49 protein-coding genes and 1 pseudogene (1 of these 50 running past the window's edge) are annotated in these 57,671 nt (G+C 69.6%); 25 read left to right on the top strand and 25 right to left on the bottom strand.

Going from position 1 to position 57,671, the window contains the following annotated elements; genetic code table 11:
- From F8274_RS02485 to F8274_RS02495, 3 genes are all read left to right on the top strand, one after another.
- Nucleotides 1-1,189 (top strand): low temperature requirement protein A (locus tag F8274_RS02485; protein WP_192579671.1); only part of this gene is annotated, 1,189 nt, incomplete at its 5' end.
- A 298-nt stretch (nucleotides 1,190-1,487) separates the two neighbouring features.
- Nucleotides 1,488-1,718 (top strand): hypothetical protein, encoded by a 231-nt coding sequence (locus tag F8274_RS31705; protein ID WP_225853559.1) that lies wholly within the window; start codon nucleotides 1,488-1,490, stop codon nucleotides 1,716-1,718.
- A 210-nt stretch (nucleotides 1,719-1,928) separates the two neighbouring features.
- Nucleotides 1,929-2,318 carry a hypothetical protein gene (locus tag F8274_RS02495; RefSeq protein ID WP_151460627.1) on the top strand — a complete coding sequence of 130 codons (390 nt, stop codon included), beginning with the start codon at nucleotides 1,929-1,931 and terminating at the stop codon, nucleotides 2,316-2,318.
- A 241-nt stretch (nucleotides 2,319-2,559) separates the two neighbouring features.
- On the opposite strand, the gene F8274_RS02500 is transcribed toward F8274_RS02495, so the two are convergent.
- The 4 genes from F8274_RS02500 to F8274_RS02515 all read right to left on the bottom strand — a co-directional run bounded on the left by F8274_RS02500 (nucleotide 2,560) and on the right by F8274_RS02515 (nucleotide 9,894).
- On the bottom strand, nucleotides 2,560-4,347 hold the full coding sequence (locus tag F8274_RS02500) for a VCBS repeat-containing protein (protein WP_151460628.1): 1,788 nt from the start codon (nucleotides 4,345-4,347) through the stop codon (nucleotides 2,560-2,562).
- A 495-nt stretch (nucleotides 4,348-4,842) separates the two neighbouring features.
- Nucleotides 4,843-7,515 carry a bifunctional YncE family protein/alkaline phosphatase family protein gene (locus tag F8274_RS02505; RefSeq protein ID WP_225853560.1) on the bottom strand — a complete coding sequence of 891 codons (2,673 nt, stop codon included), beginning with the start codon at nucleotides 7,513-7,515 and terminating at the stop codon, nucleotides 4,843-4,845.
- A gap of 88 nt (nucleotides 7,516-7,603) precedes the next feature.
- On the bottom strand, nucleotides 7,604-8,956 hold the full coding sequence (locus F8274_RS02510) for an ABC transporter permease (protein WP_151460630.1): 1,353 nt from the start codon (nucleotides 8,954-8,956) through the stop codon (nucleotides 7,604-7,606).
- Nucleotides 8,953-9,894: an ABC transporter ATP-binding protein gene (locus tag F8274_RS02515; RefSeq protein ID WP_151460631.1), complete on the bottom strand. Its 942-nt coding sequence runs from the start codon at nucleotides 9,892-9,894 to the stop codon at nucleotides 8,953-8,955. The genes F8274_RS02510 and F8274_RS02515 overlap by 4 nt, the downstream gene beginning before the upstream one ends.
- 388 nt (nucleotides 9,895-10,282) lie before the next feature.
- Here F8274_RS02515 and F8274_RS02520 point away from each other — a divergent pair, with 388 nt between their 5' ends.
- Together F8274_RS02520 and F8274_RS02525 are read left to right on the top strand one after the other, a co-directional pair.
- Nucleotides 10,283-11,413 carry a HupE/UreJ family protein gene (locus tag F8274_RS02520; protein ID WP_151460632.1) on the top strand — a complete coding sequence of 377 codons (1,131 nt, stop codon included), beginning with the start codon at nucleotides 10,283-10,285 and terminating at the stop codon, nucleotides 11,411-11,413.
- A 33-nt stretch (nucleotides 11,414-11,446) separates the two neighbouring features.
- A complete protein-coding gene (locus F8274_RS02525; protein WP_151460633.1) occupies nucleotides 11,447-16,147 on the top strand; it encodes a PQQ-binding-like beta-propeller repeat protein in 4,701 nt (1,566 codons plus the stop codon).
- Between the two features lie 72 nt (nucleotides 16,148-16,219).
- Here the strand turns inward: F8274_RS02525 and F8274_RS02530 are convergent, their stop codons facing one another.
- Nucleotides 16,220-17,773: an MFS transporter gene (locus tag F8274_RS02530; RefSeq protein ID WP_151460634.1), complete on the bottom strand. Its 1,554-nt coding sequence runs from the start codon at nucleotides 17,771-17,773 to the stop codon at nucleotides 16,220-16,222.
- A 56-nt stretch (nucleotides 17,774-17,829) separates the two neighbouring features.
- Between F8274_RS02530 and F8274_RS02535 the strand changes: the two genes are divergently transcribed.
- Nucleotides 17,830-18,378, top strand: coding sequence for a helix-turn-helix domain-containing protein (locus F8274_RS02535; protein WP_151460635.1), 549 nt, complete (start codon nucleotides 17,830-17,832; stop codon nucleotides 18,376-18,378).
- A 229-nt stretch (nucleotides 18,379-18,607) separates the two neighbouring features.
- Here the strand turns inward: F8274_RS02535 and F8274_RS02540 are convergent, their stop codons facing one another.
- The 3 genes from F8274_RS02540 to F8274_RS02550 all read right to left on the bottom strand — a co-directional run bounded on the left by F8274_RS02540 (nucleotide 18,608) and on the right by F8274_RS02550 (nucleotide 22,310).
- Complete coding sequence (locus F8274_RS02540; protein ID WP_192579672.1) at nucleotides 18,608-21,043, bottom strand: low temperature requirement protein A; 2,436 nt, start codon at nucleotides 21,041-21,043, stop codon at nucleotides 18,608-18,610.
- A gap of 239 nt (nucleotides 21,044-21,282) precedes the next feature.
- Nucleotides 21,283-21,891 carry a DJ-1/PfpI family protein gene (locus F8274_RS02545; RefSeq protein WP_151460637.1) on the bottom strand — a complete coding sequence of 203 codons (609 nt, stop codon included), beginning with the start codon at nucleotides 21,889-21,891 and terminating at the stop codon, nucleotides 21,283-21,285.
- A 128-nt stretch (nucleotides 21,892-22,019) separates the two neighbouring features.
- Entirely contained in the window at nucleotides 22,020-22,310 is a 291-nt protein-coding gene (locus F8274_RS02550) for an aldo/keto reductase (protein ID WP_305070065.1), read from the bottom strand.
- Between the two features lie 239 nt (nucleotides 22,311-22,549).
- On the opposite strand from F8274_RS02550, the gene F8274_RS02555 reads away from it, so the two are divergent.
- Both F8274_RS02555 and F8274_RS02560 read left to right on the top strand, forming a co-directional pair.
- On the top strand, nucleotides 22,550-23,131 hold the full coding sequence (locus F8274_RS02555) for a type 1 glutamine amidotransferase domain-containing protein (RefSeq protein WP_151460638.1): 582 nt from the start codon (nucleotides 22,550-22,552) through the stop codon (nucleotides 23,129-23,131).
- 522 nt (nucleotides 23,132-23,653) lie between these two features.
- Nucleotides 23,654-23,923 carry a hypothetical protein gene (locus F8274_RS02560; protein ID WP_225853561.1) on the top strand — a complete coding sequence of 90 codons (270 nt, stop codon included), beginning with the start codon at nucleotides 23,654-23,656 and terminating at the stop codon, nucleotides 23,921-23,923.
- 161 nt (nucleotides 23,924-24,084) lie between these two features.
- Here the strand turns inward: F8274_RS02560 and F8274_RS02565 are convergent, their stop codons facing one another.
- Nucleotides 24,085-24,645 carry a GNAT family N-acetyltransferase gene (locus F8274_RS02565; RefSeq protein ID WP_151460639.1) on the bottom strand — a complete coding sequence of 187 codons (561 nt, stop codon included), beginning with the start codon at nucleotides 24,643-24,645 and terminating at the stop codon, nucleotides 24,085-24,087.
- 491 nt (nucleotides 24,646-25,136) lie between these two features.
- On the opposite strand from F8274_RS02565, the pseudogene F8274_RS32520 reads away from it, so the two are divergent.
- Nucleotides 25,137-25,271, top strand: a pseudogene (locus tag F8274_RS32520) (DUF3418 domain-containing protein); the annotation flags it as partial.
- Nucleotides 25,272-25,277: 6 nt separating this feature from the next.
- Here F8274_RS32520 and F8274_RS02575 read toward each other — a convergent pair.
- On the bottom strand, nucleotides 25,278-25,997 hold the full coding sequence (locus F8274_RS02575) for a DinB family protein (RefSeq protein WP_192579673.1): 720 nt from the start codon (nucleotides 25,995-25,997) through the stop codon (nucleotides 25,278-25,280).
- 822 nt (nucleotides 25,998-26,819) lie between these two features.
- On the opposite strand from F8274_RS02575, the gene F8274_RS02580 reads away from it, so the two are divergent.
- The 3 genes from F8274_RS02580 (at nucleotide 26,820) to F8274_RS02590 (ending at nucleotide 29,205) form a co-directional block, all read left to right on the top strand.
- Nucleotides 26,820-27,353, top strand: a complete 534-nt coding sequence (locus F8274_RS02580) for a hypothetical protein (protein ID WP_151460641.1) — start codon at nucleotides 26,820-26,822, stop codon at nucleotides 27,351-27,353.
- A 779-nt stretch (nucleotides 27,354-28,132) separates the two neighbouring features.
- Nucleotides 28,133-28,789: a YeeE/YedE family protein gene (locus F8274_RS02585; protein ID WP_151460642.1), complete on the top strand. Its 657-nt coding sequence runs from the start codon at nucleotides 28,133-28,135 to the stop codon at nucleotides 28,787-28,789.
- Complete coding sequence (locus tag F8274_RS02590; RefSeq protein ID WP_151460643.1) at nucleotides 28,789-29,205, top strand: YeeE/YedE thiosulfate transporter family protein; 417 nt, start codon at nucleotides 28,789-28,791, stop codon at nucleotides 29,203-29,205. The genes F8274_RS02585 and F8274_RS02590 overlap by 1 nt, the downstream gene beginning before the upstream one ends.
- A 220-nt stretch (nucleotides 29,206-29,425) precedes the next feature.
- Here F8274_RS02590 and F8274_RS02595 read toward each other — a convergent pair whose 3' ends face one another.
- The 6 genes from F8274_RS02595 to F8274_RS02620 all read right to left on the bottom strand — a co-directional run bounded on the left by F8274_RS02595 (nucleotide 29,426) and on the right by F8274_RS02620 (nucleotide 36,947).
- The gene (locus F8274_RS02595; protein WP_151460644.1) at nucleotides 29,426-30,223 is read right to left on the bottom strand and encodes an inositol monophosphatase family protein; all 798 of its coding nucleotides are present in this window, start codon (nucleotides 30,221-30,223) and stop codon (nucleotides 29,426-29,428) included.
- A 90-nt stretch (nucleotides 30,224-30,313) separates the two neighbouring features.
- Entirely contained in the window at nucleotides 30,314-31,306 is a 993-nt protein-coding gene (locus F8274_RS02600; RefSeq protein WP_151460645.1) for a TIGR03842 family LLM class F420-dependent oxidoreductase, read from the bottom strand.
- Between the two features lie 13 nt (nucleotides 31,307-31,319).
- On the bottom strand, nucleotides 31,320-32,723 hold the full coding sequence (gene hydA, locus F8274_RS02605; protein WP_151460646.1) for a dihydropyrimidinase: 1,404 nt from the start codon (nucleotides 32,721-32,723) through the stop codon (nucleotides 31,320-31,322).
- The gene (locus F8274_RS02610) at nucleotides 32,720-33,562 is read right to left on the bottom strand and encodes a nitrilase-related carbon-nitrogen hydrolase (protein ID WP_151460647.1); all 843 of its coding nucleotides are present in this window, start codon (nucleotides 33,560-33,562) and stop codon (nucleotides 32,720-32,722) included. The genes hydA and F8274_RS02610 overlap by 4 nt, the downstream gene beginning before the upstream one ends.
- Nucleotides 33,559-35,118 (bottom strand): NCS1 family nucleobase:cation symporter-1, encoded by a 1,560-nt coding sequence (locus F8274_RS02615; RefSeq protein WP_151460648.1) that lies wholly within the window; start codon nucleotides 35,116-35,118, stop codon nucleotides 33,559-33,561. The genes F8274_RS02610 and F8274_RS02615 overlap by 4 nt, the downstream gene beginning before the upstream one ends.
- Nucleotides 35,119-35,345: 227 nt before the next feature.
- Complete coding sequence (locus F8274_RS02620) at nucleotides 35,346-36,947, bottom strand: PucR family transcriptional regulator ligand-binding domain-containing protein (protein ID WP_151460649.1); 1,602 nt, start codon at nucleotides 36,945-36,947, stop codon at nucleotides 35,346-35,348.
- 130 nt (nucleotides 36,948-37,077) lie between these two features.
- On the opposite strand from F8274_RS02620, the gene F8274_RS02625 reads away from it, so the two are divergent.
- The 3 genes from F8274_RS02625 (at nucleotide 37,078) to F8274_RS02635 (ending at nucleotide 40,618) form a co-directional block, all read left to right on the top strand.
- Nucleotides 37,078-38,382 (top strand): aspartate aminotransferase family protein, encoded by a 1,305-nt coding sequence (locus F8274_RS02625; protein WP_151460650.1) that lies wholly within the window; start codon nucleotides 37,078-37,080, stop codon nucleotides 38,380-38,382.
- Entirely contained in the window at nucleotides 38,379-39,869 is a 1,491-nt protein-coding gene (locus F8274_RS02630; protein ID WP_151460651.1) for a CoA-acylating methylmalonate-semialdehyde dehydrogenase, read from the top strand. Before F8274_RS02625 ends, F8274_RS02630 begins: the two co-directional genes overlap by 4 nt.
- Before the next feature lie 362 nt (nucleotides 39,870-40,231).
- Nucleotides 40,232-40,618, top strand: a complete 387-nt coding sequence (locus F8274_RS02635; RefSeq protein WP_151460652.1) for an MmcQ/YjbR family DNA-binding protein — start codon at nucleotides 40,232-40,234, stop codon at nucleotides 40,616-40,618.
- Nucleotides 40,619-40,818: 200 nt separating this feature from the next.
- Here the strand turns inward: F8274_RS02635 and F8274_RS02640 are convergent, their stop codons facing one another.
- The gene (locus F8274_RS02640; protein ID WP_225853562.1) at nucleotides 40,819-41,574 is read right to left on the bottom strand and encodes a PIG-L deacetylase family protein; all 756 of its coding nucleotides are present in this window, start codon (nucleotides 41,572-41,574) and stop codon (nucleotides 40,819-40,821) included.
- An 85-nt stretch (nucleotides 41,575-41,659) separates the two neighbouring features.
- On the opposite strand from F8274_RS02640, the gene F8274_RS02645 reads away from it, so the two are divergent.
- Nucleotides 41,660-42,580 carry an alpha/beta hydrolase gene (locus tag F8274_RS02645; RefSeq protein WP_225853563.1) on the top strand — a complete coding sequence of 307 codons (921 nt, stop codon included), beginning with the start codon at nucleotides 41,660-41,662 and terminating at the stop codon, nucleotides 42,578-42,580.
- Between the two features lie 86 nt (nucleotides 42,581-42,666).
- On the opposite strand, the gene F8274_RS02650 is transcribed toward F8274_RS02645, so the two are convergent.
- From F8274_RS02650 to F8274_RS02660, 3 genes are all read right to left on the bottom strand, one after another.
- Nucleotides 42,667-42,855 (bottom strand): hypothetical protein, encoded by a 189-nt coding sequence (locus F8274_RS02650; protein ID WP_151460654.1) that lies wholly within the window; start codon nucleotides 42,853-42,855, stop codon nucleotides 42,667-42,669.
- A gap of 185 nt (nucleotides 42,856-43,040) precedes the next feature.
- Nucleotides 43,041-43,910: a DUF6745 domain-containing protein gene (locus F8274_RS02655; RefSeq protein ID WP_151460655.1), complete on the bottom strand. Its 870-nt coding sequence runs from the start codon at nucleotides 43,908-43,910 to the stop codon at nucleotides 43,041-43,043.
- Between the two features lie 182 nt (nucleotides 43,911-44,092).
- A complete protein-coding gene (locus tag F8274_RS02660; RefSeq protein WP_151460656.1) occupies nucleotides 44,093-45,007 on the bottom strand; it encodes a DMT family transporter in 915 nt (304 codons plus the stop codon).
- A gap of 402 nt (nucleotides 45,008-45,409) precedes the next feature.
- Here F8274_RS02660 and F8274_RS02665 point away from each other — a divergent pair, with 402 nt between their 5' ends.
- Nucleotides 45,410-46,615 (top strand): chitosanase, encoded by a 1,206-nt coding sequence (locus F8274_RS02665; protein ID WP_192579674.1) that lies wholly within the window; start codon nucleotides 45,410-45,412, stop codon nucleotides 46,613-46,615.
- A 358-nt stretch (nucleotides 46,616-46,973) separates the two neighbouring features.
- Here the strand turns inward: F8274_RS02665 and F8274_RS02670 are convergent, their stop codons facing one another.
- Nucleotides 46,974-48,191 (bottom strand): DUF4236 domain-containing protein, encoded by a 1,218-nt coding sequence (locus F8274_RS02670; RefSeq protein ID WP_151460657.1) that lies wholly within the window; start codon nucleotides 48,189-48,191, stop codon nucleotides 46,974-46,976.
- Between the two features lie 143 nt (nucleotides 48,192-48,334).
- On the bottom strand, nucleotides 48,335-48,589 hold the full coding sequence (locus F8274_RS02675) for a hypothetical protein (protein WP_151460658.1): 255 nt from the start codon (nucleotides 48,587-48,589) through the stop codon (nucleotides 48,335-48,337).
- Between the two features lie 192 nt (nucleotides 48,590-48,781).
- On the opposite strand from F8274_RS02675, the gene F8274_RS02680 reads away from it, so the two are divergent.
- The 8 genes from F8274_RS02680 to F8274_RS02715 all read left to right on the top strand — a co-directional run bounded on the left by F8274_RS02680 (nucleotide 48,782) and on the right by F8274_RS02715 (nucleotide 55,445).
- Entirely contained in the window at nucleotides 48,782-49,792 is a 1,011-nt protein-coding gene (locus tag F8274_RS02680) for a mechanosensitive ion channel family protein (RefSeq protein WP_151460659.1), read from the top strand.
- 90 nt (nucleotides 49,793-49,882) lie between these two features.
- A complete protein-coding gene (locus tag F8274_RS02685) occupies nucleotides 49,883-50,170 on the top strand; it encodes a hypothetical protein (protein WP_151460660.1) in 288 nt (95 codons plus the stop codon).
- A gap of 85 nt (nucleotides 50,171-50,255) precedes the next feature.
- Nucleotides 50,256-51,425, top strand: a complete 1,170-nt coding sequence (locus tag F8274_RS02690) for a hypothetical protein (RefSeq protein WP_192579675.1) — start codon at nucleotides 50,256-50,258, stop codon at nucleotides 51,423-51,425.
- 551 nt (nucleotides 51,426-51,976) lie between these two features.
- Nucleotides 51,977-52,336, top strand: a complete 360-nt coding sequence (locus tag F8274_RS02695) for a MarR family winged helix-turn-helix transcriptional regulator (protein WP_151460661.1) — start codon at nucleotides 51,977-51,979, stop codon at nucleotides 52,334-52,336.
- Nucleotides 52,337-52,401: 65 nt separating this feature from the next.
- Entirely contained in the window at nucleotides 52,402-52,584 is a 183-nt protein-coding gene (locus F8274_RS02700) for a hypothetical protein (RefSeq protein WP_151460662.1), read from the top strand.
- The gene (locus F8274_RS02705) at nucleotides 52,581-54,083 is read left to right on the top strand and encodes an MFS transporter (protein WP_151460663.1); all 1,503 of its coding nucleotides are present in this window, start codon (nucleotides 52,581-52,583) and stop codon (nucleotides 54,081-54,083) included. Before F8274_RS02700 ends, F8274_RS02705 begins: the two co-directional genes overlap by 4 nt.
- Nucleotides 54,084-54,261: 178 nt before the next feature.
- Nucleotides 54,262-55,134 (top strand): carboxylating nicotinate-nucleotide diphosphorylase, encoded by an 873-nt coding sequence (nadC, locus tag F8274_RS02710; protein WP_225853564.1) that lies wholly within the window; start codon nucleotides 54,262-54,264, stop codon nucleotides 55,132-55,134.
- A 17-nt stretch (nucleotides 55,135-55,151) separates the two neighbouring features.
- The gene (locus F8274_RS02715; protein WP_151460664.1) at nucleotides 55,152-55,445 is read left to right on the top strand and encodes a DUF1330 domain-containing protein; all 294 of its coding nucleotides are present in this window, start codon (nucleotides 55,152-55,154) and stop codon (nucleotides 55,443-55,445) included.
- 100 nt (nucleotides 55,446-55,545) lie between these two features.
- On the opposite strand, the gene F8274_RS02720 is transcribed toward F8274_RS02715, so the two are convergent.
- The 3 genes in view from F8274_RS02720 to F8274_RS02730 are tightly spaced (each overlapping or abutting the next) and all read right to left on the bottom strand, a layout consistent with a single transcriptional unit that may run on beyond the window.
- The gene (locus tag F8274_RS02720) at nucleotides 55,546-56,970 is read right to left on the bottom strand and encodes an FAD-dependent oxidoreductase (protein ID WP_225853565.1); all 1,425 of its coding nucleotides are present in this window, start codon (nucleotides 56,968-56,970) and stop codon (nucleotides 55,546-55,548) included.
- The gene (locus F8274_RS02725) at nucleotides 56,954-57,229 is read right to left on the bottom strand and encodes a (2Fe-2S)-binding protein (RefSeq protein ID WP_151460665.1); all 276 of its coding nucleotides are present in this window, start codon (nucleotides 57,227-57,229) and stop codon (nucleotides 56,954-56,956) included. Before F8274_RS02725 ends, F8274_RS02720 begins: the two co-directional genes overlap by 17 nt.
- On the bottom strand, nucleotides 57,226-57,671 hold the 3' end of the coding sequence (locus tag F8274_RS02730; RefSeq protein WP_151460666.1) for an FAD-binding oxidoreductase. Its footprint extends 706 nt past the window's final position; only the last 446 of its 1,152 coding nucleotides appear in the window; its start codon lies beyond the right edge, outside the window — the gene reads right to left on this strand; its stop codon occupies nucleotides 57,226-57,228. The genes F8274_RS02725 and F8274_RS02730 overlap by 4 nt, the downstream gene beginning before the upstream one ends.

Genomic DNA, 57,671 nt, shown 5'->3' on the forward strand with positions numbered 1-57,671 from the left:
ATTGGCCGGAGGTGGCAGGGGAACCCGGCTGTCGCGGACCGTCGGTCGGCTGGGGCTACGCTACCCCGGCGGGCCGGGGCTGAGCGAAGAGCGGCACGCCACCTGGCTTGAACTCTTCTTCGACCTCGTGTTCGCCCTGGCCCTGCTGGGCGTGACCGCCCGGCTGGACACCCGGGCATCGCCAAGTGCAGCAGAGCTGGCCCTGGCCATCGTGCTCTACCTGGTCATCCAGTGGTCATGGCTCGGGCAGTCCTTCTACGACACCCGGTACGACCCGGACGACACTGCGCAGCGATTGCTGGTGCTGACCACGACGGTCGGCGCTGGCGCCATCGCCCTCGGTGTGCCGCAGGCTCCCTCCGGCCTACTGCTGCCCGTCGGGTACCTGATCGTTCGTGGTTGTCTGCTTCTGATGTACCTGCGGGTCCTCACCGCCGACCGGACCGCCGGGGATCTGGTGGCCGTCTATCTCACCGGATTCGGCAGCGGCTGGTTGCTCTGGGTCGGGTCACTGGCCGTCCCCCCGGCCGTACGGCCGGCGGTGTGGACCACCGCCCTGGCTATCGAGCTGCTCACCCCGTGGCTCGGCCGTCGCTGGCTGCGCCGTCATCCCGTGCACCGCACCCACCTGCCTGAACGGCTGGGGCAGTTCACCGTGATTCTGCTCGGCGCCACGCTGACAAACCTGCGCGACGCGATACCCACCACCCATTCGCCGGCTCGCGTGCTGGCCGCCGCATTGGTGGCCTTCCTCATGCCAGCCAGCATCTGGTGGATCTACATCACCTATGCCAACAGCGGGCTCGCGCTGCCGCGGCTGGGCAGCGGTAACGGCTACGCCTATCTCCACGTGGCCGCCGGCGCCGCGGTGATGTTCCTCGGCTGGGCGCTCGGTGTTGCGGTGTACGAGGTCGGGCAGTCGCATCAGATGCCGATCCACGCGCGACTCGTGCTGGGCGGGTCGATCGTTACCTGGATGGTGTGTGGGTTGGGCCTGCACCGCTTCGCTCTCGGTCGCCTGCCCCGGCGTCGGCTCGTCGTCGGCCTGGGGGGAATCACCCTGGCCATCGTGGTGGCACTTGTGGTGACGGACCCGGGCCGACTGCTCGCGTTCAACTCGGCGATGCTCGTCGGATACGCCATTGTGGTCAACGCGCAGATCGCCAAGGCCGCAAAAGGACATCAGTAAGCTCTGCTACTGTAGCGACGGCCCGCCGAGAATCGCCCGCTCAACGGCTCGGATGACCTCTGGTAGGACGTCGCGGCGGCCGGTGAAGCGTTGCAGGACGCCACCATTTGATGGTGGCGGCGCTGCGGCCCGGCGGTTGGCTATTGGTAGAGGATGCCGACACCGAGCTGCAGCCGCTGGCCTGCCTCGATGAAATTGGCCCGGCGCAGCGGCGCGCCAACCGGCTGCGGCGCGCCGTCCGGGAGTTGATGACCCGCGCGGCGCCGACCTGCGCTACGGCCGCACACTGCCGCGGGCGTTGCGTGCGGCGGGCCTGGTCGACGTCACGGCGGCCGGCTGCTTCCCGGTCGGCGGGGTAGCCTGCGACCGGCTGGAGACCGCGACGGTGCGCTTGGTCCGCGCCGAATTGCTCGCCGCGGGGCTGACCAACGACGTCGAGATCGACGCGCACCTGGCCGCCGTCGATGCCGGCGAGCTCGACCTCACCCTCGCGCCGTTGATCTCGGCTTGGGGACGCCGCCCAGGGTAGGGCCTGTCCTACCGATCATGGTTGAGCGTCGAGCCGTCGACTTGCGAAGCTGTTTCGTGTGACTGATGGTTCCGAGCCTGAACCGACGCCAAAACCTCGACGGACCTAGCGAACCTGAGTACGCCGACTCATGCCTGGCCGGGTTAGGCCGCCCACGCTGAAGGTATGACGTCTGAAGCGGTCGGCATAGCTCGACGGGGTGGCCCGATCGTGGGGTTCCTGGTCCTGCTCTGGGTCTGCGGGCTGATCGCGGCGGCCGTGTGGTGGGTGGGCATCGGCCCGGAGCAGTGGAGCGTCAGCTACGGCGACCAGCCCGGCGAGTTCGAGGACCTCCAACGTCGGGCGAGCGTGGCGCTGCTGGTCGCCGCGTTGGTGGCGACCGCCGGGCCGGCCCTCGTCGCGTTCGTCGCGTACCAACTGCGGCTGGTACGCACCGCGGTCTTTTTCCTGGTGTTGACCGTCGTGATTGCCGTGCCCGCCGTACCGTTCGCCGTGCTCGCCGGCCGGGATCTCGATCCGGCGCCGGCCGTGACGACGCCCGGCCCGCCTGGGCACTGCGTGGAACACAGCGGCGGTGACACCCGCTGCCCGGGCGGCTGACCGAACGGTTCCGTCGGACCGTCGTGCCATGATGCCGCTCACCAAGGCAAGGAGCACGGCGGAATGGCCACGGTGACGGTTCGGGACGAGACAGCGACGGGCAGGGCGATCGATCAGTAGCCGTTGACCGGTCTGCCGGGGCGCATCTCCGCCCGGGAGCTGGTCCGGTTGCGCGTACGCGAGGAGGTGGCGCGGTTCAAGGATCATGACGCGGAGACCGCCGATGACGCGGCCGGCCCGGTCAGCCGGCGGTGCCGGCGCGCCGGGTGCTGCCGCGGCCGGTGGGCCAGGGCAGGCAGCCCGTGCCGGACCCCGGCACCGTGAACACGTCCAGGCCGTGGTCGATGCTCGACGTCACGATCTCCAGCGTCCCGTCGCCGTCGAGGTCGCCGATGGACGGCGCCGCCGCGATCCCGACACCGTTGCCGTTGGCGGACTGGCGCGGCAGCCGGGTGTAGGACAGCTGCTGCCCGGTCGCGGACATCACCACCAGCCGACCGGCTCCGACGGAGGGGCCGTACGTGCCGAACACCAGTTCGGGCGTGCCGTCTCGGTTCAGATCTGCCGCAATCACCTCGGAGCCGAACGTCTTCGCCGCGCCGCGCGCGTAGTTGTACTTCCACAGCAGCTTGCCATCCGGGGATACCGCGTAGACGCGGCCATCCGGGGTCGCGGACACGATCTCGGGCCGGCCATCGCCGGTGAGGTCGACCAGGGTTGGTGCCGGGATGCCGCTGGGCGGATACCAGTCGCCGTCCCCGCGTACCGCCGGTTTGGCGGTGAGCACCGGCGTCTCGAACCCGGCGTGCCGACGTGCGGACCGCGCCCCGCCGTTCTGTGCCCCGTCGAAGGCCATCACCGCGTAGCCCTGGGTCTCGTACGGCTCCTTCATCTCGGCGTTCGGCAGCCCGATGACCTCAGCGTGCCCGTCGCCGTCGAGGTCGCCCATCGACGGGGGCGACGCAGTCCACTGCAACCACATGGTGCTCTTGATGTCCGGCCACGCCCCGGTGTGCTTGTGGTAGTGCGCTTCCTCCACGGCGGGGTCGAGCCAGCGGATCATCTGCCCCCAGCCCAGCCGCTTGCCCTGGTACTGGTTCTGCCGGTTGGTGAACCAGCGCGAGGCGAGCACCGACGTGCCGTCGGGGTTGAACACGTTGATCTGGTGGTTGTCGTAGGTGACCACGATCTCCAGGTCGGGGTCGTCATCGAGGTTGGCGATCCCGACGTTCTCCCCGTAGGTGCCGTAGCCGTGATTGCCCGCGCCGTTGAAGGCGGCGTCGCTGCCGGTGTTGTACCGCGGCCAGGACGTGGCGGCGGCGCCCTTGGGGTGGTAGACCTTTCCGTTCGCGCCGAACACGAACACCTGCGAGCCGGTGGTGGAGGTGTTCGTGGTGGTCGCCACGATCTCCATCCGGCCGTCGTGGTCGAGGTCGGCCGCCGCGAGCCCGCGCGTCTCCGGGCATTGTCCGCCGCTGCACGTGGAGACCGGCCAGCCGGGCTTGACGCGCAACTTGCGGCCGCGGAACTCGTATGCCGCGACGGTGCCCTCGCCGCCGCCGGTCACGATGTCGATGACCGAGTCGCCGTCGAGGTCGGTGACCACGGCGGGGGCGTACACGCGGCCCTTGCTCGCCGTGCCGGTGGCCAGCCGGGTGCCGGTGGCACTGTAGACGAAGGTCGAGTAGTTCGGCGCCATGATCTCCAGCTTGCCGTCGCGGTCGAGGTCGACCAGGCTCGGAGAGGAGAACCAGCCGGTCTGGCTGGTGGCGACGGTACGCACGTGTTTCGGCCGGGCCACCGCCGCGGCGCCGCCCTGGGCCTGACACTTGGACGGCACCGCCGGGAGTGGCTTTCCCCCTAAGCCTGCTCTGGCGGCGGCGGTCACCGTCGCGGTGCTCTCGGCCGGCCCGGGCGCCGCCGCCCGGTTGCTGCCGCCTTCGCCGCGCGCCATGGTCACCAAGGCGACCGTCACCAGCACCACCGTCGCCAGCGCCGCCGCGCCGACCGCGATCATCCGCCGCCTCATCGCCAGATCATGCACCCACCGGAACTTACCCGGCGATCGTGCCCGCGCACGGACCGGTCGCTCGTACACCGGTGCCCGGCCGGGACCTTGTTCGACACCGACGGGCCATCGCCGTACTCGCCGCACCGCATCACCCGGATACCGCCCAGCCGGACTATGCCCCACTTCTGCTACCGACAGAGGCGCGAACCGCGCTTACCGAAGCGGTTCGCGCCCGTCGACCTCAGGTGAGGCGGGCGGTTCAGTCACCCTGAGGGCCTGACACCGAGACCGGCACCCGTCTGGCCTTCCACGCGTCCGTCGGACGAAGTTGGCCAAGGAGGCCGACGAGTCTCGATGTGTGGAGAGGGCCCATCGCGCCCGGATCGACAGGATCCTGAGCGAGAAGGGCTTCGACGCCTGATCGACGAGGCCGCGCGCTGCAGCCTGCACCCGAAGGGGCCCCTGGTCAGCGGTGACGCTGCCAGGGGCCCCTTCGGTGCGAATCAGGCCAGGTCAGCCGTCGGACTCCGCCGGTGGGATGAACGCGCCGGGCACGTTCTCCGGGGCGAAGATCCTTTCCTCACCCGGGTACGGCTTCTTCCAGTCGTGTGCCTGGTACCAGGTGAAGTGGTTCATCTGGGCGGGGTTGGCATAGTCGGGTTTGGCTTCCGGCCCGGTCAGCCGCTGGTGCGACTTCCACTCTTCCCACTGCGCCGCAAGTTGCTGCTTGTCCACCGGCACCGTCGCTGCGGGTGCGGCGGCGGCGAGGGGATTCTGCGGTGCGGGCGTGTCCAGACCGCAGGCAGGCGGGGTGGCCAGTCCTGCGGTGAGCGAGGTCCGGTTGGGCACCGCGGTGAACGGCGTGAGGTCCGGCTTCTTGGTGAAGGCCTGGCGCATGGGGCTGGCAGCGCTGTCCTTCTGGTTCATCGGGTGGATCCCGAGGATCTGCTCGATGGTGCGGATCATCGTGATCTGGGAGTAGTAGTGGTTGTCCACGACGCCGTGCTGGGCCCAGGGGCTGATGATCTGGATCGGTGCGCGGTGGCCGTCGACGTGGTCGAGGCCGGCCTGGGAGTCGTCCTCGACCACGAAGATCGCTGAGTCCTTCCAGTACGGGCTGTGCGAGATCGTGTCGACGATCTTGCCGACGGCGAGGTCGTTGTCCGCGACCTGAGCTGCCGCGTTCGGCGGGCCGCCGGTGTGATCGCTGGAGAGCCAGAACATATTCAAATTCGCCGGCCCGTTCTTCTGGAAGTCACGGTTCCAGATCTCGTACCGGTAGATGTCCGGCACGCCCAGGTCGTACTTGGGGAAGCCGGGCACCGACACGCTGTTCAGCGACGGGATGGGGGAGGACGAGACCAGGCGGTACGAGGTGTCCTGCCCTGTGGCCGCCATGTTCTTCGTGTCGCAGTACAGGTTCTGCCAGGTGGCACCGGCCGGCTTGGTCAGGAACTGGTGGAACTCGCCGAAGTTCCGGACGGTCTTGCCCGCCGCTTGCGCACCGGTCCAGATGAAGCCGGTCCGTTGGTGGCCGAGGGCGTCGTCCTCGGTGTCGTAGCTGCGGATGTACTCACCGGCCGTGGACTCGGTGTACTCCGGGTTGTCGGCCTGCATCAGCCAGTTGTGACCCTCGGCCGAGTTCGTGCCGATGTCGTAGGTGTTGTCGTAGAGCCCGAACTGCCGAGCCAGCGCGTGCTGGTTCGGTGTCACGTTCTCGCCGAACTGCGCCAGCGACGGGTCGCCATTGCCCCGCGGGTCGTCACCCAAGACCTGGTCGTAGGTGCGGTTCTCCTTGACGATCAGGAAGACGTGCTTGATCGTCGAGGGGTCGCCGAGCCGCTGTGGCACGGGCACCGGCTTCGCCTTGTTGCCCTTGGCCAGCTTGACCGAGCCACCGGTCCAGCCGTTCTGGCTGAAGACCTTGCCAGTCTCGGCCCTGATGGCCTTGTCGCTGGGCAGCGGGAACCGCTGCAGGCTTGACGTGGTGTCGTGGGTGCCGTGCCCGGCCGGGTTGTTGGGGCGGCGGGCGTCGACACCACGGGTGTTGACGATCAGCACGTCCTTGCCGACGCTGGTGATCTCCGCGGGGAAGTAGTCGGTCGGCAGGAGGCCGACGTAGCTGACCGGCTCCAGCGGCGTCGTGTACCGGTAGACGGCGACGGCGTTGGCGCGACCGAGCGTCACCAGCAGGTGGCCGTCGTCGGTGAGCGTCACGGCGTTGGGCTGGTAGCCCACGGTCGCCTCGGGCCACGGCTGGGTGGCGATGGTCTGGACGACCTTGTCGTGTCGGGTGTCGATGACCGACACGTCGTCGCTGTTGGTGTTGGTGACGAACAGTGCCCCGTTCCTCGCGTACAGGGCGGTCGGGTGCAGGCCGACGTCGATGCTCGCGACGGCGGCGCCCGGGTTCGCCAGGTCGATGACGCTGACCGTGCCGGTGGTGGTGGAGGCAGTCACCTGGTCGGCCGGCACCTGGGTGTTGTACGAGTTGATCGTGGGCTCACCGGGCTTCGCCGGACGTCCACCCTCGTTGCTGACGTAGAGCTTGCCGCCGACCATGACCATGTCACGCGGGGCGTTGCCCACGGCCCAGCTCTGCTGGATGGCGCCGGTCGCCGTGTTGATGGCGACCACCCGGTTCTGGCCGTTGACCGCGGAGTACACGGTGGAGCCGTCGGGCGAGAACACCGCCTCGGCTACCAGCGCGCGCTTGGGTCCGTCCTGCGGGATCTGGATGAACGCCGGGTTGGCCAGGCTGCCGTCCGGGTTCACGGTGAACGTGCGGTAGCCGTCGGCCTGGCCCAGCCACAGCTGCGAGCCGTCGGGCGAGTACGTGGGGCCTTCCTGGCCCACGTCGTTGCCGCTGATGCGCAGGTCCGCCGCCGCGTTGTTGCCGACGAGCTGCTGCACCCGGTAGTTCTTCAGGTCCACGATGGCCAGAGCCATGCCACCGTCGGTGACCGAAGCCGCCAGGTGCGTGCCGTCCGGGCTGACCGAGGACGACATGATCTTGCCGTTGTTGAGGACGAAGCGCTCGCCGATCGGGTCGAGGTACTGGTCGTCGGACACGACCAAGCCCTTGCCGGTCAGCTGGCCGACCTGGTCGGTGCCGAAGTGTTGCGTCTGGGCGAAACTGATGCCGGTGCCGGCGGCGACGACGACGGCGGTGGTGCCCGCCGTCACGAGGGGTAGCCGGCGGCCGATGCGTCGACGGAGAAGGTCGGATACGCCCTTCTCGACACGCCGACGGCGGCGTGTTACCTGCATGAAGTCATCCCTTCGTGGTGTGGAGCAGTTCGACGTTGCCGTCGAACTGCCAGAGCGGGTTCGGTGCGTCACCGATCGGGGTCCGCACCAGGAAGTAGCCGTTCACTTCCTTCGGTCCGTCGCCGTCGGCCACGAACCGCCCGTCGGGGGTGACGTCGAGCTGGTAGATCGCCGTCCCCGCGGCCTCGACGTCGGGGAGATGCCAGGAGACGACGCAACGCCAGTCGTTGCCCGGCCCTTCGGCGGCGAGCTTGCCGCCACCCTTGTTGCAGCTCGCCGTCGCCTTCAGTTGCGCCTCGGTGACGTCGGGGCGGTTGAGCTGCTCGGTCTGCAGGCGATAGAGATGGGCGAATGCCGTGGCGACCGAGCGCTCCACCTTCTCCTGCGCGATACCGGAGCCCGTGGCGGGCGTCGCCGCGGCGACGACCCCGACCGTCACGGCGAGCAACCCGGCCAGCGGCAGTGCCCCGACGGTGACAGCGCGGCGTCCCGAGCCCTCATCGGTCGGGTTGGTGAAGTCGCGCCGGATGAACAGCAGGTAGGCCAGCGCCGTCGCGGTCACGGCCCACAGCAGGCTGACCACGATGCCGATCAGGAGTGGGCCGATTTGAGCCGGGCTGGTGAACAGGCCGTTCCAGGCGATGAAGGCGTAGCCGGGCAGCGCGAGGCGCACGGCGACGGGCAGCGGCAGCATCTGGGCGAGCTGCATGGCGAGCGCCACGAGCGCGGGCAGCAGCAGCCCCATCGGGGACCGCCCCAGCGCCACGGACCCGAGCAGCCCGATGGCGGCCAGCGCCAGCGTCGGAGCGAGTACGCAGACCCAGGCGAGCAGGATCTTTCCGGCAGCATCCCCCGGCGTCAGCAAATGACCGTCGATACCGACCAGCGGCTGGTTGCCGACCGCCACGACCCCGCCCACCGCACTGGAGCAGGCCAGCCCGGCCACGAGCAGCAGGATGACGGTGAGGCTGGACAGCGCCTTCGCGGCGAAGATCCGCCGGGGCGACCGGATCGCCACGAGCAGGTGACGCCAGGTGCCGAGCCGGTCCTCGGAGGCGAACACGTCGCCGGCGACCACCGAGGTCACCAGCGGAAGTGCCCACGTCCCTGCGAAACCGAGCGTCACCAGCGACCCGGCCCACCCGGTGGCGTGCATCCAGCGACCGAAGAGGGTGTCGACCGGTAGCGAGCTCTGCTGGCTGACCGCGGCGACGAAGAGCGCCGGCGCGATCCAACAGGCGAGGACCAGCAGGCGGATCCGCCACTGCGAGACCAGCTTGACCAGCTCGAAGCGGTAACCGCGCGCCACGGAGACGCGGCGCCCGGCGACGCGGGCGTCGGCGACGATCGCGGTCATCGGCTGACCTCCTGCTCATCGGTGAGGGTGAGGAAGGCGGCCTCGAGCGGCGACACCACGGGGGCGAGTTCCCGTACCCCGATGCCCGCGTGGACGAGCCGCACCACCAGGTCGTCCAGGGCGGGCACCAGCGCCTGTACGACGAGCACCTCGGCGTCGGGCCGTGCCCCGGCGCCGTCGACGACGCGGATCCCGGCCGTGTCGACGGCCAGCCGGCGGGCGGCCTGCGGGTCGGAGGTGAGCAGCCAGTAGTCGAGTTCGCGGTTCTCGGCGGCCAGCTTGCTCAGCGGGCCGGAGAAGACGACACGTCCGGTGGCGAGGATGGTGACCTCGGAGCACAGCGCCTCGAGGTCGTCCATGCGGTGGCTCGACAGCACCACGCTGGTGCCCTGGGCCGCGAGCCGACCGAGGACGCCGTGCACGTGCCTCTTGCCGGCCGGATCGAGGCCGTTGGCAGGCTCGTCCAGCACGAGCAGCCGAGGTTTCGTGAGCAGTGCCGCGGCGAGCCCGAGCCGCTGACGCATGCCGAGGGAGAAGCCGCGGGTCCGGTCGTCGGCGACATCGGTGAGCCCGACCTGGTCGAGCAGGTCATCGATCCCCGCCGCACGCACGCTGTTGCTGCGCAGAGCGGCCAGCGCGGCGAGGTTCTGCCGGGCGGTGAGCGAGGGATAGAGGCCCGGCCCGTCCACGAATCCGGCGACCCCCTCGGGAGCGGCGAGCGCCCGCCCGACCGGCGTACCCAGGATCTCGAGGTGGCCGCCGTCCGCGACGGCCAGTCCCAGCAGGAGCCCGAGCAACGTCGTCTTGCCCGCGCCGTTTCGCCCGACCAGGCCGTGGATCTGCCCCTGCGCCACATCCAGGTCGATGCCGTCCAATGCGACGACGTCACCGAAACACTTGGTGATACCGCGAGCGCGGATACCGAGGAGTCCGTCCATGAGCCCCTTCTTTCGTAGCCTCAAGCAACTTAGGGAGGGGACCCGACCCAGGCAGGGACAGTCTTTGAACGTTCGGAGAACGGGAGGCGGCCAGCTACCGCGCGGGGCTGGCCGAGCCTCCGTCCTCAAAGGCCGCTGGGCCGCCCTACGAGGAGCGATGCGCAACCGCGCCCGTGCGTCTCAGGCGTCGCCGCCGGGCTCAGCAGGCTTCGGACGCGGCCCTCTTCGCCGGGCCACAACCCGGTCCTCGGCCCACCGAAGCCCGGCTTTCGGCCAATGGATGATCGGCAGCGGAAGGTTCGGTGAATAGGGCTGTCGCGTGTTGCCCGGTGTGGAGCGAGCACTGCAGGGTTTGGGGCAGCCGCCCCCACGACGGAAGTGCTCACCTGTGCGTCTACTGGCATTCCTCGCCGCCCTTGTTGCCGTGTTCCTCGGCGCCGCGCCGGCGCAGGCGCACGTCCGCGCGACCTCCGTCGCGGTCGACCTGCGCAGCAACGGCGAGGGCGTCGCAGCTGTCGTCGCCATGGAGTACGACGTCCTCGCCCGGCTGCTGAGTCTCGACGGCGTCCTGAGCCAAGACGTTGTCCGCGTCGACGGCCCGGCCGCCGAGGCGCCGACCGAGGTGCGGCGCAGCTCGCTCGACACGCACGCGAGCGACGTGGCGGCGTACGTCGGCGCGCGGCTTCGGCTGAGCCGCGGCTCGATCGGGTGCACCGTTGAGGACGACGCCCGCGTCCATCTCGCCGATTCCGGCGCGGTGCGGGTCGCGCTCGCCTACGACTGCCCGGCGTCGGGCGCGCTCACCGTCCGCAGCGACATCTTCCGCGTCTCCGACGGCGTCATTGACGACACCACCACGTTGGTGGCCTACAACATCGACGGCCGCCGCGGTTCGACGTTGCTCGACACCGTCCGCACCAGCCTCACGGTGGGGCACACCGACCTGCTCAGTGAGATCCCGCGGTTCGTCCGGCTCGGGGCGGAGCACCTGCTCTTCGGGCTCGACCACGTGTTGTTCCTGTTGGCGCTGCTGCTGGGCGCGAGGCGGCTGCGCGACGTCGTCGAGGTCGCCACGGCCTTCACGGTCGCACACTCGGTGACCCTGGTGCTGGCCGCGATCGGCTGGGTCAGCGTGCCCGGGTGGATCGTCGAGCCGCTCATCGCGCTGTCGATCGCGTTCGTCGCGCTCGACAACCTGCTCTCGCCGAGGACGAGCCACCGGCTGCCCGTGGTCTTCGGCTTCGGGCTGCTGCACGGGCTCGGCTTCGCGGGCGCGCTCAGCGTCGACGGGCCGCTGTCGGCCTCGACCCTGGCCGACCTGGTCGCCTTCAACGTCGGCATCGAACTCGTCCAGTTGGCGATCATCGCGCTCACCTTCCCGGCGCTGCTGTTCCTGCGCAGGGTCGCGACCAAGCCGGTCGCCGCCCGCGCTCTCACGCTCGGCACCGTCGCGGCGACGGTCGTCGTCGCCGGTGCCGGTCTGGTCTGGTTCGTCGAACGCTCGCCGCTCCTGGCCTGACACGGACCCCCGCCCCCCATCCGAAGGATCCCGATGTCCGCGTTCACCTGGACACGCGCGCGCCTGCGCGTCGTCCTGTACACCACCACGCTGGCGCTCGCCGCCAGCGTCGTGGCCGGCCCGCTCGCGTCGTACGCGGCTTACGCCATCGACCCGCCGGAGGCCACCGTCAGCGGCGTCGTGTACGTCGACGCCAACGGTGACGCCCAGCGCAACCCCGACGAGGTCGGCCTGGCCGGCGTCCGCGTCTCGGACGGCGAGGCCGCGACCACCACGGCCGCGAACGGCAGTTACTCGCTGACGATCTCCACGGACCGCCGTACCACCGACATCGTGTGGGCCAGCCAGCCGCGCGGCTACCGCTTCGGGCTGGACCAGTACAAGGAGCCGAAGTTCTGGGCCAACCTCGGCCAGCTCACGGACGACGCCACCCCGAAGGCCGACTTCGGCCTGGTGCGCGACGAGATGTCCGACGGTGACACCTTCTCGTGGGCCAACATCGCCGACCCGCACGTCAACGCACAGCTGCCCGACCAGATCCGCGAGATCAACTCCACGGGCACCGACCTGGGTTTCATCGCGGTCAGCGGCGACCTCACCAACGACGCAAGTCAGGGGCAGTTCGACACGTATCGTCGCGGCACCCAGCAGTCGGCCGTCGGTGTCTGGCCGGCCGTCGGCAACCACGAGTACGCGAGCGGGTCGGCGTACGCGGACAAGATCGAAAACTATCGCCGGAACGTCGGCCCGGAGTGGTACTCGTTCAGCTACGGCAACCGGCACTTCGTGGTGCTGGAGAACAACGGCTCGGCGCCGTTCGACGAGGAGCTGAACTGGCTCGAGAACGACCTCGCCGCGAGTGTTCCGCTCGACGACGACCCGACCAACGACATCGAGGTCGTCGTCCTCACCCACCAGCCGATGAACGTCCCGTTCGGCTCACCGTCGACCTACGACGCCTTCGGAGACGTGCTCGAGAAGTACAAGGCACAGCTCATCCTGGTCGGCCACGAGCACTCCAACCACGTCGAGAACCACTCGGCGTTCGCCTCGACCGCCAAGCACATCCAGACCGTGTCGAGCTCGTACACGATCGACAACGCGCCGCGCGGCTTCCGCTACATCCACATGGCGGGTCCGGGCTTCGACAACCCGTTCCGGATGTACGGCGAGAGCGAGCACCTCACCATCGTCAGTCCCGCGCCGGGCTCGAAGGTGCCGGCCGCGAAGTTCCCGGGCATCCAGATCAACGCCTACGACACCGGCGACGAGGTCGTCTCGGCGCGCTACCGGATCGCCGGCGAGAAGAACTGGATGCCGCTGCACCACAGCGGCGAGTTCACCTGGCAGAGCAACCTGCCCAACAGCCTGCAGACGGTCGGTGCGCACAGCATCGAGGTGAAGGTGGTCGACGCGGCGGGCAAGACCTGGACCAGGTCGGCGGACTTCACCCTCACCGACGAGCCGGCGCTCCAGCCGGTCGCCGGCGGTGACTGGGACCAGCACCACGGCAACGCGGCCCACTCCGGCGTCGCGCCGCCACAGCCGGCCGGCCGTCGCCTGGCCTGGAGCTTCCGCACCGACGGCACCTTCCTCACCGGGTCGCCGGTCATCCACAACGGCGTCGTCTACGCGGGCACCCGCGACGAGAACGGCGACGGCAACAGCCGGATCCACGCCGTGCAGCTCAAGGACGGCAAGGAGCTGTGGAACCTCGAGGTGCCGCAGTCGATCCACGGCAGCCTCGCCTACGGCGACGGCCTGATCTTCGCCCCGACCCTCGGCTTGGAGCTCTACGCCGTGGACGCGGCAACCGGCAAGCTGCGCTGGAAGACCGTGCCCGAGCAGGCACCGGCCCCGAACAACCAGCGCACCTACGGCTACTACTCGCCGGCCGTCTCCGGCCACACCGTGCTCTGGCCCTACCAGACCCGCTTCGGCATCGGCAGCCAGGGCGTCCTCAAGGCGCTCGACACCCGCACCGGCGCGCAGATCTGGGCCTCCCCGATGTCCGGAGCGACCATGAGCGACGGCACGCCCGCCGTCATGGACGGCACCGTGTACGTCGGCAACGAGACCGCCGACCGCGTGCTCGCCTACGACCTGGCCACCGGCGCCCGCAAGTGGACCGGTACCGAGTCGCTCGGCAGCTGGCAGGACGGCGTACCGACCACAGCCGAGGGCAAGGTCTTCATCGGCGCCAACAACGGCATCGCCGCCCGTGACGCCAAGACCGGCGCGACGCTGTGGACCTACCGGAGCACGCGCTCCTCGCTCGTCTCGAGCGGCTCGACCCCGAGCGCCGCAGCCGTCAAGGACGGCATCGTCTACATGGGCTTCCCGAGCGGCGCCGTCGTCGCCCTCGACGCCCAGACCGGCAACGTCTTCTGGGAGCGGGTGCTGCCCGGCGACATCTACCACGGCGGCGTCATGTCCAGCCCGGTCGTGGCCGGCGACACGCTCTTCGTCGGCGCCAACAACGGCAGGTTCTACGCCCTGGCCACCGACACCGGCCAGATCCTGTGGAGCCACGAGACCGGCACCTGGGTGGGCGCCGGCCCGGCCGCCAGCGGCAACACCGTCGTGACGGGCGCCTGGGACGGCAACCTCTACGCCTACGTGCCCGGCGGCGAGTCCGCACAGCGCTGGGCGACCGTGACCGGCACGGTCAGCGACCCGGAGACGGGCGCTCCGATCACCGGCGCGAAGGTCACCGCCGTCGCCGCCGGCCAGGACACCGCGGTGACCAGCACCGACGCCAAGGGCCACTACCGGATCGGCCTGCCGGAGTCGACCTGGAGCGTCACGGCGGCCAAGCGCGGCCTGATCGCCGACGACCGCTCGGCGGCCACCGTCACGGTCGGCGCCATCGGCACCGCGACGGCAGACCTCAAGCTGATCAAGGTGGCCCACCCGGTCGCCGGCATGTCGACGTACGCGCCGGACTACGGCAACGGCAGCACGCGTACGGACGTTGTCCCGGGCAAGGAGTACTACTACCTGGCCAACGACATGGTTCGGGCGTCGGTGACGCCGTACGCCGCCGGCAACAACGGCGTCGGCGGTCTGGGCCAGGGCGCGCTGTCGGACCTCATGCTCAACGACGCCAACGGCGCCGAGACCCTCGACTGGGGCGAGATGTTGCTGCGGCCGAGCCTCACGCCGCCCGACTCGTGGGACCGGCCGAACGACCAGCTCGACCTGCCCGACCTCGCGGTCGACGGCGCTGCCGTGGTCGGCAACGGTCACTACCGGGCGAACCCGGCCATCAAGGCGCAGGTCCGCTACGAGACCCTGCCCGACGCCCCGATCGTGAAGATGACGGTCAAGCTGACCAACACCGGCACGACGGGCTACCAGGGCTACTTCAACTACATGATCGACCCCGACAGCTCGGTCGACAACGGCCGGATCCCCGGGTTCAGCGGCATCAACCCGGGTCTGAAGACCTCGGGCTGGACCGGGAACTACATCTACGCCGGTGCCGACGCGGCCACCACGAACGGCCAGGCCGCGCACGGTCTCGCGTGGGCAACGGACACGCCGACCGCGCTCGGTGCGTACGGCTACGTCGAGGGCCTCTACTACGACGCCACGGTGGCGGCCGGCGCCACCAGGCAGTTCAGCTTCTACCACCTGACCGACTACGCGACCGCCGGTGGCGACCCCACCCGCAACATCGCGAACTGGGCCGGTGAGATCGACCTGCACGACCCGGCGGTCCCGGACGCCGCTCGCGCGGCCGGCACGATCACCGCGGGCGGCGCCGCCGTCTCCGGTGCCCGGGTCGCCCTCGAGCAGGCCGGTACGGTGGTCGCGACCACGAGCACCGACGCGCAGGGCAAGTACCTCGTCAGGGCGCCGGCCGGTCGGTACGACGTCCGGGTGTCCATGCTGGGCTACCGGACGGCCGCCGGCACGGTCACCGTGCCGACGGTGGGCAGCGGCGTCGCCGACGTCGCGCTGAGTCCGGTCACGGTCGAGGCGAGCTACGGCAAGCAGATCGGCTCGGGTCTGATCGAGGCGGGCCACGGCGACGTCATGCTCGAGAACGACAAGCTCTCGATGGCGATCGCCGACGCCTACAACGACTCGCAGCTCTCCGGTGGCACCCGTGGCAAGCCGGTCGACATCGCCGTCCGGGGCATGGCCGACCAGTTCGACTGGATCAACCTGCCCTACGTCTCGGCGACCCAGCCCACCGGCGGTAGCGCGTGGGACAACCGGTCGGTGGCGGCGACCGACGTCCAGATCGTGCAGGCGACCGGCGACAAGGCCGTCGTCCGGGTCTCCGGGCTGGTCAAGGGCTTCACGGACCTGACGGCGACGACGACGTACACGCTGAAGCCGGGCGACAACTTCGCCACGGTCGCGACGGAACTGAGCAACTCCGGCTCGGCTTTACTCAGCGTGTGGACCGGCGACGCGATGGACCACGACGCGGCCGGCCAGGCCAGTGTCGTCCCGGGCACCGGCATCGTGCCGCCGGGCACGACGGCGGCATACGCGCCGAGCAAGCCGTACATCGGCATGACCGGAACCGATCCGCAGGTCTTCGGTCTCGTCTACGGCACGCCGGCCAGCGCCTTCGACGTCTACGCCGCGGGCAACTGGGTAATGAGCCGGTTCAACGTCGACGTGCCGGCGGGTGGCACATACACCCTCACCCGCAAGCTCGTCGTCACCCCGGGCACCGACGCGGTCGACATCCTCGACGGCGTACCCGCGCCATAACACACACGCGCCCCACCACACGGGGCCGGCCCGGATTCCCACCGGGCCGGCCCCGTGCGGGCATTCGGTGGATCAGGAAGTTGCCGCGGGGCGCCGGACGAACAGCACCGTCGGCACCACCATGACGAGCAGGACGACGCCGCCGACGAGCCAGCCCAGGTGAAGGGCGTCGGTGAAGGCCCGTGGCACGGCCAAGGAGAGCGTGTGTGCCAGCGGGGCCGGGAGCTGACCCGTGCTGCCGCCGCGCGTGGCTCCCGCGACGACCGCTTCAGCCTTGTCGGACGGTACTCCAGCCGCCACGAGCTGCTCGTTCAGGTACGTCGGGAAGCGGGTCGTCACCAGGGTGCCGAGGATGCTCGGACCGAGCACGCTGCCCAGCTGGCGGAACATGTTGACCGACCCGGCGGCCATGCCGGCCTGCAGCGCCGGCACGCTGTTGACGGCGGCCGCGGTCGACGGCGCTACCAGCAGCGCCGAACCGACGCCGGCGGCGACCAGTCCCGGCCACATCGCCCCGTAGCCGCTGAACGGGCGGACCATCACCAGCGCGAGGGCCCCGGCGCCCATGAGGACGAGCCCCGCGGCGAGCACGGGAGCGATGCCGGCGCGACGGGCCAGGCGTCCGGCGAGTGCGCTGACCGCGACGTAGGGGACGAACATGGGGAGCATCTTCACCCCGGTCTCCAGGGCGCTAGCGTGGGCGATCCGTTCCAGGTAGAGGACGGTGAGCAGGCAGATGCCGACGAAGCCGAACATGGTGACGGCGCTGATGGCCATCACGGTCGCGAACGAGGCGCTCTTGAACAGCCGCAGTTCCAGCATGGGGTCGTGGTGGCGGAGTTCGAGCCGGACGAAGGCCACCAGCGAAACGGCGGAGACCACGTAAGCCACGATGATCATAGGGCGGTCGTAGCCGCTGGCGCCGCCCTGGATGATGGCGTAGGTCGCCGAGGCGATCGCGATGGTGCCCAGCAGCACGCCGGCGGGATCGAGTCGTCGGGTCGGGTGCTTGCTCTCCGCCACGAACAGCGGGGTGAGCACGAGGGCGAGTCCCCCGAGGGCGAGGTTGGTGAGGTAGACCGTGTGCCAGGGGGCCTGGCCCAGGAGCATGCCTGCCACCAGCGGCCCGATCGCCAGCCCGAGGCCGGAACAGCTGGCCCAGACGCTGATGGCGCCGGCCCGCTCGTTTTGGTCGGTGAAGGCGTGACTCACGATCGACAGGCTCGACGGCAACACAGCCGCCGCGCCGAAGCCCATCACGGCCTGGGCCACGATGAGCAGACCCGCGTTCGGGGCGGCGACGGCGAGCGCGCTGCCGAGCGTGAAGAGAGCGACGCCGTAGGAGAAGACCCGCCGTCGCCCGAGCAGGTCGCTCAGCGTGCCGGCGGAGAGGACCAGGCTCACCACGGCGAGGCTGAAGGCGCTGCTCACCCAGACCAGCGTGCTGGCGGACATGCGCAGGTCGTCCTGGATCGGGGGGAGCGCCGAGATGGTCGACGACACGTTGACGAAGGTCATCATCACGCCCAGGCAGACGACGAGGAGGGCGAGCCATCGTCGGCGTGCCTCCGTCGTGGGCGCCAGGGTGGGCCCTGCGGCGGTGTTAGGTTGGCTAGTGGAAACCATAGCCAGGACGGTAGCACCCTGGCTATGCAAATGCCTAGCCAGGGGGTGTGGCAGCTATGACACAGCCAGGCGGGCCGACCAGGCCCGACACCGACGCCGTCATCGCACTGACCGGCCGCTTCGCCGACCGCGACGCCTGGCAGGCGGAGGGCTGGTGCCGCATCGAGCACGCGTTGGAGCTGATCGGCACCCGGTCTGCGATGATCCTCATGCGCGAGGTCTACTACGGCGGCCGGCGCTTCGACGAACTCGCCCGACGCACCGGCCTCACCGAGGCGGTGGCCGCCAAGCGGCTCAAACAGCTGGTCGTCGACGGCCTGCTGCAGCGGCAGCCGTATCAGGAGCCGGGCAAGCGGACCAGGTACGAGTACGTTTCCACCGAACTGGGCCGAGACCTCTTCCCCGTGCTGGTCGCCCTGATGCAATGGGGGGACCGGCTCGGTCGCGAGGGTGGCGTCGAACTCGTGCACGCCGGCTGCGGAAGTCCGCTCGGAGTCGTCGTGGAGTGCGCAAATGGGCACGAAGTGGCGCTACCCGACACCGCTGCCCGACTGGTGACGGACGGAAACGACACTGACCCCCATAACCCTCAATCCGATGGATGAAGATCTCAATCTACGCACCTGACGCTGCGCCGAAACGGACGGGACGATAGCCGATGGCCAACATGCGCCGGTCCCGGTTGGTGAGCCTGCAGGCTTGACGGCGGCCGCCGCCGGCTTGTGTGAGGTGCCCGGATCGATCAGCGACTTCACCGGACGGTGGACGGAGCTGGCATTTGGGCGAGCACCCATCGGCATCGGCACCTGAACGCGCCCCCAACCACGCACCCCTTCAATGAGCTGCTTGTGATAGCGGATCTCCGCGTGTCAGCTCGAGCGCGGCGAACCCGAGGCAGACTGCCGCCAGTGCGGCGAGGGCGCTCAGCGCCGGTAGTTGAGCGCTGGCGGGTGCCAACGCCGTGACCACCAGTGTCTCGGTGATCCGTTGTGGGTGGACGCGGTGAGTCATCCGCCAGCGGATCGCGTGATCTGCGAGCAGGTAGGTGATCACGCCGACGAAGAGGGCCAGGTGCGGGAGTGCGTCGAGCGGGGCGCCGGGCGCGAACAGGCCTCGGCTGCCCAGCACGGACATGGTCTTGCCGAGCCCTAGCGAGACGAGCACAATGCCGGCGATCATCGGCAGGTGCAGCAGCGCGTAAGCGTCCTGAGCCAGCGCCGCCCGCCGGTCTGTGCTGCTTGCCGCCAGCACCCGCGCCCCGTAGATGGCGGTCGTGCTGAAGTAGATCCACCAGAGTGCGGCGAGCAGGGCAGTGCCCAGTGCGGCAGCGACGATGATCCGAGCGGATATGGGCGTGTAGACCACAGCGGTGCCCATGGAGATGACCGCTTGACCGAGCGCGATGATGATGATGAGGCTGTACCGATCGGCCCAGTGCTCGGCGGACCAGGTCCACGAGTGGCGTGCTCTGGCGAGCCGGTTGCCGACCAGGTCCACGGCGATGGCGGCGATCCAGAGGCCGGCGCGCGAGGGGGTCAGCAGCCGAGTATCGCCGACAGGCTGCTGCAGCAACGCGGAGGCGAACAGGATGGCGAGCGCCAGCAGGGTCGGCACGGCGCTGCGCATCACGGCGCTCCGCTGCGTCGGCTCCTGCCGAACGGTGAGCCAGAACGCGGCGAGGAACAGCAGCCGGATCAGTGCGTAGCAGGTCGCGAAGGCCAGCGGCCCGGGCACCCCGCTACCGTCGGCGTTGAACGCTTCCGGGCTGGCCAGGGTGATCAGCGCGGTGAGCGTGACGACGAGCAGCACCACCAGGCGCACCACCGGCTGCTCCGAGCGGACCGCGACGCCCAGCCAGGTGTAGGCGCACCAGGCAATCCACAGAACGATGAGCACCAGCAGCCCGCGCACCATTCCGCGCCAGGTCGGGTCGTCGGCCATCATGGCGGCGACCTGCAGGAACGCGTACACGTAGACCAGGTCGAAGAAGAGCTCCTTCGGCGTCACCCCGGACTGCTTCATGAGCGGTTGTATTTCGGCGTGCAGCCGGCGGTGGCGGTGCCGGAAGACCGTGGCGTCGGCCAGCGCCATGGCAGCCACCGCCGCCGTCAACAGCGCCAGTTGGGCCAGCACCGGCACGTGAGGAGCGACCGCCGCCAGGGACCCCACCAGGAGGATCCCCAGGATGGGTGATCGACCGAGCAGGCGCAGCGTGCGTACCTCGAACAGGACCAGCCCGACAAGGTAGAGGATCACCCCGCCGTAGAGCACCAACAGCCGTATTGCGGCCGACGTTTCCGACGGCACGCGCTGCTCGGACAATGTGTGGTGGATGCCGAGAGCGACCAGGATGAGCCCGGCCATCATCGGCAGGTGCAAAAAGCTGTACGCATCGCGCCCTAGGAGCGCTCGTCGGGCCTCCGACACCCGTTCCAACGCCAGCTCCGCGGCGAACCGGGCCACATCGAAGTAGGTCCACCACAGCAGCCCGGCAAGCACGACGCCGAGCAGCGCGCCAGCCAGCACCTCCAGGGTGAGGGGATGCGCCACGGCCACGCCCTGGCCCAGCCCGACCGAAATGATCGCCTCGCCAACACCGATCAGGATGATCAAGCTGTGCCGTTCCGCCCAGTAACGGATGGATCTGATCCGCCAGGTCCCGGCACCCAGCAGAAAAGTACCGCCGTACCCGGCGATGATCGCGCAAGCGACCAGGACAAACCGGAGCCATTCGCGGGCCACCACATCCCCGACGAACGCCTGCTCACTGTGCTCATACGACGGCACGAGTGCGGACGCCAGCAACGCCAGCTCACCGGCCACGATCAACGGCCCGGCCTTCCACAGCCGCCGGCGGGTGCCCGGTTGCGCCACGCCGGCGGCGATGGCGAACACGAGGGCGCCACTGCGGGCCACGATGTAGCAGATCGCGAACACCACCGGACCGGAGAGCCCGCCGGGGCGGTCGATGAAAGCCTCCCGGGCCGTCAGACCCATCACGAAGAGCGTCGCGCTGAGTCCGAACATGAACAGCGGCATGATGCCTCGGTTGAGCCGCAGGATGTTGCCGAGCCACGCGTACGGAGCCCAACAACCCCACAGCAGCACGAGCAGCAGCAGCCCTCGGGGAAGACCGGCCGGATTGAGCTGCTCGGCAGTCACACCCGTGACGTTCAGAAACGCGAACACGAAGATCAGGTCAAGGAACAACTCCAGCCGGGTAACGTTGCCCTCTCCCCGGGCCAGGTGGAGTCGACCGAAGCTCCACACGACCTCACTCTGCCAACAAGCCGCCCCCGCGACAGTGGATCGGCTCACTCAGCGGGCGATGTCGACAGAAGCTGTCGGCTCGCCCATGCCGGGCAGCGCACGCGGCTCGCCACGACGGGCGACCAGGGCTCTCGGCAGAACCCGGGCACCGCTTCGCGTAGGCCCGCCTCAGTGAGTCTCTGCTCGATCGGTGTCTGTACCGGCCCTGCTGTCTGGCCGGGGAAGGATGATCGAGGGGCTTAGCGCAGGGCAATCTCGCCCGCGTGGACGGCACGCATGGCGCGCTCGACAGTCTCCTGATTTTCGCCGACCGGAGCCACGTAGTCGATGACGTCGCGCGCAGCGTCGCACCCGAGCATTCGGGTGATCACCCAGGTGGCGAGATACTGGGACGCCAGGCATCCCCCCGCCGTAGCAATGTTCCCCTCGGCATGAAACGGCGCGTCCAGCACGGTGACATCGCAGGCTTCGACAAAAGGCCGGCTCTTCCTGTCCGTGCACGCCGGCATGCCATCGAGCAACCCGAGCCGGGCGAGCACCAGCGCGCCCGAGCACTGCGCACCGATCAGCTGCCTCGAAGGATCGAGTGCCAGCCTGGAGATCAGCCGGTCGTCGGCGACCACCTCGCGCGCCTTCACCCCGCTACCGATCAGCACGACGTCGGCCTCGGTCACGAACTCGATCGGGCGTTGCCCTGTCACCTCGACGCCGTTCATCGACGTGACCACAGGCGTCGGCGTCGTAATGAAAGCCTCCAAGCCGTCCTTACGACACCGGTTGATCAGCGCGGAAGCGATGAAGCTGTCGAGCTCGTTGAACCCGTCAAAGGTGACGACGGCTACCTGCATCACAACCCCCTGAGTGCGGCATCAGGTCACCACTGTCCCGGGCGCGCCGCTCCGGGCCCAGTGCCAATCGGCGGCTCGCGGCATGTACCAGCGCTCCGCGTCTTGAGCCCGCACGTTGAGCTTGGGCTTCAGGCCTGCACGGTTCCCCTTCGGCTGGCGTTGGACGGCAGCACCTTGTTGACCAGGAAGACGCCGGCTCGTCGTCCGATGATCGCCTCGCCGACGAGTTCCTCAGAGGCGCCGTCACCGTACATCTCCGCGGTGTCGATCATGGTCATGCCCAAGTCGAGCCCGGCGCGTAGGGCGGCTATCTCGTCTTGCCGCCTTCCGGGGCGCTCGCCCAGGTACCAGGTTCCCTGGCCGAGCACGGGCATGGTCTGGCCGGATGGCAGCTCGATCGCGGCGGCAGCGAGGGTCATGGCGGCCTTTCGGGAGCCTGGGTACCAGTGGGTTGAGTGCGTTACCCGCTGCGACAGGAAGCAGTCTCGTAGCGCGACCTTCCTCCGCGCAGGCCCACTGTGAGCGGCGGGCGTATAGGCGGATTGTCCGCCTCGAGTGGGGTTCGGTGGCCTGTTTCCCGGTGCCAACACCGGGAAGGCGACCGCGAGCGAACGATGCGCCGCCGTCGGGGCGGCGCCGCGAAGGGAAGGCCGCAAAAATGGCGCAGAGCCAGCAGCCGCTGACCGGCAAACGAGTCGCTTGCCTCGCCGCCGACGGGGTTGAGGACGTGGAGTACACCCAGTCCCGGGCCGCTGCGGAGCAGGCGGGGGCCGAAGTCCACCTGATCTCACTGAATTCCGGCGAGATTCAGTCAATGAACCAGGACATCAACCCGGCCAACCGCTATCGGGTGGACCGGACCGTGAACGAGGCGAATGCGGCCGACTACGACGCCCTGCTGTTGCCAGGCGGGACGGTCAATCCCGACCGGCTCCGGATGAACCCGCAGGCGATGGACTTTGTTCGGGCGTTTTTTGAGCAACAGAAGCCGGTGGCGGCGATCTGCCACGGCCCCTGGTCGTTGGTCGAAACCGGGATGGTCAACGGGCGGACCGTCACCTCGTTCCCCAGCCTGCGCACCGACATCGGCAACGCGGGCGGGAACTGGGTGGACCAGCAGGTACAGGTTGACAACGGCCTGGTCACCAGCCGCAGCCCGAGCGACCTTCCGGCCTTCTGCGCCAAGATGGTGGAGGAGTTCGCCGAGGGCAGACACGTCCGCCAGATGGCGACGGCCTGACCCGGTGGGGCTCCAGGCCGGGAGGCTCAGCCGGGCCAGGAGCCCCGGCCCGGCGGGTATCCCGCCAACCGGATCTTGGCGCCGCTTGGATGCTTTCCGCGCTGAGGCCCGGGCGGCAGTACGGCGATGACTTCGCCGATGACGGCTACAGGCATGTCCGCGGGCATAGCGTCTGCGACGATCCCGGCGACCGGGCTGACAACGGCGTCGGTGACGAGCTCGGGCAGCCGCTGAGCCCAACGGCTCCGCCCTCGCGGTCACCCCCCGTCACCTGCGAAGTCGCGTTCGTGCGGCGATCCTGGGACTCTCATGATCGCTTCAGTTAGGGTGATTGCCAGCCGACCGGGATGGCGCCGAAACGCGCAGCCTGGGTTGGTGATCGGTTCGTGTCGATCCCGACACACAGCCAAACACTCGAGGTCAAGCCCTGTTTCGCCCGGTTCAAGGTCCGCTAACCCGAACCCCCGCGAAGCCGCCAGCCACCGGATCACCCACCCAGCCATGACCGGCACAATGACAACCGTGACGATCGACCAACCCGGGGACATCAACCCAGGAGACATCTACGAGGACTGCTCCTTCCACCCCGTCCTATGCACCCACAACGACGGCGAAGTGCTCATGGGCATCTCCCTGATCGACGCCACCGCACCACGAACCTGCGACCTCAAACACTGCGGCGTCATCAAGCTCTCCATCGACGACGTCAACGCCGCACGAGCCGACTGGCCGGCATACCTGGTACGACGCAAAGCAGAGTTCGAAGCCGAGTACGACAAGCCGACTACCTGACCGACCATCGGCAAGAGGCCACAAGGAACTACAAGATCGTCTAGCCGGACGTGTCACTTACGTCCCGAGACTGATCTGTCACGGAAGTCCTGAGACCCGACACGGCGCCAGCCGGTGTCGTACTCCGGTTGATGCCTTACCGGTTGGCTCCGCTTGATGGGTTAGGTGATACCTGAGCCGCTCGCTACCGACTGTGAAGCGCTGGTCGAAGACCCTTGATCGGCGGCCGACCGCCAACCCACGAGACTCTTGGTCATGATGTGCTCCCGACGTACGCCGTCGGGCATCAGGTCGCCGAGTTCCCCTGTGTCACGGAAGCCGTTGCGCTCGTAGAGGGCCCAAGCGTTCTTGTTGCCCTCCACCACGGACAGCCGCAACATCCCCGCGCGGACCAGCCGAGCCCATTGCTCGACCGCCTGCACGAGGTGGTCGCCCACGCCGCGGCCACCTCCCGGCGGCGCCACGTGCATCGAGATCAGCTCGACGACGCCGTCCTGATCGGTCGGCACCCCGCTGGCCATCCCGACGGGCTGCCCGTCGAGCATCGCCAGGATGTTGTACGAGCCGGGGATGGCCAGTCGACCGCGCCAACGTTCCTCACGGTCGCCGTCGCCCTGCCAATCCGCAAGCTGGGAACCGAACGCGTACGCCGCCTCCGCCAGCGCAGGGTCAACCACGGCGTCGCCGGGGAGGACTACGCGGATTTCGTCCGAGCCAGGCACTCCTGACTCAGACGTCGAAGCGGAACATAGGCCGCCTCTCCCGTGACCTGCGGCGACCTCGTCGGCGACGGCAGGGGCTCGGGAAGCTCGACAGACCGCTCTCGTGACTGCTGCTGCTGCTGTCAGCGTTGCTGTCACCGCCCTGGGGAGTGATCTTCTCGGGGCGGTTTTCGTGGTATTTGGTGGTGGGCGCGGCAGGTTTCGAACCTGCGACCCATGCTTGTAAGGCGCTTCCGGCGAGAGCCGCAGCGTCCGTGACGTTCACCAGGCCCGGTCCAGAGGCGACATCCGTCCGCGCTGGTGCGGCCTCGGCCGCCACTGTTGATGTCAACGGCTGATGTCAGGTCGCCGCTGCAATCGGCACTCAACGCTAGGGGGAGTGACCCCTGTCGGGCACCGCGACCTGGATACGACTATCGCCGCCGGTCGCGCACTGATGGACCGCATCGCCGACCTCCAGGCGGCGCACCTCCACCAGCTCGCCGCGCTCCCGACGGCCGCCCGGCCAGCACCTAGGTCAGGCCCGCCGGATACTCGAGAAGTACCGCGTCCAGCTCTGGGCCCAGCAGCTCGGCACCGCGCAGACGGTCAGCGATGCCCGCATCCGCAAGATGCTGAGTCCGTAGCCGGCCCTACTCAGCTTTCTGTGCCTCGATCAGGTCGAGGTCGCGGACGCAGAAGCCGTGGTGCTCGAAGGTCTCGTTGAGCACCGTGCCGAGGCACTGCCGCACCGAGCGGCCCCGGGCGTACGGCGGCCAGACATCGTCGTCGGGCACCGGTGCTCGCGCTGCGAGCTGCACAGCGGTGACCTCGTCGAGCCAGGCCTCGAGCTCGGCGGCCTGTGCGTCACGCACGCTCACGATCTCGTCGAGGGCCGGATCGAGCGAGAGGTCAAGCCCGTGCGCTCCCCGGTAGGGCTCGACGGTCGTCCCGATGCCCATCGGCGTGAACAGCTCCGTCGAGCCCAGGCAGCAGCGGCGGAACCACGAGTCGTGGACGAAGACCAGGTGGCGCATCGTCTGCACCGCCGACCACTCGTCGTTCACGCTGCGGCGCTCGATGCCGGGCGTACGGCGGATTCGCTCGATCGTGGCGGCCCAGCCGGCATGCAGCTGACGCGATGCCTCGCGCAGATCGGCAGGGTCCTCGGAGCGGATCAGCACCCGCACCGGATGACGCCGGTCGAGCTCTGCCTCGACGTACTCGGTGACCTCGACACCGTTCACCACGAGGTTGGTGATGAGCCCGTCGATCACGGCATCCTGCATGACGACGCCGATCAGGCGTGCCCCGGTCAGATCGCACTCGCGGAACTCCGCACCGTGCAGATCCTCGTCGACATAACGCGTCATGCTCCGCATACTAGGTCCGAGCACCGACAAGCAGCCTGCCCGGCTTGATTTGGCCTCTTCCAGGTCCCACGGGCAGATGGGCTTGCTATCCGCCGATCAGGATGGCGCCGTGAACGCGCAACCCGAGTTGGGTATCGCTTGATGTCGATCCTTTGACACGAACCCCCACGTCCGCGCGGCGCGCGGCGCCGACCGTGGCGCGGGGCCGGCCCCGCGCCAGCCGGCGAACGAGACGGCCCACGCGGACGCGTCATCGGCCGCGGGCAACGGCCGTCCGACCGTGGCCAGGCCGTAGTGGGGCGTGACCGGCCGTTGATCAAGGCGGCGTTCGACATGATCGCCTTTCGATCGTCAGCCGTCCATACGGTATGTATGCTTGCTGACCGGGACCTGCCCCTCCAACTCATGCCATCCCACCCATCAGCCGGGTGACGCTGGCCAGATCGGAGCGACTTGGGCTGCTCACACGCTCAGGACTGCCCCCTCTTCCCCCTGCTCAACGCAAGCTTGGGCGTCTGGCGTAACCACTACTGCGACAGTGCGGAGGGTTGGCGGACATGTGCTCGGTACCAGCTGTACAGGACAGGTCAGCTCGTGCCAATCACTCTCCTGCCGAACGGAGTCGACGCGTTCAAGCCCGTACCTGCGGCAGTACCCAGGTCCACTCAGCAGGTGAACGCACGCCGCCAGCGGACGTCAGCAACATCACGAGAGGAATTGGATGGATTACCGGCTGCGGAAAGCGCAGGTGCTACGGAGCCGAGTCCACCGGTAAGCCACCCGGATCGCTCAGGCGCGCGAGACGAGGTCAGCGATGCGTGGGTGCTTGCCGTCGCCGACGATGCCAAACGCCGCGGCGGTGAACGGCTGCACCTGTGGGTGACGAGCCAGGAGGAGCCGTGGGCTGCTCCTTTTCCCATCCCGCCGCCAGGGGAGCCTTCTCACGCCGACGGACCGGTGGGGGTCGCCGTCGCGTGGTTCGAGCCAGTCAGCGCCGCGTGGACGGAAACCCTCACCGGCTCGCGATGCGAGGCGCAGGTGGAGGCGGCGATCTTGTTGGGCCTGCCCCGCTGGCCATCGGCGACACATCCGGCGAGGGTGACCACCTGGGGTGTGGGTCTGGGCGCTACGGGTCTCGCGTTGCGTGACCCGACCGGTCATGTATTCGCCTACGGCGTCGCCGAGATACCGTCCACTTGGACGACCGCCGCAAGGGCGCTGGGCGCCGTCGCCGCCGTCTACGGAGTTGGTCCCCCGCAGCAGGCAGTGCACTCCGAGCCGCTTCCGGCCCAACGGCTCACCGAGGCGCGACGCGACGGAACCGTCGCCGCCGCATGGGTGCCACTGCTCGAGTGACAGGCCGAGGCGGCGGCGTATCCGTTCGAGCACGGCGCGGGCGTGACGTTCGTTGTAGATCAGGGGTCCTTGGGTGCACCTGTGCCCGGACGCGCCGACCGGGCGCGGGGCTGGCCCCCGCACCAGTCGGCGAACCAGACGGCCGACGCGGCCACGGGCAAACGGCCGTCCGACCGCGACCAGACCGTAGTGGGCGTGGTCAGGCCGTTGATGAAATCGCCATTCGACATGATCGCCTCCTCATCGCCAGTCGTCCATACGATATGTATGCTTGCTAATCGAGACCTGCCCCTCCAACTCATGCCATCCCACCCATTCGCCGGGTGATGCTGGCCAGATCGGAGTGACATGGGCTGCTCACACGCTCAGGCCTGCCCCCTCTTCCCCCTGCTCAACGCAAGCTTGAGCGCCTGGCGCAACCACTACTGCGACAGTGCGCAGGGCTGGCGGACGTGCGCTCGGTACGAGCTGTCCCGGACGGGCCGGCCCGTACCCATCACGCTCCTGCCGAATGGAGCCGACGCGATATATCTGGGGCGCGTACCCGCCGGTGTGGGGTCGGACACGGCGCGCCAGACACCCCCGTCGCGGCTCGATCCGGGGTCCTCGCAGCGGTTCGAGCCCGTGCCGGCCGGGGAGCTCAATCCGATACCGGCACCCGCTCAAGGGGTCAACCCCGGCTCGTCCGCAGCGGGTCCGTACAGAACCCCATCCGCTCGACCGGCGCCTCGGCGGGTCCCGTGGTGGACCCGACTCGTAGATTGGATTGCAGGTCCCGCATGACTGAATACTGGCCCTGGTGGGCGGGGGCTGCCGGGCTCGCTCTCATCACCATCAACTACGCCGTCACGACCGATCGATCCTTCGGAGTGTCCGGTGCGTGGGACCGCGTGCTGCACTGGCGCGCCGAACGCCGGGTCGAACGGGTGAACGAGCAGTTCGCTGACGAACGTGTCCTCGTCGAGGCTCTCGCCGCGGCGGCCGCCGACCAGTTCGGAGCCGGTTCGGCGGCACCTGCTGCACATCCCGCCTCGCACGGCGACGCGCGGGCACCGCGACAGGACGGACGACCACCTGCCTCGCCGAGCTCCTCACTGGCGAGCCGGCTCCCGGCACCCTTGGTCAGCCAGGTCGCCCTGCTCCTGTCAATCTTCGTCGGCGGGTGGATAGCGGCGGTTACCGCCGGCCGGTTCCGGCTCCGCCTCGACATGGGCGACGCCTTCGGCCAGATCGTGACCGATAAACCGATCGCAATGATTGGCGCGCTGTTCGTCGGCGGGGTGCTCGTCGGCTTCGGTACCCGTCTCGCCGGAGGGTGCAGCAGCGGTCACGGGCTCAATGGCTGCGGCCGGCTACAGCCGGTCAGCATCGTCGCGACCGCCGTCTTCTTCGGCACCGGCGTCCTCGTGTCGTTCCTGCTGTGGAAGGTGATCTGATGCGTACCCGGGGCGGGATAGTCCTCGCTAACATCATCGCTGGGCTGGCGCTCGGCTTTACCGTCGCGAACATCGGGTTCGGTGACTACGCCGAACTGAACCGTATGTTCACCTTCCAGGATCTGCGCATGTTCCTGGCCTTCGCCGGCGGCGTAGCGATCATCGTCGTGGTATTCGCCGTATTGCGCGTCCGCCGCACCCCAGGTCGAATCCACGCCGGCGTAATCCCCGGCGCAATCTTGTTCGGCGCGGGCTGGGCGATCTCGGGTGGCTGCCCGGCGATCCCCATCGTCCAAGTCGCCAGCGGGTACCTCCCCGCCTTGGTCACGATCGCCGGCATAGTCGTCGGCATCCGGCTCTGCCGCTGGGCCAACACGAGGTACTTCCACCTCGACAGCGGATCCTGCGAGCGGTAGCCGAACCGAGCGACTCGGACGGCACGTCTCCGCAATGGTGACTTCCGATTTACCCGACTTCGCCCACGGTCTGCTGATTTGGGGGTCTGCGAATGCCCGGGTGGTTCGGGCGTCCACTTACCGGCCGTGAGGTCCCGATCCACCAGCAGCTGCACCCGTCGGAAACGATCCGCTCGTGGCGCAGCCTGATCCGGCCCGGCGAGACCTGTGGGGTCACCCGTTAGCCTCGGCCGCGGATCATCGACATCAGCAGCCCGTGGGTCTCGGCGTCGCCGGCCGCCACAAGCCCGCGACCTGCCGGCCCGATCGGGGCGCCGTCGATCCCGGTGACCACGCAGCCGGCGGCCCGGCACACAGCGATGCCGGCGGCGAAGTGCACACTCCCGGACAGGTCACCGCCGTCGGTGACGTACGCGGCGCGCTTGCCGGCCGCGACCCAGGCCAACGCCAGCGTCGTGGACACGACCCGCGGCCGGAACCACTCGACGAACCCGGGGTGCGCCAGCAGGTCGACGGCCCGGAATCCGGGCGCGCTCGGAAACGGCGGGTCCAGGTTGACGTCCACCAGATGGTTGGCGGAAGTGGGCGTCAACCGCGCGTCGGCACCGTCGTGCCGCACCCACGCGGTCTCACCGTCGGTGAAGTAGACCTCGCCGCTGAACGGGTCGGCCACCGCCGCTGCCCCGTTGCGCAGCGCCACGTTGACGGCCACCAGCATGTTGCCGACGGCGTAGTTCAGCGTGCCGCACAGGGGATCCACCAACCACTGGCGCGCAGCGTCGGGCGCGCCCCGCTGCCCGCCTTCCTCGCCGAGCACCGCATCATCGGGCCGAGCGGCACGGATGACGCCGAGGATCGTCTGCTCGGCCTCCACATCGGCGGTGGTGGCGAAGTCCCCGGCGCCCTTGTCGATGCGGCCGAGCCGTTGGCCGTACATGTCGCGTACCACGTCAGCGCCGGCACGGGCCGCGGCCATCGCGACCCCGGCATCGTCAAGGCCCGCATACGAGCTGATCATGGCAGGCACAGTATCGGGGCGAAGCTGACTCCCGTCGGTCAGGGCCGCGCCGCTCCCGCCGCCGCAGGGCTCATGGCCGTGCGCGACGCACTAGACGTGCGTGATCACGTTCTTGCCGTACGCGGTGAGGGTCTTCTCCTTGTCGTCATGCATGAGGTAGAGAGCGAAGTTGTGGACCCCGATCTCCCTGAGCTCCTGTAGCCGGTCGACATGGGCCGACTCGGGGCCGAGCAGGCAGAATCGGTCGACGATGGCGTCGGGGACGAAGTCGGTGGACGGATTGTCGGCGCGGCCGTGGTGTGCGTAGTCGTAGCCCTCGCGGCCGATGATGTAGTCGGTCAGCGCCTTCGGCACCACGCCGGAGTCGCCGTAGCGGGCGACCAGGTCGGCCACGTGGTTGCCGACCATGCCGCCGAACCAGCGCAGCTGATCCCTCTGGTGTACGAGGTTCGTACCCACGTAGGCGGGGGCGGCCACGCACATCGTGATCGCGTCCGGATCCCGGCCGGCGGCGCTGGCCGCGTCCCGTACCGCGCCGATCGTCCAACGGGCGATGTCCGGGTCGGCGGTCTGCAGGATGAAGCCGTCGGCCTGCTCGCCGACCAGCCGCAGCGCCTTCGGGCCGTAGGCGGCCATCCAGATCTCCAGCTTGCCGTCCCGCACCCACGGGATGCGCACCGGCGTGCCGTGGTGTTCGACGTCGCGTCCCTCGGCCAGTTCCTTGATCACGCGCATGGCGCTTCTGAGGGTGGCCAGGCTCGCCGGCGGTTGGCCGATGACTCGGCGGGCCGAGTCGCCGCGGCCGATCCCGCAGACGGTTCGGTTGCCGAACATGTCATTGAGGGTGGCGAAGAGGGATGCGGTGACCGACCAGTCGCGGGTGCTCGGGTTGGTCACCATCGGTCCGACGATCAGGTGCTTGGTCGCGGCGAGGACCTGCGAGTAGATGACGAACGGCTCCTGCCACAGCACGCAGGAGTCGAACGTCCACCCGTAGCGGAATCCGTTGTCCTCGGCGGCGGCGAGGCCCGCCACGACGTCGCGGGCGGGCGGGTCGGTCTGCAGTACGACACCGAAGTCCACGGTCAACTCCTCGTCACACCAGGTACTGGCTGAGGTCGCGCTTCAGGAACGTGCCGTGCCCGGCGGCGCCGTGGAAGGCGTTGGCGTCGACGACGATCCGGCCGCGGGACAACACGGTGGAGACCTTGCCGGTCAGCCGCATGCCCTCGTACGCGGAATAGTCCACGTTCATGTGGTGGCTGCCGGCGGAGATGGTCTGCTCGGCCGTCGGGTCGTACACCGTGATGTCCGCGTCCGCGCCCGGGGCGATGACGCCCTTGCGGGGGTAGAGGCCGAACATCCGGGCGGGCGTGGTCGAGCTGATCTCGACCCAGCGCGGCAGGGTGATCTCGCCCTTCACGACGCCCTGGTAGAGCAGGTCCATCCGGTGCTCGACGCCCGGCATCCCGTTGGGGATCTTCGAGAAGTCTCCCCGGCCCAGCTCCTTCTGGTCCTTGAAGCAGAAGGGGCAGTGGTCGGTGGACACCAGCGACAGGTCGTTGGTGCGCAGGCCCCGCCACAGTTCCGCCTGGTGCTCCTTGGGCCGCAGCGGGGGAGAGGCGACGTACTTCGCGCCCTCGAAGTCAGGCCTGGCCAGGTCGTCCAGCGACAGGAACAGGTATTGCGGGCAGGTCTCGGCGAACACGTTCTGCCCGGTGTCGCGGGCCTGGGTGACCGCGTCGAGGGCGTGCGCGGCGGACAGGTGCACGATGTACAGCGGTGCGCCGGTGACCTTCGCCAGGGTGATCGCCCGGGAGGTTGCCTCGCCTTCCAGCTCGGGCGGCCGGGTCAGTCCGTGCTGTACCGGGTCGGTCCGCCCACTCGCCAGTGCCTGCGCGACGAGCTGGTCGATGGCGATGCCGTTCTCCGCATGCATCATGATCATCGATCCGGTGTCCCGGGCCTTCTGCATCGCCCGCAGGATGTCCCCGTCGGTGGCGTAGAAGACACCCGGGTAGGCCATGAACATCTTGAAGGTGTTCACGCCCGCGTCGATGCAGGCCTCCATCTCTTTGAGCGACGTGTCGTTGACGTCCGAGACGATCATGTGGAACCCGTAGTCGATCGCGCAGTTGCCGTCGGCCTTGCTGTGCCACTTGTCCAGCGCGGACAGCAGCGACGTTCCCTTGCCCTGCACGGCGAAGTCGATGATCGTGGTCGTGCCGCCCCAGGCCGCGGCGGTCGTCCCGCTTTCGAAGGTGTCGGCCGAGAAGGTGCCCCCGAACGGCATCTCCATGTGGGTGTGGCCGTCGATGCCGCCGGGCACCACGTACTTCCCGGCGGCGTCGATCACTCGTTCGGCGCCGGACGCCCACTGCTGGGCCAGACCCGAGTCCGGCGCGGCGAGCGCGGCGATCCGCTCGCCCTCCACCAGCACGTCCGCCGGGTACTCCCCGGTGGCGTTGACGACTGTTCCGTTGCGGATGACGATGCTCACGGCGTCACCAGCGATTCGTAGGTCTCCGGCCGGCGGTCGCGGTAGAACGCCCACAGGTCGCGCACCTCGGCCAGCCGGTCCATGTCGAGATCGCGGATGACGACCTCTTCTTCGGTGTCCGACGCGGCGTCGCCGACCAGTTGCCCCCGCGGGTCCACGAAGTAGGACTGGCCGTAGAAGTCATTGTCGCCCAACGGTTCCACGCCGACGCGGTTGATCGTGCCGACGTAGTACTCGTTGGCGACCGCGGCGGCCGGCTGCTCGAGGCGCCAGAGGTACTCGGACAGGCCGCGGCTCGTGGCGGAGGGGTTGAAGACGATCTTCGCGCCGGCCAGCCCCAGCGCCCGCCAGCCTTCGGGGAAGTGCCGTTCGTAGCAGATGTAGACGCCGATGCGGCCCACCGCGGTGTCGAACACAGGATAGCCGAGGTTTCCCGGCCGGAAGTAGAACTTCTCCCAGAACCCCTTCACCTGCGGGATGTGGTTCTTGCGGTGCTTGCCGAGATAGGTGCCGTCGGCGTCGATCACCGCCGCCGTGTTGTAGTAGACGCCTGGTTGTTCCTGCTCGTACATCGGCACGATCAGCACCACGCCGTGCTGCTCGGCCAGCTCACGCATGAGCGCGGTCGTCGGCCCGTCGGGGATCGCCTCGGTGTACGAGTAGTAGTCGGCGTCCTGCACCTGGCAGAAGTACGGGCCATAGAACAACTCCTGCAGGCAGACGACCTGTGCGCCCTGCGACGCGGCGCTGCGGATCGCCTCCACCGCGTTCGCGATCATCGACTCCTTGTCGCCGGTCCACTTCTGCTGCACCAGCCCGGCTCGGATGATGGTGCTCATCGGTTCTCCTCCTTGACGTGGGCGGTGCGCGGCATCGACAACGCCAGGTAGACGAGGAACCCGGCGATCAGACCGACCACCCAGCTGTAGTCGTAGAGCGGCTTGAGGAACGGGATGAGCCCGTCCTCGGGGAACGGCCCCTTGCCCGGTGCGGAGTAGGCGCCACCCACCGCGAGGACCGCGCCGACGACGGTGGCGACGATGGCCGCCCAGTTCCAGCCGCCGGAGAACCAGTAGCGGCCCTCGGGACGGTAGAGGGCGGGCAACTGGAGGCGCGTGCGGCTGCGGACCCAGTATCCGGCGATGAGCACCCCGGCGACGGCGCCGAGCAGGCCGCCGTAGAACCCGAGCCACACGAAGATGTAGATGTTGGGGTCCTGCACCAGCCGCCACGGCTGGATCAGGATGCCGAGCACGCCGGTGATCAGGCCCCCGGTTCGGAAGTTGACCAGTCTGGGTGCGGCGTTGGAGAAGTCGTACGCCGGGCTGACCGTGTTTGCCGCGACGTTCACCGACAGCGTCGCGACCACGACCGTGAACAGGCCCAGCGCGACGACCAGCGGGTTCTCGAACTTGGCGGCGAGCTGGATGGGATCCCAGATCGCCTCGCCGTAGATCACCGCCGTGCCCGAGGTGATCATGATCGACAGGATGGCGAAGAACGACATCGTGGTGGGCAGGCCGAGGACCTGGCCATACGCCTGCTGCCGCTGGCTGCCGCCGAACCGGGTGAAGTCGGGGATGTTCAGCGAGAGGGTCGCCCAGAAGGCGATCATCCCCATCAGGGATGGTGCGAACAGCTTCCAGAAGTCGGCGCCCCAGCCCAGCTTCGACGGCTCGGACAGGATCGGGCCGAGCCCGCCCGCCTCGACCATGACCCAGATCAGCAGGGCGACGGCGACCACGATGACGAACGGTGCGGCCCAGTTCTCGAAGCGTCGCAGGGTGTCCATGCCCCGCCAGATGATCGCCATCTCGATCGCCCAGAAGACGAGGAACGAGGCCCACAGCGTCCACGGGTAGTCCATGACCGTCGCTGCGTCGACCCACCAGGAGCCGAGCAGCTTGCCGGCGATCGCGTAGATCGCCTCGCCGCCGATCCAGGTCTGGATGCCGAACCAGCCGCACGCGATGAACGCGCGGAGCAGGGCCGGGAAGTTCGCGCCGCGGACTCCGTAGAACGCGCGGGCGAACACCGGGAAGGGAATCCCGTACTTGGTGCCCGCGTGGCTGTTCAACAGCATCGGGATCAGGACGAGCAGGTTGCCCAGCGTGATCGTGAGGAACGCCTGCACCCAGTTCATGCCGAGCTGGATGAGCCCGGCGGCGAGCAGGTAGGTGGGGATGTTGTGCGCCATGCCGATCCACAGCGCCGCGAAGTTGTACGTGGTCCAGGTGCGCTTCTCGATCGGTACCGGGGCGAGCTCCTTGTTGAAGAAGCGGCTGTCGGCAATCGTGGAGAAGTCGCGCAACTCGACTCGGCCGTCCGGATGGGTGATCTGCGTGCCGGGTTCGACCGCGGTGGTTTCGGCCGGGGGCAGGGGTTCGACGGTCATCGGTCACCTCCTGTTACGGTGCCGCAACACTGGCCGACCAACCCGGCTCACGCGCTCCTGGTGGGCGGTTCAGCGCGATCTTTATGGGGGAATGGTGGGTGTCGCGAGCCCGCCCCGGGCAGCGGCAAAGTGTCCACGCTTGCCTTGATCGGGGCACACTCTGTCCACGGCATGCCCGCACCCACCTGTCAATCAGTACGGTGGGTGGATTAGCGCTGCGAGGGCTCCTACGCGTCGAGCTCGTGCACCAGGAGCGCGACGTACAGCGACAGCACCGACTCCGGGTCCTCCAGCGACACCCCGAGCACCTGCGCGATCCGCGACAGCTGCTGGTAGTAGGCCGTACGCGACAGGTGCGCCGCAGCGGCCGCCGCCGACTTGTTCCCGCCCTGCTCGCAGTAACAGCGCAGCAGCTCCACCAGCCTGCTGCGCTGGTGGGCGTCCCGCGCCAGCAGCGGGCCCAACTCCCGGTCTGCGAACGCCTGGACCCGCTCGTCCTCCCGCAACAGGTGCAACAGGCCGCGCAGGCGCACGTTGTCCAGCTTGTGGTAGAGCTGGGCACCGGGGGTGCGGAGGGCCGCCCCCGCGACGTGGGCGGCCTCGCCGAGGCTGCGGCGCACCTCGGCGGCGTGTGACACGGTGGTGCCGACCGCCACCAGCACCGGGCCGGCTGTCGAGCGGTGTACCTCCTCGGCCAGTCGACGGAGGACCGCGTCGACCCTGGCGTGGGCGGGCAGCGACAACAGCGCCCGTACGCTCGTGTCGTCCACGACGCCCACCAGGGCGGGCACCGACACCCGCCGTGCGGCCGACGCGGTCACCTCGGCGAGGTCGCGCAGCACCTCCTGAGTGGCCAGCGCCGGCGCGCGTGGTGTCATGTGCCCGGGTCGGATCGCCACCCCGACGAGCTGCCGCCGTTCGAGGGTGACCCCCAGCGCGGCCGCCCGGGCGGCCAGATCCGGCGGCGGTACCGCCTGGCCGAGCAGTTGCGCGAGCAACATCCGATGCGTCTGCCGTTCCAGGCTCTCCCGATCACGTGCCACGAGCCGATGCACCGCCAGCGCCGACGCGGCCCGCTCCGCGACCACCATGTGCCGGTGCGGCGGAGGGTCCGGCGAGAGCAACACGAGGCGTCCCCAGTCGGCGCCCTGCGCGCCGACCACCGTGACCAACCAGCCGGCCTCCTCGTCGTAGGCCGTTCGCTCGGGCACGGCCACGGACCGGGACCGCTGACTCCAGTCCGCGAGCAGCTCGGTGGGATCCTGCCCGGCCGCGTCGTACGCGAGCACCTCGTGCCCCAGCGTCTCCAGCACGACGGGCAGCCCGGAGATCCGGGCCACCTCGCGCAGCACCTCGGCCGGCTCGGCCCCGGCCACCGTGAGCGAGGTGAACGTCTCGTGCACCTGCTCGGCGGCCCGCAGCTCGGCGAGCTGGGCGTCGACGATCAGCGCCACCACCGCCTCGGTGACGGACACGAACCGCGTCTCTTCCGCGAGCGTGATCAGGGGAAGTCGGTGCCGGTCGGCTGCAGTCACGAGCGCCTCGGGTACGTGATCGTTCCACCGGCGGACCAACTCGATGACCAGTCCGGCCGCGTGGACCGCGGCCAGGTCGTCCACGTAGCCCGTGAGCGCCGCCGGCTCCTCGGGCAGCGCGATGCCGGTGGTCAGTACCAGTTCCCCACCGCGGAGCAGGTGGGCGATGTCGGCGACCTCCGCCACGTGGACCCAGCGGACCCGGCCCTGCATCCCGGCCGACCCGGCCACCACCTGTGGCCTCGCGCGTCGGATCACCGGCAGCGCGACGGCTTCTGCGACGGACGGATACATCGCGACCTCCCTACTACCGGGATTGCACACAACGTAATGGCAGCGGCCGCAGAGCGGTACAGGTTGCACATAGCGGTTGGACAACGAATGCCGCCACACTCGGCCTACCGGCGGAGATACGGAGGACGCGATGGCGCACCGCGAGCTGCTGACCAGACACCGGTCCGTGATGCCGAAGTGGCTGGCGCTGTACTACGAACAGCCGATCGAGTTCGCCAGCGCGTCCGGTCGCCGGGTGACCGACCGGGAGGGTCGCACCTACCTCGACTTCTTCGCCGGCATCCTCACCAACGCGATCGGCTACGACGTGGCCGAGATCAGCGACGCGGTCCGGTCGCAGATCGACACCGGCGTGCTGCACTCCTCCACGCTCTACCTGATCCAGTCGCAGGTCGAGCTCGCGGAGAAGATCGCGGAGCTCTCCGGGATCCCGGACGCCAAGGTGTTCTTCACCAACTCGGGCACCGAGGCGAACGAGACCGCGCTGATGCTCGCCACCCAGCACCGGCGCAGCGAGCAGGTGCTCGCCCTGCGCAACTCCTACCACGGCCGCGCGTTCGCCACCGTCGGCATCACCGGCATCCGCGGCTGGTCGGCCAGCGCGCTCAGCCCCGTGAAGGTGAGCTGGGTGCACGGCGGCTACCGCTACCGCAGCCCCTTCCGGGACCTGTCCGACGCGGACTACGTCCGCGCCTGCGTCGCCGACCTGCGCGAGATCATCGAGACGACGACCGCGGGCGACGTCGCGTGCATGATGGTCGAACCGATCCAGGGCGTCGGCGGCTTCGCGACCCCACCCGACGGGCTGTTCGGCGAGTTCAAGAAGGTGCTCGACGAGTACGGGATCCTCCTCGTCTCCGACGAGGTGCAGACCGGCTGGGGCCGCACCGGCGAGCACTTCTGGGGCATCCAGGCGCACGGCGTCGTACCCGACGCGATCACCTTCGCCAAAGGGCTGGGCAACGGCCTGGCGATCGGCGGAGTCATCGCCCGGGCGGACCTCATGGACTGCCTCGGTGCCAACTCGATCTCCACCTTCGGCGGCAACCCGCTCGCCACCGCCGGCGCTCTGGCCTCGCTCAACTATCTCCTGGAACACGACCTCCAAGCCAACGCCGCAGACCTCGGTGCCCGGCTGCTCGACGGCCTCCGTGCGGTCGCGCAGGCGCATCCCGTGGTCGGCGACGTCCGCGGCAAGGGCCTGATGATCGCGCTGGAACTCGTCGGAACCGACGGTGCGCCCCACCCGGCGGCCGCCGCCGCGCTGCTGGAGGAATCCCGGGAACGGGGACTGCTCGTCGGCAAGGGCGGCCTGTACGGAAACGTCATCCGCCTGGCACCACCGATGACCCTGACCCGGGCCGAGGCGGACGAGGCGCTGGAGATCCTCACCCAGTCGATCGAGGCCGTGGCCAAGGAGGTGCAGCAGCGATGAGGACCACCCATTGGATCGGCGGCAAGCCGTGGAACGGCGTCGCCGAACGCGCCGGCGACATCTACGACCCCGCCACCGGACAGATCGCAGGACAGGTCGACTTCGCGACCGCCGCCGTCGTCGACCAGGCCGTCGCCGTCGCCGGCGAGGCCTTCACCCGCTGGCGTACGGCTTCCCTCGCCCAGCGGTCGAACGTGATGTTCGCCTTCCGGGAACTGCTGAACGCCCGCCGGCCCGAACTGGCCAAGATCATCACGGATGAGCACGGCAAGGTGCTGTCCGACGCCACGGGGGAGATCCAACGCGGGCTGGAGAACGTGGAGTTCGCCTGCGGCATCCCGCAGATGCTCAAGGGCGGGTTCAGCGAAAACGCGTCCACCCAGGTCGACGTGTACTCCATCCGGCAGCCGCTCGGCGTGGTCGGCGTGATCACCCCCTTCAACTTCCCCGCCATGGTGCCGCTGTGGTTCGCGCCGAACGCGATCGCGTGCGGCAACAGCGTGGTCCTCAAGCCGAGCGAGAAGGACCCGTCCGCGGCGAACTTCCTCGCCGAACTGTTCGCCGAGGCCGGGCTACCGGACGGAGTATTCAACGTCGTGCACGGCGACAAGGAGGCAGTCGACCGCATTCTCGAACACCCGGCGGTGAAGGCGATCTCCTTCGTCGGCTCCACCCCGATCGCCCGCTACGTTTACGAGACCGGCACCCGCAACGGCAAGCGTGTGCAGGCGCTCGGCGGCGCGAAGAACCACATGGTCGTACTGCCCGACGCCGACCTCGACCTCGCAGCCGACGCCGCTGTCTCGGCCGGCTTCGGCTCGGCCGGCGAACGCTGCATGGCCATCTCCGTCGTCGTGGCCGTCGACCCGGTCGGCGACGCGCTGGTCGGCAAGATCAGCGAGCGGATCGCCGCGCTCCAGGTCGGCGACGGGCGCCGGCCGGGCTGCGAGATGGGACCGCTGGTCACCGGAGCCCACCGCGACCGGGTGGTGTCGTACCTGGACGCTGGACGTGCCGCGGGCGCAGAGTTGGTGGTCGACGGGCGAAGCCACCCGATCGACGGTGAGCGAGCCGGCTTCTGGCTCGGGCCGACGCTCTTCGATCACGTCGACACCGACATGTCCATCTACACCGACGAAATCTTCGGACCGGTGCTCTCGGTGCTGCGCGTGCCCAGCTACGACGACGCCGTCGAGGTGGTCAACACCAACCGCTACGGCAACGGCACCGCCATCTTCACCAACGACGGCGGCGCAGCCCGGCGCTACCAGAACGAGATCGAAATCGGCATGGTCGGTGTGAACGTCCCGATTCCGGTCCCGGTTTCGTACTACTCCTTCGGCGGGTGGAAGGACTCCCTGTTCGGTGACGCGCACGCGTATGGGCCGGAAGGAGTGAATTTCTTCGTCAGATCCAAGGTGGTCACCAGCCGGTGGCTCGACCCCTCCAACGGAGGAGTGAACCTCGGCTTCCCGCAGAACAGCTGAGCACCAGAGCCTGAGCCGCGCGGCACAGATGGCAGGCGGCGCCTCGGTCACGGGGGTGGCAATGGCGTTGGATTCCGCCCGGCTCACCGCCGCGGTGCGTTCGGCGCGGGAGCAGGCCGACCTGGTCATCGTCTTCATGCGCTGGGCGTCGAGGGCAACTCGTGCCCGAGCGGGGAGATGAAGACGTGAGCCCTCCGGCGTGGCCTCTTCTGCCCCCTGCAGGAAATTCTTGATTCTGCCTCGTCCGCAGGTGGCTCTGTAGATCCCGGCGGCTCGCCTCGCTGTCAAAGTCCTCTGGGGCCGACGGCGGCGCGGCCGATAGGCTGTGCGGATGCAGGAGGCGGTGTCCTGGAGCGACCTCGATGGCTGACGCGGACGATGTCCGTCACCTCGCGCTGGCGCTGCCTCACGTGGTCGAGATCAACAGTGACGGCTTCGACTTCCGGGTCGCCGGCAAAGGGTTCGTCTGGTCCTACCCGGAGCGCAGACCCGGTACGGCACGCCGCATCCGGACCGATATCGCGGTGCTGTACGTGGGCGACGAAGCGGAGAAGCAGGCGTTACTCCTCGGCGAGCCCGAGGTCTTCTTCACCACGCCCGCGTATGACGGCCTGCCCCTGGTCATGCTTCACCTGGCGCAGGTGAGCGTCGATCGGCTGAAGGAGCTCGTCGTCGACGCGTGGCGCATGCGTGCCCCAGACTCGCTCGTCGGTGACCTCGATGACGGCGGTGGTGCTCCGTCACCTTGAGCCCGGCCGGGCCGCGTTGGGCCCGGTACCGCGCTGCCGCATCGCCTGCTGACCAGGTCGCGGGCCTCGCCGGATCAGTGGGAACCGGCGACGTCAGAGACGTGGCGGCCCGCGGATCGTGCACCCGGGTGCCAGCCATGCGAGACCGAACTGGATGTGCTCACGAGCGCGCGACACGCTCGCCGGGGATCCGGCAGGGCTCAGAGCCAGGGTGGTGGGCCCTCGAAGGTGAGGGTGTGAACGTCGAACAGGACCGCCGCCTCCACGCCCAGCGCCGGGCCGCCCTGACGGGCCGCCCAGGTCAGGAACGGCCCGGGTTCAGGTCCGGCCACACCCAGGCCCTGGGTGTATTCCGCGTGCGCGGCCAGCGAGGCGATGCCGCGCCGCAACGGTTCACCGGTGACATCCACGCCGTGTGTGGGGCGTTCGGCGCCGCCGAAGCAGACGTAGCGCACGCCGCCCCAGGGCGGCAGCCCCTCGTCCACCAGTTCCGGGAAGATCCACCGGTTGCCCGCGTCGCGGGCGGCGTCCAGCGTCGCCAGTCCCACTGCCCGGTGGTCGGCCTGGTTGGTCATACCGCCCACCATGCGGACAGTGAATGCGCCCGAGACGATCACGTCGGGCCGGTGGCGGCGGATCGCCCGCACGATGTCGCGGCGCAGGTCCGGACCGTACTCGACGACACCGTCGCGGTGGTCGAGGAACTCCACGACGTGTACGCCGACCTCGCGGGCCCCCGCGCGCTCCTCCTCCTCGCGTAACGGCCCGGCCTGGTCCGGGTGCATCGCGTCGATCCCCGCCTCGCCCCGGGTGGCCAACAGGTAGGTGACCTGCTTGCCCTGAGCGGTCCAGCGGGCGATCGCCGACGCCGCACCGTACTCGAGGTCGTCGGGGTGTGCGGCCACCGCGAGACAGCGGTCCCAGTCCTCCGGCAGTGCCGGCAGAAGCTCGTCCACGCTCCAGACCGTAGCCGCCTCTTCGTCCGTCCGGCACCGCCGTGTCGGCAACACTGGCATCCGCCGGGCCGGCGATACTGACCGGGTGGACCCCAGTCGGCTCCACCCGCAGGCGCGGGCGGCGATGCGAGTCCAGCAGCGTGTCCCGCTCATCCGGGCCAACCTGCCGGCGGCACGGCTCAGCATGGTCCAGGCGACTCCCGCCGAGGTGGGCAGCGGCCCGCCGATCCGGTCCGTGGTGACCGTCGACGCCGGCGGCGTGCCCGCCCGCCTCTACCGCGACGGAGCTGACGACGCGAAGCCGGTGGTCCTCTACGCGCACGGCGGTGGCTGGGTGATGGGCAGCGTGGACACCCACGACGGGCTGTGCCGGCACCTGGCGGCCACGTCCGGCTGGGCCGTTCTCTCCGTGGACTACCGGCTCGCCCCCGAGCATCCGTACCCGGCTCCGGTGGACGACATGGTGCGCGCGCTCGCCTGGCTGCGCGGGCCCGAGGCGCCTCGGCACGGCCTCGATCCGGACCGGACAGCGGTGGCCGGTGACTCCTCGGGAGGGCACCTGGCGGCGGTGACCGCCCGCCGTGCCCGGGACGCCGGGATCCGGCTTGCGGGACAGATCCTCGTCTGCCCGGTCATCGACCCCGCTGCCGACTATCCGGCGCTGGACGAGTACGGCCTGGACCGGGAGGAGATGGGGTTCTTCTGGGACGCGTTCGCCCCGCCCGGCGTGGACCGTACGCAGCCGGATCTGGACCTGCTGCGGGCCGACCTCACTGGCCTGCCGCCCGCCGTGGTCGTCACCGCCGAGCTCGACCTGTTGTCTGCCGAGGGGGAACGGTACGCCGCCGCGCTGCTGGCGGCGGGCGTTCCCGTCACCGCGGCCCGGTACCAGGGGCTCATCCACAACTTCCCTCGGAAGCTGGCCCAGTTCGACGCCGCCCACGTCGTCCTGGCTCAGATGTCCGCTGTGCTGCACCGTTGGTCAGAGGCGGCGCCGACCGGGTGATCAGCGATGGGTCACAGCACCGCCAGCCGGTCCTGGGGCTCGATGTCGCAGGCGGAGGCCGTCGCGTTGGTCGACGGCGTACGACGTCAGGTGATGGCCAGCAGCACGGCTTGGCCGTTCGTGGCTGCGGCGTCCAGGTCCAGCTCTGGCTCGGGCATCTCGGCCTCGTCGTCGTTGAGGTCGCCGTAGAGCAGCGCGTCGACCGCTGTCGGGTCGGCGCGCACGATCGCCAGTTCCTCGGCCGACAACCGGCGTCCGATCAACACCATGCCCACGCAGCGGTCCTCTTCCCATCGGCGGTGTCTGTCCCGCGCTCCTCAGCTTTCGTGACGCGGACCGTACCGGAACCGGCTCTTTGCCGGGGTTCGGGTGTCCCGTTGAACGTCGTATGAGTTTGCAGGACGTGGAGCGGGCCGGCCGGGACTGGCGGGTGCCCGTCCCGGCCGGCTGTCGACTCAGCTCACCTGCTCAGGAGTGGTTGCCAGCCGTCGCGGTAGCGCAGGCCGCGAGGTTGCAGTCGGATCTGGTCGTGCACCGTTCCGGAGACCGGCTCGGTTCGTATCGTCTGGGGCCGGTCCACCACGACGCAGACGTCCTCGCCGGGCCACCACCAGCCGCAGGAGCGGGCCAGGCCGGCCCAGGCGTTGAGGTGTTCGGCCTCGTCCGGCCCGTACCGGGCAAGGCCGACTCGATGCAGCACGTCGTAGTAGGCGATCCATGACGCGTCCTGCTGCCCGTACCAGCACACGGGTACCGGACCGTCGCCCGCGAGCGCCGCACGCACGGGTAGGTAGTACCCGTGCGCGAGGCTCCGGTGCAGTGCCGTGCGTACGCCTTGGTGCAGCACGACAGCGAGCGGAACGTCGCTGTCGAGCGCCTGCAGCGGCGCCAGTTCGGGCCATGGTTCCTTGGTCTTGCTCGTACGCACGGGTGACAGTTCGGGATCGGTGTGCGTGACGCCCGCGCTCAGCGCCCCGCGTAGCTGGGAGATGATCATGGCGAGATCGCTTGCCAGCGGTGGTGTCCCGCGCGGCCGAGGGTCCCGGATGCGCTCGTAGAGCTGATCGAGGGTAGGCCAGCCGGTGATCAGGGGGCGCGCCTTGTCCGGCGAGTCGACCCATTCGAACCGGGGTCGCGGCCGTGCTGCCCTGGCGTAGATGGCGGTCAGGCAGCGCTCGGCGGTCGACTTGTCAGCCGGCTGTGTGGACAGGGCATGGCCGAGCCATTCCCGGCGGATCCGGATGGTCTGCTGCCACAGGTCGTGAGGGTCGCCGCGGCGAACGGCCTGTGGGGGTTTCGCGGCGTCGTCGCGCCGCGCGGGGGCGCTCACCGCGCCAGGGCGTCGCCGCCCTTCCGGTACGAGATCATGGAACGACTATGGCCCACGACGCGGCACCGCCGCAAGGCGGTTCCCCACCTGCAGCGCCGGCGAGCCGCGATACCTGACGAAACGCCGACGTCGCGAGACCGGGGCCCGGCCAGGTCCTGTCGCTCCTGGCCGGGCCCCGGTCGTCAGTGGTGCGTGCTGCGGGTGTTCACCACGATGGCGGTGGTGATCAGCGCGGCGCCGATGAGCCCGGTCGGGCCGAGGCGATCGCCGAGGAACAGCGTTGCCAGGAGCGTGGCGACGAGCGGTTCCAGTAGTGCGATCAGCGCTGCCCTACTGGCCGGGGTGGTACGCAGGCCCCGGAAGTACAGGGCGTACGCCACCGCGGTGGGTGCGGTGCCCAGCAGGAGCAGCAGCCCCACGGATGCCCGGGTCGGGACGAAATCCATACCGGATGTCACCGTGGCCGCCGGGGCGAGCACGGCCGCACCGATCGCGAAGCTCACGCCGGTGCCGGTGAGGTCGTGGAGACCGGCGACGGGCCGGGTTCCTATGAAGGTCATCGTGGCGAAGCCGGCTGCCGACAGCAGCGCGAATCCGGCTCCGGCGAGCACGCTCGTGGCGGCGAGGCCCCCGGACGGCGTGCCGACGAGCAGGGCGAGACCGCTGACCGCCAGCGCCACCGTGGCGAGCATCCGCGCGCTGACCCGCCGCCGTCCGATGATCCATTCGGCGGACAGCACCAAGGCAGGTGAGGCGCCGATCGTGAGGAGGGTGGCGAGGCTGACGGTGGTCAGTGACACCGCGGCGAAGAAGCAGGCCTGGAAAACGGCGGCGAGCAGCCCGTTGACGGCCATCCGGGCCCAGGCGTGACGGCCGCGTGGCAGCGGCTGCCGGGTCAGACAGAGCGAGGCGATGACGAGCGCGCCGCCGGCGGCGAGCCGGTAGGCGGCCACCGCCAGGGGTGACAGCCCCGTTTCGTGGGCGAGGAGGCTGCCGGTGGGGCCACCGGTGCCCCACAGCACGCCGGCGAGGACGAGTGACCACAGGCCGGTGGCGGAGCGCCGGGCGGCGGCCGCCGGGTGTTCGGAGACAAGCATGGAGAAACGCTCCTGCGACGAGAGGAATCGGGGTCGCGGAAGCGGGGCGTATCGGACTCAGCGCTGCATGGACCGCGCGTCCAGCCGACACAGGCTGGGCACGATGAGCACAGTCGCCCCGCTCAGGAGCGCGGCGGGGCGATGATGCCGAAGGTCCGACCCATGGCCCGATCCTAGTTGCCGCCGGTGGACGACACGAACCTGTTGTCGTGACCGCCGAGCCGAAATCGCGGTTCGCGCGGGCTGGCACAGTGGACGGAAGCCGGCAGGTTTGACATCACATAGACGTACTGTTATTTGTTAATAAGGTTTTCTGATGTCCGTGGCGGTAGCCGGAGGCGGTTCGACGCGCCGGCCACCGACCGGGGACGGCCCCTGCCCCTCGCAATCCCAGGAGAGCCGATGCTTCCCAAGCGGACAATCGTCCACCTCTCGGCGGCTCTGCTGATGTCCGCCGCGGCGCTGGGCTACGGCCTGTCGTCGGCCAGCGCCGCGACGGCCGGGCCGATCACCGGCCTCGGCGGGAAGTGCGTCGACGTGGCCGGCGCCGCCCCGGCCAACGGCACGCCGGTCCAGCTCTGGGACTGCAACGGCACCCCGGCCCAGGCTTGGACGGTCGGCAACGCCGACGGCTCCATCCGCGCCCTCGGCAAGTGCCTGGACGTCACGGCCGCGTCGAGCGCCGACGGCGCGAGGGTGCAGCTCTACGACTGCAACGGCACCGGTGCGCAGAAGTGGGCCGCCAGCAACGGCGCGCTGGTCAACACCGGCTCCGGCAAGTGCCTCGACGTCACGGGCGGGAGCACCGCCAACGGCACCCGCCTGCAGATCTGGGGCTGCGTCGGCAACGCCAACCAACGGTGGGTCCTGCCCGGCGGCGGCACCACACCGAGCCCGTCCGCCCCGGCCGGCGCCTCGCTGGACGACCCGGCGAAGAAGGACGTCGCCATGCAGATCGTCTCGGCGGCGGAGAACTCCTCGCTCGACTGGCGCGCGCAGTTCTCCTACATCGAGGACATCGGTGAGGGGCGGGGCTACACCGCCGGCATCATCGGCTTCTGCTCCGGGACCGGCGACATGCTGGAACTGGTGCAGGCCTACACGAGAACCAAGCCGGGCAACGTGTTGGCGGGGTACCTGCCGGCCCTGCGGGCCGTCAACGGCAGTGACTCCCACGCCGGCCTCGACCCGAACTTCCCTCGCGACTGGCGGGCCGCCGCCGCCGACCCGGTGTTCCGGGCCGCGCAGGAGGCCGAGCGGGACCGCGTCTACTTCAACCCGTCGGTGCGCGACGGCAAGACCGACGGAGTACGGGCGCTCGGCCAGTTCGCCTACTACGACGCGGCCGTGATGCACGGCTACGAAGGCATGCGGGCGATCCGCAGCCGCGCCCTCACCCGGGCGAAGCCGCCGGCACAGGGCGGCGACGAGCGGACCTGGCTGCACGCCTTCCTCGACGAGCGCGTCGTCGAGATGAGGAAGGAGGAGGCCCACTCGGACACCTCCCGCGTCGACACCGCCCAGCGGGTCTTCCTCAACAACGGCAACTTCGATCTGAACACGCCGCTGGCCTTCGCCGTCTACGGCGACCAGTACCGCATCGGCTAACGCCCCGCCTGCGGCCTGTCGCCGGCCACGGCTCAGAGAGGGCGCCGGACCCGGGGCGCAGGCGACACGCCCCGGCCGCGGTCCCGGCGGCCCATCGGCCGGCGCGCGTCCACCGCGCCTGGCGACGGATGACGCGCCGGCCCGGGGTGGATGCAGGCCAGAGGTGCTGCGAGATCGGGTTGGAACTCAAGCCGGCCCGGGGGAGCGGCAGCGGTCCGCAGCCCGATAGCCGATACGCCGACAGCGGCAGCGTCAGACAATGGTGGGGCGATCGCCGGTGTGGCCGGGACCGTCGGCGAAGGGGCCGCGTCACTGTTCAAGCCGAAGAAGCGGGGCAAGCATGCCGCTGGTGTGAAATCTAGGTGGCGAGCGTGAGCTCGGCCAGATCGACGGCATCGATGAGTGCGGCCAGCGCGGGCTCTGTTTCGAGCTTCAACGGCAGCAGTTCCCCCGTACGAGGTCGCTGGTTGAGCAGAAGTTCCGAGCTCGTGTCGTTGACGATGTCGGCTGCGTCAACATCCTGCCACCGCACTCCCGTCAGCGAGGCGCGCTCGATCTTGGTCGCCATCAGGCACGACACGCGGGCTCGGCCGTAGCTGTCCGTTCCATCCTGCCGAAGTACGGCCACCCTCGCTGAGCCGATACCCGGTGCAACGGCGAAGGTTTCCCGCACGGTGACCAGGACCTGCCCACAAACGAACAGCTTGTAGTAGGCCGCCCGGTCGCGCTGCGGGAGCTTACGCAACGACAGGTTGCCGGCCTCTGTCGTGGTCGGCATCCGCTCAGGCACAGCTTGGTCGACGGCGGGAACGAGCACGACGACGGAAGCCTCGTCGTCGCTGACTCCGACGGCGGCGCTAGGCGCCTCGTTGTCCTCGAAGGCTTCCTCAAGGGTTTCCAGGACGACATCCGGCTCGTTGTTGCACAGCTGCTGCCAGCGGTCGTCGAGGTATCGCTGCCAGCCTGCCTGCTGCTCCCGAAGGCTGGCCCACTGCCGCTGCACCTCCGCCTCGGTCCACCCGGTCGCGCGCTGTTTCGCCTGTGCCCGCTTGCTTCGCTCGAAGAAACCGATGCCGGCCAGGGCGTGCTGCTCATAGTGCTTGTAGATAGCGTCATGGTTCGGTGGTGCCGGTTCCGGCGCCGGCGGTCTGGACGCGGCGGGAAACTCCACCCGGTGCAAGCCGAGGATGCGCAGAAACGCCTGCGCGAGCATCGTGGCTTCCTGCACCCGCTGCGCCTGCACCGCCTGACGCCGCCGCGCCGCGACCTGCCGCTGGTAGTTCCCCGCTGGCGCCGCTCGCCCGCCTCTGCGGCCACCGCCCAGCGACGTGTAGAAACCCACCGGGCCGACTCCGCTGGAGAAGCCGGTTCGCCCGGCGCCGACGTGGACACGGGCGGCCCGCGGGCCGACACTGGTACGAATGCCGCGCGACGAAGCGCGAATCCGCACCCCCGGAGCCAGCCTGATCGAAAACCCCACACGCCGACCGTAGAGCCGGGGGCCACGTTTGCCGTTCAGCCTGTCGCCCGATGTCAGCTCCGACGCCCAGCCACTCCTTACGGCGATGATCGTCACGAACGCTCAGCCGAACGCGTCGGCCCAGGCTGCACTGCGTGCAACGGTTGAGGGCTGGAGCGAGGTGGCGTTACGGCCGACCGAGGCCGGTTCCTGATCAGTAAGACCGCCCAGTGAGCTAGAACCAGCACCCGTCCGCCGGGTCAGATGGCCACAAGGTGCTGGCCCACATCAGTGGAAAGTTCGTAAGAACTACGCCAACGCTCGTCGTGCGGTGCCACGGCGGGCGCGAACTCGCCCGCGAAGTACGCCGCCAGCTCCGCGTCGCCTGCCCCGACCAGCCAGCGGCGGGCCTCGGGGGCGGCACCGGGCGCACGGTCCGGCACGGCCAAGAGCAACTGACAGCGCTGCATGAGCGACCCCGGTAGGTCGGCAACCGGCCAGAGGGTGCCGATCACGCATCCTGCGCCGGCCGCAGGAAGCCTGCGGGCAGGCCGACCTTCTCGGTCGGCAGCCGCCGGACGTCGGTCACGGCCGTCTGGCATTCTCGATATCCGCCGCTTGCCGCCGGATCTGATGGCACCCTGAACGCGGGGAGGCGGTCGCGAGCCCGGGAGAGGCGGCATCGGGATCACGGTGAACGGCTTCTGATGCGTACCGCGTTGATCGTGTTGGCCGCACTGGCGGCGGCCGTGGTCGTGGACCTGGTCTCCGGCGTGCTGATCCGCCGGGGTGCCCGTGGCCGCTACAAGTGGTTGCTGGAGCCGCTGCGGCACGCCTGCCGCCGCCCGGCGGCCGCGGTCCTGCTGGTCGGGGCGCTGTACTACGCGCTGCCGCCCGGACCGGCCGAGTGGCAGCGTTATCTGCGGCACGCCATCCTGCTGGTCCTGATCGCCCTCAGCGCGTGGCTGGTGATCAAGGCATTGAGCGTCGTTGAAGCGGTCGCGTTCAGCCGGCTGCCGGGCGACGTGGTCACCAGCCGGCGGATCCGGCGGGCCCGGACCCAGATCCGCCCCGTGCGGCGGCTCACCGTCGCCGTGGTTACGGTCGCCGCTATCGGCCTCATCCTGATGACCTTCCGGCCGGTACGCCTCTTCGGCATCTCCATTCTGACCTCGGCCGGGGTGGTCGGCGCGGTGATCGGCCTCTCCGCCCGAACCGCGCTCGGCAACGCGTTCGCCGGCATCCAGGTCGCCTTCGCCGACGCAATGCACGTCGGCGACGTGCTGGTGGTGGACGGCGAATGGGGCCGGGTCGAGGAGGTGAAGCTGACCAACGTGGTGATCCGGCTCTGGGACGACCGGGTGCTCATCCTGCCGACCACGTACTTCACTGAGCGGCCGTTCCAGAACTGGACCCGGAACGAGTCGCGGGTGGTCGGCAAGATCCAGATCCATGTCGACCACACCGCCGACCTGGACGACCTGCGCCGGGAGGCACGCCGACTGGTCGAGTCCTCACCGCTGTGGGATCGAGACCAGTGGGTGCTCCAGATGGTCGACTCCACCCCGCAAACCGTGGTCATCCAGGTGCAGGCCTCGGCCGCGGACGGCGCCAGCGCCTGGGACCTGCGCTGCGACCTACGCGAGGGACTGATCCGCTACCTACGCGACCAGCACCCCCAGTGGCTGCCCCGCACCCGCAGCCAGTACCAGCCCTGACCGGCGGGTCGGCGTGGCCGCCGGGGCGCGGATGAATGAGTCGGCGCCTACCGGGGACTAGCTGGAGGCCGACAGGGACGGGAGGCGGCGATGGGCGTCGACCGGGACTGCACCGAGGTGGGGGACGACTTCGTCCGGGTCCCATCTTCCCCAGAACCGGACACTCGCCGGCAATCGTGCGCCAGCAGCGTCACCACCGACGGGAACACCCCGGGCCTGCGCCGGACGAACGCCTCCGACGACGGCTCGACCAACGAGGAGGAACTGCTGACGGTGGACGAACCGGCCCCGGCGGGCACCAAGGAGGACCTGCTGCCGCTCTATACCGAGCGGCTGAAGCCGGCGATGAGCATCCTGAAGGACGACCTCGAGTGTTGACGACGGCGCCACGGACCGGCGCCGCGCCCGGGGGAGCGGCCGAGCCGGCTCCGGGAGTGTGGTGACCGGGCGCGGGTCCGTCGTCGTGGGTGTCGTGGCCGCCCCCGGGGCCGCGGCCGACCTGGCGCGGGAGGCCGCCACGGAGCTCGCCGACCGGCTCCGCAACCGGGTCCCGGAGGTCGACTGGGCGGTACGCCTCCAGGTGGCGCGGCTCGTCGAAGGGCCGGCCGACCTCGGCCAGCTCATCGAGGCAGCCCGGCGCTGGATGCTGGCCGAGGGCTGGAGTCTGGTCCTCTGCGTGACGGACCTACCGTTGCAGACCGCGCGGCGGCCCGTGGTCGCCCACGCCAGCACCACCCACGGCGTCGCGGTCCTTTCCATGCCCGCGCTCGGCCCCGTCGCCGTGGCCCGGCGGATGGCCGAGGCCGGGGACCGGCTCCTCGCGGCACTGCTCGGCGATACCGACGCGGTCGGCGACCCGGTACGGGCCGGCCCGCGCCGCCTGCGCCTGGCCACCGGGCGGCGGGCCCGGGAACTCGGCGCGCGCGTGAACCCCCAGGCGTCCGGCATCGGCCTGCTGGCCGGGGTGATCGGCGGCAATCTGCGGCTGCTGCTCGGCATGCTCCGGGCGAACCGGCCGTGGCGGCTGGCCGTCCGGCTCTCCCGGCTGCTGGTCGGTGCCTTCGCGACCGCGGTCCTCGCCCTGGTGAGCGCCGATATTTGGCAGCTGTCGGCGGCGTTGGGCAACCTGCGGCTCGGCCTGCTCGCGGCCGGCTCCGTCCTGGCGGTGGTGCTGACCATGGTGCTCGGCGCGCGCCTCTGGGAGCGGGTTCCGCGCGACCGGGGCGCCCGGGAGCAGGTCGTCCTCTTCAACGTGGTTACCGTGCTCACCGTGGTGATCGGTGTCCTCGCGCTGTACGTGGCGCTCGCCGCGCTGACCATCATCGGGGCGATCGCCCTCGTCCCCTGGGACCTGCTCGCTGAATCGACCGGCCGACCGGCCGGCGTCGCCCACCAGGTCAAACTGGGCTGGCTGGCCAGCTCGCTGGCGACGGTCGGCGGCGCGCTCGGCGCCGGACTAGAGTCCGACTCGGCGGTACGGGAGGCGGCGTACCGTTATCAGCCCGACGCGGAGCTGACCGGCGAGCAGGGTGGGCCGGGCCCGACCGGCGGGGCCGGACCGGGACCAAGCGGCGAGTCCGGGTCGCCGCGCGGAGACAGGTCTGAGTCGGAGCGGAACCACGAGGCCGGCTGACGGCCCTGGTCTGTGCTGTGATGTCGTGGGTGTGCATCAGCGTCTCGTTTACGCCCAGCGCCGCGAAGCCGCTCGGGTCTGTCGGGCCCCAGTGCCAGGCTCGTACCGAAGGGTCGAATGCGGATAACGCGGTGCTCAGCAACTTTCCTGCGCCGGCGGCGGTCCCCTCGCCGACGAGGAACCGGCCTCGATCGGTCAGCCACACCGCTTGCTGGCGGCGGCAACAGACGCCGGGCTACACCCGGCCAGGACCATCCTCGCCCTGCGAAATCCCGGCCACGGCGACCGCCACCTCTACGGCGCCGTCAACGAGCAGATTCGAACCTTCCTCGTCGTGCACTCCGCCCCCGCGGTCCCGCCGGTGACGGTCGCGCTGCTCACGAGCAGCGGCTTGGTCCGAGCCCAGGCGCCGGCAGATGCATAAAGGCTTCATATAGATCTGCTATGCTTCGAGCATGGCCCGTCAAGACGCCACTCGTCGCGCTTCCACTGCAATCGGGTCAGCCCTCTATGGACTGGCCACCAGGGCCGTCAGGCGTCTTCCCCGTGACATGAGCCTCACGTCCGCTGCCACCCTGGCCACCCTGGATAGGACCGGCCCACGACGAATCACCGATCTCGCCGTGATTGCGGGCGTCACCCAACCCGCGATGACCGTCCTGGTCCGGGTGATGGAGGAATCCGGGCTGGTCGAGCGGAGAGGCGACCCGTCCGACAAGCGGGTGACGCTGGCGTGTCTGACCGAGGCCGGCGCGTCCTACGTCCGGGCGCGGCGCCAGGCGGGCGTCCAGGCGTATGCAGGCTTGATCGACAAGCTCACCGACGACGAGGTTGACGCCTTGGTGGCAGCCCTTCCGGCGCTGCAACATCTGGCCGAGCTCGACAGTCAAGATCGAGAAGGGTCGAAGTAATGACAGGGTGGTCATTCGGCGGAGTCACGGTCAACGTCGGCGGCGGCTTCACGCGGATGCGGGCGATGATCGCCGAAACCACGGGGCTCGATCCGGTGATGATCAAGGCGTTCCCGACCTTCGGCATGCTGCTCGACAACGGTGCCGCGCTTCAGGTCGCCGAACTGGACCAGCCGTGGGCGTGGCGGGTCCGGACATGCATCCGTCCCGGCCTGTTGGACCACATCACGACTGGGACCGACCGATGAGCACTACCGTGGAGCGCTCCGAGGCGCGGCTGCTTGTCCCCTCGCTGATGTTCATCGCCCTGGTCGTGGCGGCAGTCGCCAGCCTCGGGACGCCGCTGATCACCAGCGTGGCGACCACGTTCCACGTCGCACTCGACAGCGCGCAGTGGACACTGACCATCGCGCTGCTCAGCGGCGCCGTCGCTACGCCCGTCCTCGGCCGGCTCGGAGCCGGCCCACACCGGCGGGCCACGATTCTCGCCACGCTGGCGGTCGTCGTCGCCGGCAGTGCGCTCACCGTGCTACCGCTGCCGTTCGCGTGGCTGCTTGTCGGTAGGGCGGCCCAAGGCGTCGGGCTCGGTCTGACGGCGCTGATGATGGGCGTGGCCCGTGACCATCTTCCCGAGGGGCGCAGCGCGGCCACGATTGCCCTGATCTCGGTGGTGTCAATCATCGGGGCCGGCGTCGGGTACCCGCTCGCCGCGCTGCTCACCGACTTCGGCGGGGTGCGGGCCGCCTACGGCCTCGGTCTGTTCGTCACCGCTCTCGCCTTCCTGACCGCGTGGCGCTCCATGCCCGTCGCCCCCGGAGGCCGCTCCGCTCACGTGGACGTGGTGGGCGCGCTGGTCCTGGCGGGTGGACTGCTCCTCGTCCTGTTCCTCGCAAGCCAGACGAGTCTCTGGAGCGATCACCTCACCGTGGCGGTGGTCCTCGCCATCGTCGCCGTGCTCCTGCTCTGCGTCTGGATCTTCTCCGAGCTGCGCAGTAGGACGCCCCTGGTCGATGTCCGGGCGATGCGGCACCCGGCGGTCGCCGGGGCGAACATCGCCATGTTCGTCGCCGGGATCGGCATGTACCTCCTCCTCACCCTCATCACCCGGTACGCGCAGACGCCGCACAGTGCCGGCTACGGCTTCGGGCTGACCACCTTCGTGGCCGGGCTGGTCCTGGTCCCGTTCTCGGTGCTGGGGTTCGTCGCCGGCAAGCTCACACCGCGGGTGGGGATGCGGATCGACGGGCCGTTGCTCCTGGCCGGCAGCGCCGTCGTCGTCGGAGGCGGGTTCGTCCTGTTCGCTGCGGCCCGGTCGAACCTGGCCGAACTGTTCGTAGCGATGGGCGTGCTGGGTTTCGGTGTCGGCAGCTTCTCGGCCGCCATGCCCGGCGTCATCCTGGCCGTCACCCCCAAGAGCGAGACGTCGAGCGCCATGAGCTTCAACTATGTCGTCCGTAGCGTCGGGTACTCCCTGGGCAGCGCCACAGGCGGCCTGGTCCTGGCCGCCGGCACCCACCCCGGCGATCTCTTCCCGAACGACGGCGCCTACACCACGGCAGCCCTGATCGGCATCGCCGCGATGGCGATCACGACTATGACCAGCCTCGCTCTCGCCCGCCGACGCTCGCCCGAGACCAACCCGACACCCAGCGGTGACCGGCGCGCCCAGCCAGGGCCGGTCGAGTCGATGACCGGCTCGCCGGAAGGGCGGCGGCCCGAACAAGAACGAAAAGTAGCCGACACGTAGGTACCAGTCGCAGCAGTACGACGTGATCGGCCAGCAACCCCGAGCCCCTGCCACAGATGCCCCTAGAACTGGCGCCGTCGATGCCGAGGACGCCTGTGCGCCTTCGGTACCGGCAAGTGCGTGATCCTCGATCACCGGCACGCCCATCCGATCGAACCGGAAGCTAAGGACCGCCCGCATGCAGTTCCCTCACATGGCAGCCCGCGACGCCGTGACCCTCGCGCTATCCGAGGATGCAGCCGCCGATGACGTCACCACTCGATGGAGCGTCGCGCCGCGACAATGGGCGACGGCAGTCATCATCACCCGCCAACCGGGCCTGGCCGCCGGTGTGCCTCTGGCCTCCGAGGTCTACGCCCGTATCGGCGGCGAAACACAGGTCGACGAATCAGTACCCGACGGCACGCGACTTGAGGCCGGCGACGTCCTAGCGAGCATTTCCGGCCCCGCGCACCAGATCATCACCGGCGAACGGACGGTACTGAATTTCCTCCAGCGCCTGTGCGGCATCGCCACACTCACCGATCGGTACGTGGCCGCCGTGCGCGATCTGCCTGTCCGCGTCCTGGATACCCGCAAGACCGCCCCTGGACTTCGGCTGCTGGACAAGTACGCGGTCGCCGCGGGCGGCGGGCACAACCATCGGCTGGACCTCGGCGCGATGGTGCTGCTCAAGGAGAACCACATCGCCGCCGCAGGCGGCGTCACCGCCGCCATCGACAACGTCCGCAAGAACATGGCGTCGGAGGGCAAGACCATGCCCATCGAAGTAGAGGTGGCCACGATCGCCCAAGCCCGTGAGGCGCTGCGCGCCGAGCCGTCATGGATCATGCTCGACAACATGACCGTGCCGCAGCTGGCCGAAGCCGGCCGCCTTCGACGCGAACTGGCCCCCGACTCCGACATCAGGCTGGAGGCCTCGGGCACGATCACCCTGGACAACTTGCGCGCCGTCGCGGAAACCGGTGTCGACGCCATCTCCGTCGGCTCGCTGACCCACAGCGCACCCGCCATGGACCTGAGCATGCTTCTGAGCATCACCCGATCTTGACAAAAACTGGAGGTTCCGTGGCCAAGGGCTACTGGGTCAGCGTCTACCGCACCATTTCCGACCCTGAGAAGCTGGCTGCCTACAACAAGCTGGCCGGCCTGGCCGTCCGGGCCGGGGGAGGCCGGACCCTCGTCCGTGGCGGTCGGGTCGTCGCGCATGACGCCGGAATCGCCGAGCGCACCGTCCTGGTCGAGTTCGACAGCTTCGAGCAGGCCGTCGCGGCGCACGAGAGTGCGGCCTACCAGGAGGCGCTGGTCGCCCTCTCCGACGGCGTAGAGCGCGACTTCCGCATCGTCGAAGGCATCGACTGACCAAGGGCTCAGTCGGCGACCTGCCCGGCGTCCAGCTCCCACAGGCACCGCACGGCAGGAGCGCCACGCGGGCGTCTGGGTCTGCCGGAGGAAGTCTTCCTCACTCAGCTGGCGGCGGATCGTTCTCCGTCGGGCAGGAAGTTGCCAGCGCGCCGAGGGTGAGGGGAGAGGAGACGGGGCGTTCGGCGAAGCCGGAGGTGCCGGAGGGCTCTTGACCGAGGATGCAGCTGACGGCGTAGCCGCAGGTGCGTGCCTGGCAGTAACCCATGCCGACCCGGGTGAGCATCTTCGCCGACCGGCCGTCGTGCCCGACGAGGTCCTGCTGCATGGACCGCAGTGCCCCGAACGGAACCTCCTCGCAGCGGCAGACGGTCGTGTCGTCGGACAACCGGTCCACCCAGCCAGGCGGCACCGGGTGGGACCGGTGCATCGCCTGCGCGAAGCGGCGGAGCGCCGCCCGCGAGCGGCGCAGCCGTGGTGCGACCGACGAGGCGCCCGCCGCGACGGCACCGGCGATCTGGCCTTCCACCGTCGCCAGCGCGGCGCCGCCCACGCCGCAGGCTTCGCCCGCGACGAAGACGCCCTCGACCGATGAGCGCTGCTCGTCGTCGACCTCGCACACCAGCGACCCGTCGACATCCACGCGCGTCGCACAGCCGAGCGCCAGTGGCAGCTCCAGTTGCGGGGTGAAACCCCACCCCACGGCCAGCACGTCGACGGCGACGGTGCGCTCAGTTCCGGGTACCACCCGTCCCTGGTGGTCCAACCGCATGGTGGTGACCCGTTCCACGGCGTCCGTGCCGTGGGCGGAGACCACGACGGACCGGGCGCGGACCGGGATGCGGTGCCGCGCCAGCACCCGGGCGTAGCCGGCGCCCTCACCGAGCTTGCCGACGTTACGGATCACGGCGCCGAGCTCGCTCAGCCACGCCGGCGGGGAGGCGGCCTCGTGAACACCCACGACGCGCGCACCCGACTCGGCCAGGCCGGCCGCGACCGGAAGCAGGAAGGGGCCGGTTCCGGCCACCAGCACCCGCTGTCCGGCAACGACGCCGTGACCCTTGAGCAGAGCCTGCACACCCCCCGCCGTCATCACGCCCGGAAGATCCCAACCGCGGAACGGGATCTGACGGTCGTACGCCCCCGGGGCCAGGACGAGCCGGCGGCTGTGCAGCTCGACGGCCTGTTCGCCGCCACCGGTCCGGTCGACCAGGTGCACGACGAAGCCGCGCCGGTCGCGGGTGACCGTCCACACGTGGTGCTGGAAGAACTGGGCAACGGCCGGGAGTCCGGCCACGAGACGGTGGTAGGTCGCCAGGTCGTGATGAAGGTGGGCCACCTCGGCGGCGCTCACGCCGTGCTCGCTGGGTGCCGGGTGGCGCCAGTACTGGCCGCCGGGCGCCACACCGGCGTCCACGATGGCCGTGCGCGCGCCGGCGCGGGTGGCGCTGGTCGCGGCGGCCAGCCCGGCCGGCCCGGCGCCGACCACGAGCACGTCGAACCTCCGCTCAGACTTCGAGGTCACCGTGACCGGTTCCTTCCTGCGTGCTGACCTCCATGCCCGGCTCGGCGAGCCGGAGGCAGGCGCGTTCGTTCGGGCGCCCGTCGACGACGATGAGGCAGTCGAAGCACACGCCGATACCGCAGAACAACCCCCGCGGGCGGCCGGCGCCTCGGGTGCTGCGCCACGACCGCACCCCGACCGCGGTCAACGCGGCGCCCACGCTCTGCCCGGGCCGGAAGGGGATCTGGCTGCCGTCGAAGGAGAAGTGTGGCTGGCTCATCCTGTGGTCACCTGCGCGAACCTCGATGGCGCGAACGCCGAGGGGTCGATGTCCGGCTGACCGTCGGTCAGCATCTGGCTGATCAGCCTGCCGGTCGCCGGGGCGAGACCGATCCCGGCGCCCTCGTGCCCGCAGGCGTGGAACATCCCGCGGACCCGGGGGTCCGCACCGATGACCGGCAGGTGGTCCGGGCAGTACGGGCGGAACCCGTGGTAGGTCCGCATCAGCCTCACGTCGGCGAGGAAGGGGAAGAGGCGTACCGCCAGCGCGGCCAGCCGCCGCAGCACCTCCACGGACATGGTGTCGTCGAACCCCACCCGCTCCCGGCTCGCGCCGATGAGCACCGTTCCGCCCTGGGTGCCTTCGACGACGGTGGACGTCTCCAGCCCGGCGACGTCGGACGCGACGTTCTCGACGTAGTCGGCGGAGTACACCTTGTGCC

The organism is Micromonospora sp. AMSO31t (assembly GCF_008868175.1).
In the GTDB taxonomy this organism is placed as follows: Bacteria; Actinomycetota; Actinomycetes; order Mycobacteriales; family Micromonosporaceae; genus Micromonospora.

Coding starts and splice junctions, on each gene's coding strand:
- F8274_RS02595 (WP_151460644.1), bottom strand. CDS start 30,223: ATGATCAGCTCGTATGCGGGCCTTGACGATGCCGGGGTCGCGATGGCC.
- F8274_RS02680 (WP_151460659.1), top strand. CDS start 48,782: ATGCGTACCGCGTTGATCGTGTTGGCCGCACTGGCGGCGGCCGTGGTC.
- F8274_RS02635 (WP_151460652.1), top strand. CDS start 40,232: ATGGCTGACGCGGACGATGTCCGTCACCTCGCGCTGGCGCTGCCTCAC.
- nadC (WP_225853564.1), top strand. CDS start 54,262: ATGCAGTTCCCTCACATGGCAGCCCGCGACGCCGTGACCCTCGCGCTA.
- F8274_RS02555 (WP_151460638.1), top strand. CDS start 22,550: ATGGCGCAGAGCCAGCAGCCGCTGACCGGCAAACGAGTCGCTTGCCTC.
- F8274_RS02585 (WP_151460642.1), top strand. CDS start 28,133: ATGACTGAATACTGGCCCTGGTGGGCGGGGGCTGCCGGGCTCGCTCTC.
- F8274_RS02700 (WP_151460662.1), top strand. CDS start 52,402: ATGATCGCCGAAACCACGGGGCTCGATCCGGTGATGATCAAGGCGTTC.
- F8274_RS02550 (WP_305070065.1), bottom strand. CDS start 22,310: ATGACCCTCGCTGCCGCCGCGATCGAGCTGCCATCCGGCCAGACCATG.
- F8274_RS02610 (WP_151460647.1), bottom strand. CDS start 33,562: ATGAGCACCATCATCCGAGCCGGGCTGGTGCAGCAGAAGTGGACCGGC.
- F8274_RS02695 (WP_151460661.1), top strand. CDS start 51,977: ATGAGCCTCACGTCCGCTGCCACCCTGGCCACCCTGGATAGGACCGGC.
- F8274_RS02725 (WP_151460665.1), bottom strand. CDS start 57,229: ATGAGCCAGCCACACTTCTCCTTCGACGGCAGCCAGATCCCCTTCCGG.
- F8274_RS02530 (WP_151460634.1), bottom strand. CDS start 17,773: ATGGTTTCCACTAGCCAACCTAACACCGCCGCAGGGCCCACCCTGGCG.
- F8274_RS02705 (WP_151460663.1), top strand. CDS start 52,581: ATGAGCACTACCGTGGAGCGCTCCGAGGCGCGGCTGCTTGTCCCCTCG.
- F8274_RS02515 (WP_151460631.1), bottom strand. CDS start 9,894: ATGGACGGACTCCTCGGTATCCGCGCTCGCGGTATCACCAAGTGTTTC.
- F8274_RS02625 (WP_151460650.1), top strand. CDS start 37,078: ATGGCGCACCGCGAGCTGCTGACCAGACACCGGTCCGTGATGCCGAAG.
- F8274_RS02525 (WP_151460633.1), top strand. CDS start 11,447: ATGTCCGCGTTCACCTGGACACGCGCGCGCCTGCGCGTCGTCCTGTAC.
- F8274_RS02660 (WP_151460656.1), bottom strand. CDS start 45,007: ATGCTTGTCTCCGAACACCCGGCGGCCGCCGCCCGGCGCTCCGCCACC.
- F8274_RS02685 (WP_151460660.1), top strand. CDS start 49,883: ATGGGCGTCGACCGGGACTGCACCGAGGTGGGGGACGACTTCGTCCGG.
- F8274_RS02620 (WP_151460649.1), bottom strand. CDS start 36,947: ATGTATCCGTCCGTCGCAGAAGCCGTCGCGCTGCCGGTGATCCGACGC.
- F8274_RS02590 (WP_151460643.1), top strand. CDS start 28,789: ATGCGTACCCGGGGCGGGATAGTCCTCGCTAACATCATCGCTGGGCTG.
- F8274_RS02510 (WP_151460630.1), bottom strand. CDS start 8,956: ATGACCGCGATCGTCGCCGACGCCCGCGTCGCCGGGCGCCGCGTCTCC.
- F8274_RS02665 (WP_192579674.1), top strand. CDS start 45,410: ATGCTTCCCAAGCGGACAATCGTCCACCTCTCGGCGGCTCTGCTGATG.
- F8274_RS02535 (WP_151460635.1), top strand. CDS start 17,830: ATGACACAGCCAGGCGGGCCGACCAGGCCCGACACCGACGCCGTCATC.
- F8274_RS02500 (WP_151460628.1), bottom strand. CDS start 4,347: ATGAGGCGGCGGATGATCGCGGTCGGCGCGGCGGCGCTGGCGACGGTG.
- F8274_RS02575 (WP_192579673.1), bottom strand. CDS start 25,997: ATGACGCGTTATGTCGACGAGGATCTGCACGGTGCGGAGTTCCGCGAG.
- F8274_RS02630 (WP_151460651.1), top strand. CDS start 38,379: ATGAGGACCACCCATTGGATCGGCGGCAAGCCGTGGAACGGCGTCGCC.
- F8274_RS02545 (WP_151460637.1), bottom strand. CDS start 21,891: ATGCAGGTAGCCGTCGTCACCTTTGACGGGTTCAACGAGCTCGACAGC.
- F8274_RS02615 (WP_151460648.1), bottom strand. CDS start 35,118: ATGACCGTCGAACCCCTGCCCCCGGCCGAAACCACCGCGGTCGAACCC.